Below are 57671 nucleotides of genomic sequence, written 5' to 3' on the forward strand. Positions count from 1 at the left end.
TCAATATATTGTTTGAGATTGGATTGTGAAAGGTGAACTATGAAAGAGTTGTTATCCGGCAATGAGGCAATAGCCAGAGGTGCTTATGAATGCGGGGTTACTGTTGCTACTGGTTATCCTGGAACTCCAAGCACTGAGATTCTGGAAAATATAGCAAAATATCAGGGTATTTATGCCGAGTGGTCACCCAACGAAAAGGTGGCTTTGGAGGTTGCGGCTGGAGCCAGTTTTGGGGGCGCAAGGGTGCTTGTAGCAATGAAGCACGTTGGCATAAATGTAGCTGCTGACCCCCTTTTTACCCTTTCCTACACCGGTGTTAAGGGTGGACTGGTGATTATTACTGCCGATGATCCAGAGCTGCATAGCTCGCAGAATGAACAGGATAACAGGAACTACGCTAAATTTGCGAAGATCCCGATGCTTGAGCCCAGTGACAGCCAGGAAGCCAAAGAATTCGTAAAGATAGCATTTGAGATAAGTGAGAAATATGATACCCCCGTATTTGTCAGGACAACTACCAGAATCTCCCACTCAAAATCAATTGTTGAGATTTATGAACCCCAAAGGTCACCTGTACCACTAGAGATAGTAAAAAATCCTACAAAGTTAGTAATGCTGCCTGCAAATGCACGAAAAAGACACCCTATTGTTGAAGAACGGCTGTGCCGACTGAAGACTTTCGCCGATAAATTTTCAGAGAACAAGGTTGAGATCAATAATGCTAATCTGGGGATTATTACCAGCGGAGTATCGTATCAGTATGCCAAAGAGGTATTTCCTGATTATTCTTATCTGAAACTGGGGCTCACATACCCATTGCCAGAGAAGGTAATCAAAGAATTTGCCGGTAAGGTGAAGAAACTTTACGTTGTTGAAGAACTGGATCCTTACATAGAGGAACAAATCAAGGCGATGGGAATAAATATTGTAGGTAAAGATATATTCCCCATATGTGGAGAGTTTAATCCCTCAATTGTAGAAAAGGTCCTTTCCCCTTCTTCCAAGCAAGGGGTGAAGGAGGATATTCCTCTGAAGCTTCCGCCAAGGCCTCCCAATATGTGTCCTGGATGTGGTTACAGGGGTATCTTTTATATATTTAACAAATTAAAACTCTTTGTTGCCGGGGATATCGGATGTTACACTCTTGGGTTCTTACCCCCGTTGTCTGCTATTGACACATGTGTATCTATGGGTGGGAGTATTGGACATGCCATGGGGTTAGATAAGGCATTGGGAGATGCAGCAGTAGGCAAGGTTATCGCTGTAATAGGAGATTCTACATTCTTGCATTCAGGGATAACGAGTCTGTTGGACATAGTCTACAATAGGGGGTCCTCTACAGTGGTTATCCTTGACAACCAGACTACTGCCATGACAGGGAGACAGGAGCATCCAGGTACCGGTCTGACCCTTAAAGGAGAGACGACTAAGAAGGTAGACCTGGTTGAACTCTGCAAAGGATTGGGGGTTGAGCATGTCCGAACCGTTGATCCTTTTGATCTTCAGACAGTAGAAGAGACTGTAAAAGAGGAGATTTTTCGAAAAGAACCATCGGTAATCATCTCCCGGGCACCCTGTGTCTTGTTGAAAAGCCAGCGCACAAAGCCCTCAAAACCTTTCACGGTCTTTGACGAGAAATGTAACGGATGTAAAGCCTGTATCAAACTGGGTTGTCCTGCAATAGAATGGAAAAACATTAAAAGTGTTTCTAAGAGAGATAAGCTAACTTCTGACAATAAAAAGAGAAAAGGGATTGCAGTTATCGACAATATGCTTTGTAATGGTTGTGGACTTTGTGAGCAACTATGTAAATTTGATGCGATTGGAGAGATAAATGCCTGATAGTAACACCAATATTCTGGCAGTAGGGGTAGGAGGACAGGGAATTATTCTTGCCAGTGAAATTTTAACCTACGCCCTTATGAATGCTGGATACGATGTAAAAAAGAGCGAAGTTCATGGAATGTCTCAACGGGGAGGGAGTGTTAATACTCATATAAGGTTTGGTAAAAAGGTTTATTCTCCTGTTATTAAAGAGGGGGAGGTAGATATCCTATTTGCATTTGAGCAGTTAGAAGCCCTTAGATATTTTGGATTCTTGAAACCAGATGCAATGGTTATCCTTAACGACCATACTGTCAATCCTCCATCAGTGTCTTTAGGCATTGATGAATATCCCAGAGATGTATCACAAACCATTAAAAAGAAATTCCCGAATTTTCATCTGGTTAATGGATTGGCTCTGGCGCTAAAGATAGGCAATGCCAGAACAGCAAATATCGTACTCCTGGGAGTATTATCAAGGCACATCAGAGTGGAGGAGAATTTCTGGATAGATGCCATGTCAAAGGTATTTCCTGAAAAACTGATTGATATTAATGTTGAGGCGTTTCGATTGGGTAGAAAAGAAGGTTAGAGGTGCGGGGGTCTTTTGCTTATTTTATACTTATACTTTTCTTCATAATCTCCACAATTTTTTTTAGTTGCTCTGTTTTAGCAGAAGAATTAAAACCAGAAACCAAGAATAGAAGCTTAGTTATAGGTGAAGCCTCTCAGTTTAAACTTGCCGGAGAGCTATTTGATGAAGGAGATTACTTCAGGGCAATTACAGAATACAAAAGGTTTATCTATTTCTTCCCTGAAAGCAGCCTTTTGGAAATGGCATATTTTAAGATAGGAGAGGCATATTTCAACGGAAAAAAATGGGAGCAAGCCGTTCATGCCTTTGAAAGGTTGAGAGATAAGTTTCCTGAGGGCAAGTTAACTGGCAGGTCCTATTATCTTACTGGAATGGCTTACTTTCACAAAAAGGACTACTCCTCTTCCAGGAAACAATTCAAAAAGATTATAGATTCTCTTGCTACCAGTGAACTTATAGACGACGCCATGTTGCAGATAGCGATGAGCTATGTAGAGGAAGAGAAATGGGTGGAGGCTCTTGGTAGTTTCAAGAGAATAGGGGAGGAGAGCGATCTCTACCATTTTGCTGAAAGCTTTGCCTCTGGTTTGGGAGAGATGGACAAACTTCCTCTAAAATCGCCGGCTTTAGCAGGAACTTTCGCTGCCATTCTCCCGGGAGCTGGTCATTTTTATACAGGACGGAAAAGAGACGGTGCAACTGCCCTTTTATTAAATGGGGCTTTTATCTGGGGTGCTGTGGAATCCTACAATAATGAAAATTACGCTGTGGCAGGGATTTTGACATTCTTCGAATTAGGCTGGTATTTTGGGAACATATATAGTGCTGTAGGCAGTGCTCATAAATACAATAAACGCCTTAAGAATGAGTATATCAAGGGACTAAAGGAAAAAAGGGGCTTTTCCCTTCGAATTAATCCGGCGAATAAATCATACTATCTGGCATTCAACTTTTATTTTTAAATAGATTCTTATGAACAGACTGATTGTATTTATCTCCCTCTTTTTTTCAATTACTGTATGTGGAAATTTACCTGCTTTTTCTGGAGAAGATTCCTTTCGTGGGCAATGTGTAGAGGAATCTTTTTTGGAAAAAGATTCAAAAAACAAGGTTATTAGAGAAAAGGCAGGGGACGAATCTATACTTAACATGGTATTTATAAAAGGGATTAAGTTTTTTCAGAATGTAATATCTCCTGTGGACGGTGACCGCTGTCCTATGTATCCTGCCTGCTCAGACTACAGCATTCAGGCCCTGAGAAAACATGGGCCTTTTCTGGGTTTTGTTATGATTGCGGATAGGTTGATGCATGAGAGAGATGAAATGACATCCGCTTCCACAGTGATAGTCAATGGTATCCGGAGATACTACGATCCAGTGGAAAACAATGATTTCTGGCTAAGTGAGAAATAGGCGGACAAACAAAGGAGGCAGTTATGATCTGGGATAAGGAATTTGAGACATTGCCCAGGGAGGCACTGGAAGCCCTGAAACTAAAGAGAATGCAAAATGTTGTAGAAAGAGTGTACACTAATGTCCCTTTTTATAAAAACGCTTTTGATGAAAAGGGCTTTAAACCCAAAGATGTCAAGTCTATGGATGATTTGAAGAGATTGCCTTTTACCAATAAGCAAGACCTTCGGGACAATTATCCTTATGGTTTGTTTGCAGTGCCCCTTGAGAGTGTAGTCAGAATCCATGCATCTTCTGGAACAACAGGGAAACCTACAGTAGTTGGATATACCAAAAAGGATATAGAAACATGGGCGGAACTTATGGCCAGGGCATTGAGTTCTGCAGGAGCAACAAGGGGTGATATCATTCATAATTCTTATGGTTATGGTTTGTTTACAGGAGGGCTTGGATTACATTATGGAGCTGAAAGATTAGGTGCATCGGTGATCCCTATGTCCGGCGGTAATTCAAAAAAGCAGATTATGATAATGGAAGACTTTGGTTCAACGATACTCACATGTACACCCTCGTATGCCCTTTCTCTGGCTGAAACAGCGGAGGAGATGGGAATAGATTTTAAAAATCTTAAACTTAAAGCAGGTCTTTTTGGTGCAGAACCGTGGTCAGAAGGGATACGAGAAGAGATAGAGAAGAAACTCAACTTACATGCTATTGATTTATACGGACTAAGTGAAATAATAGGCCCTGGAGTGGCTGTAGAGTGTATGGAAGCTAAGAGGGGATTGCATGTATTCGAAGATCACTTTATTGTGGAGGTTATAAACCCTGAAACATGCGAACCCCTGCCTTATGGTGAAAGGGGGGAGCTTGTCTTTACTACTTTAACAAAAGAGGCATTTCCTTTGATAAGATATCGGACACGGGACATCTCTGTGCTGAATCCAGAGCCTTGTGTGTGCGGAAGGACATTTGTCAGAATGGAAAGAGTGAGTGGCAGATCCGATGACATGTTGATCATCAGAGGGGTAAATATTTTTCCGTCTCAAATAGAGAGTATTTTGATGAACATAGAAGGTATTGAACCCCATTATCTGTTGATTGTAGATAGGAAAGGCACCATGGATACCCTTGAAGTACAGGTTGAAGTCAATGAAAAGGTCTTCTCTGATGAGATAAAAAACTTGCAGATATTGGGCAAAAGAATTGAGAAGGACATTAAAGACTTTTTAGGTGTTTCTACTATAGTTAAACTTGTTGAACCAAAAACCATTCATAGGAGTGAAGGCAAGGCACAACGGGTAATAGATAAAAGGAAGATATAGGTTAAAAAAGGAGTTACAGGATGAAAATAGATCAAATATCGGTGTTTTTAGAAAATAAGTCAGGGAGACTTGCAAAGGTTACCAGAGTCCTGGGTGAAGCAGGGATAAACATCAGAGCACTTTCCCTTGCTGACACCACCGATTTTGGGATATTGAGATTGATTGTAAATAACTCACAAAAAGCCAGGGATGTACTTAAAGAGAACGGGTTTACAGTAGGAAAAACCGAGGTGGTTGCAGTGGAAGTCGAAGATAAGCCGGGGGGACTGGCGAGTATCCTGGGTGTCCTGTCAGATCATAACATTAATGTTGAATATATGTATGCTTTCGTTGAACGAAGCGGAGAAAATGCTATAATTATTTGCAGGTTTGATGAAACTGATAAGGCCATTGATGTATTGCAAAAGAATAATATAGCTATTTTAAAAGGAGAGAAATTGTATCAATTTTGACTCCTGTGAAGCTAAAATTTGCACTTACGGGAATTGTGTAATGGCAGATGTGGAGAGGAGGTGAAAATTAGCTGCATAACTAAACTAATACAATTGACTACAAGCATATAACTATAAACTAAGTAATAGAAGGAGAGGGGACAGATATGGTTAAAAGAAAGTTGCTAATTTTAGGAGGAGTACTGTTATTGGGTCTTGCCTTATCCGTTAATGGTTTCGCAAAGAAGGCAGAGGTAAAGGAGCCGTATAAGATTGGCTGTCTCTTTGCATTTACAGGTCCTGCAAGCTGGCTGGGTGAACCTGAGAGAAGAACAGCTGTATGGATTGAAAATAAGGTTAATAAGGCTGGGGGAATCAATGGTCACCCCCTGAAACTCTTAATCGAAGACACCAAAGGAGATCCTACTGCAGCCGTTTTGGCTGCCAAGAAACTCTTAAAGGAAGGGGTACTGGCTATAGTGGGACCATCGACAAGCGGTGAAAGCATGGCTGTTGTTCCAATAATGGAAGAGGCAGAACAGATACTGGTGTCCTGTGCAGCAGCAGAGGCAATAGTTCATGATCCAAAGACCGATAAGGAAAGAAAGTGGATATTTAAAACACCTCAAAAGGACAGTCATGTAGTTCAAAGGATTTATGGACATATGAAGAAAAGTGGTATTATTAAGGTTGCCATAATTACAGATACAACGGGTTTTGGTGCCCAGGGCCGGGAACAACTTAAAAAGTATGCCCCTGAGTTTGGAATTACAATTGTTTCAGATGAGACATACGGCCCCAAAGACACAGATTTGACACCTCAATTGACCAAGATCAAAGGTACTGAAGCCCAGGCAATCGTGAACTGGTCCATCCTTCCCGCACAGACAACAGTTATGAAGAATAGGATACAACTTGGGATTACCATACCACTATATCAGAGTCACGGTTTTGGCAATACAAAATATGCTGCTGCAGCTGGAGAAGCTGCTGAAGGTGTTATATTCCCCTGTGGCAGAGTGCTGGTAGCAGAATCCTTGAATAAAAAACATCCTCAGAAGAAACTCCTTGTTGAATACAAAAAGGCATATGAATCTCAGCATAAAGAAGATGTCAGCACCTTTGGGGGGCATGCATTGGATGCCCTGAATCTCGTTGTGGCTGCTTTAAAGGCTTCTGGTCCCGACAAGGATAAGATGAGGTCATTTATAGAGAATAAGAAGGGTTTTGTTGGGACAGGTGGTATTTTTAACTTCTCTCCAACCGATCACACAGGGCTTGGATTGGATTCTCTGGAAATGCTTACTGTAAAAAAAGGAAAATTCGATCTATATAAAAAATAAGAAATAAATATATGTTCAACCAAACCCGAGACTGAGACCATTTTTCCTTTCCAAAGATGGTCTCAGTTTTTTCTTACAGGAGGTGGGATTGCCTCTATACAGCCAGATTATACAGTATATCCTCAGCGGGATTACTATAGGAAGTGTTTATGCAATAATAGCCATTGGGTTTAATATTATCTATAATTCAACCTCAATCATAAATTTTGCCCAGGGCGAGTTTGTAATGCTGGGAGGACTCATCATGATATTATTTACTGTGATGCTTAAATTTCCCCTGGTTTTGGGTTTTCTCCTCACAGTTCTTATTCTTACCTTAGTCGGTATTATCATGGAGAGATTTGCCATTTCTCCTATAAAAAAGCCTACAGTAGTCACTCTGATTATTGTGACCATAGCAGTTTCCATCCTGTTTAAGGGTATTGCCATGTTAATATGGGGGAAGGATACCCATTTTCTGCCTCCTTTCTCAGGAGAAAAGGGTATCGCTTTTATAGGGGCATCTCTCAACCCCCAGTATATCTGGATCGTTGGAATAACAGTTATCGTCGTGGTATTGTTATCCATTTTTTTCAAATACACCATCATTGGAAAGGCAATGACAGCCTGTGCTGTTAACCGAACAGCAGCAAGCCTGATGGGAATCAACGTCAAACGGATGGTTCTCTTATCCTTCGCCTTGTCAGCTGCCATAGGAGGCATTGCAGGCATCATTATAACACCTATTACTCTGATGGCTTACGACAATGGTGCTATCTTAGGTTTAAAGGGTTTTGGGGCGGCTGTCCTGGGTGGCTTGGGGAATTTCTATGGGGCAATATTTGCGGGGCTTCTCCTGGGAATTATGGAGTCATTGGGGGCAGGTCTTATTCACTCTGGGTACAAAGATGCCATTGCCCTTTTGGTACTTCTACTCGTTCTCTTTATTAAGCCAAGTGGAATCTTCGGGGTTACTGAGATAAGTGAATTTAAAAAATTTTAGGTTCTTGAGTTCTTATGGATAAGAAAGACTCTCTTATACTCTTATTTCTCACTGTCTGCCTGGTTGTTTTTCCTTTCATTGTTACCAATACCTACTACATAAGCACTATGGTATTTGTAGGCATCCACGGAATCATTGCCATCGGACTAAGCCTGCTTATGGGATATGCAGGACAAATCTCTATCGGTCACGCTGCCTTCTTCGGGCTTGGTGCTTATACTTCTGCAGTCCTCACTGCCAAATTAGGTTTTCACCCCTGGAGCGCTTTTTTTCTAGGTATCCTTTTATCTTCTTGTATAGCGTTGATTATAGGCATTCCGTCTTTGAAATTGAAGGGTCATTATCTCGCCATGGCCACTTTGGGTTTTGGAGAAATTACTTACATAGTATTTAATGAGCTAACAGATATTACCGGTGGACCGTCTGGGATTGGAGATATACCAAAAATTTCTCTTGCCGGATATGTCATGAACACAGATATAAAATACTACTTTTTTGTGTGGGCATTCTTATTGCTGATCCTTGCCCTTTCGCTGAATTTGATTCATTCCAGGATAGGTAGGGCACTCAGGTCGATTCATGATAGTGAAGTTGCAGCAAATGCCATGGGGGTTAACACCAGCAAACTCAAAATTCAGGTCTTTCTGATTAGTGCTGTTTTTGGCTCTGTTGCAGGTAGTCTATACACCCATTACGTAACTTTTGTTAGTCCAAGTTCTTTTAGCCTTTTTTTCTCAGTCCTTTTGGTGATGATGGTGGTGATAGGAGGGATGCATAGTGTCTGGGGCGCCTTAATCGGGGCTGCCCTTTTAACCATACTGCCAGAATTCTTAAGGGCTTTAAAAGACTTTGAAATATTTGTTTATGGTGCTGTTCTTCTTTTGATAATGATTTTTTTGCCTAGGGGATTAAGCGGTGGGTTAGAATATCTATTTAACAGATTAATCAAAAAGCTGTAACCTTTTATGAATATAAAACGGACAACGGACAATATGATACTCCATGCTTCTGAAATTAAAAAGACCTTCGGAGGATTGGTGGCTGTTTCTGATCTGGATTTTACGGTAAGGGAATGCCAGATAAAGGCCATTATTGGACCGAATGGAGCAGGTAAAACCACGGTTTTCAATTTGATCTCAGGGATTTTACCGCCAACCGGTGGCGAGATTCAATTTCAGGGGAAATCTATCACTCGACTTAAATCCTACAGAATTTCTTCCTTGGGTATATCCCGCACCTTCCAAAATGTTCAATTGTTTAGTAATATGTCTGTTATAGAGAATGTTATGATTGGAAGACACCCAAGGACCAGTTCTGGTATAATGAGTTCGATCCTGTCGTTGCCAAAGAAAAGAAAAGAAGAAAAAGAGGTCAGAAAAAGGGCTATGGAGTATCTCGAATTTGTTGGTTTGGGAGATAGGTTTGACGAGTCCCCGGAGAATCTTCCTTTTGGAAAACAAAGACTATTAGAAATCGCAAGGGCTATGGCTACCGAGCCCAAATTGCTATTGCTTGACGAGCCAGCATCAGGTCTAAATACGAAAGAGACCCAAAACCTATCCCGTTTGATTACAGAAATACGGGGTAGGGGTATTACAATTCTCCTGGTAGAGCATGATATGGAGTTAGTAATGGGTATATCAGATGAAATTATGGTACTCAACTCTGGTCAAAAGATTGCAGAAGGACTTCCCAGGGAGATCCAGGAGAATGATGAAGTGATAAAGGCATACCTGGGAGAAGATTAAGCAAAACTTTGCTTTACTAATGTGCATAATAATCTTTAAAATTAAGGCTAAATCAACACAAATGACAGCATAAGGCATAAAATGCTAAGGATAAAAAATATAAATACATATTACGGAAAGGTTCATGCGCTGAAAAACGTCTCAATACATGTCAATGTCGGAGAGATCGTAGCATTAATAGGGGCCAACGGTGCCGGTAAAACAACCGTTTTAAACTCCATCTCTGGGATTACTCCTCCTAGGGAAGGGGAGGCCATTTTCAGGGGAGTCAATATTTTAGGTCTTCCTACTAATCAAATAGTCAAGATGGGGATATCTCAGATCCCAGAGGGAAGGCAAATATTTGCCCCTTTAACCGTATCAACCAACCTGGAACTAGGGGCATACCATAGGTACAGCAGAAAAAACAAACCTTACTTGAAAAAAGACATAGAAGAAATTTTTTCTTTTTTCCCTATACTTAGAGAAAGGAAAAATCAAATAGCAGGTACCTTAAGTGGGGGGGAGCAACAGATGTTAGCAATTGGCAGGGCATTAATGTCAAAGCCCTCTCTGCTTCTCTTAGATGAGCCCTCTATGGGGCTGGCTCCGATGATCTGCAAAGATATCTTTAGAATGATATCCAAGCTCAGGGATGAACTCAAAACCACCATACTGATAGTAGAACAAAATGCCAAAGCCGCTCTCCAGCTTGCTGATCGAGGATATGTAATAGAGACAGGGAAGATTATAATGGAAGAAAATAGTAAGGGCCTCCTTAACAACAAGGAGGTTCAAAGGGCATATCTAGGGAAAGAAAAGAAGGAAATATGGGAGTAACCCCCCTTTTGGGAGATTTAAAATGAATATTTGGGATAAAGATTATGAATGTATGCCAAGGGAAGACCTGGAACAATTGCAATTGGAAAGACTACAGTCTACCCTAAACAGGGTGTATAAAAACGTGCAGTTTTACAGAAAGATATTTGATAAACTTAATGGTTTGCCTGAAGATATCCGGTCGATTCAGGATTTGTCCAACCTTCCTTTCACCACAAAGGAAGATCTCAGAAACAGTTATCCCTACGACATGTTTGCAGTCTCTCTGAGGGAGGTTGTAAGATTGCATTCTACATCGGGAATGACAGGTAAACCTATTGTTGTTGGTTACACAAAAAACGATTTAAAAAACTGGAGCAATTTAGCTGCCCGTATATTAACCGCTGGTGGGGTTACAAAAGATGATATGGTGCAGATAGCGTTCGCATATGGGTTACTTACAGGTGCTTTTGGACTCCATTACGGTGCAGAGAGGATAGGTGCTTCGGTAATTCCTACATCTTCCGGGCATACAGAAAAGCAAATAATAATAATGAAGGATTATAAGACTACCACGCTGGTGTGTACCCCATCCTATGCCCTAAGGATAGCGGATACCATGGTAAATATGGAAATTGATCCGAAAACATTGAATTTAAGACTCGGTCTATTCGGTGGAGAACCATGGTCAGAAAATATGAGAAAAGAGATAGAAGGAAGATTATATATCGATGCAGTAGATAACTATGGATTGAGTGAGGTGATAGGGCCTGGGGTTGCTACTGAATGCCAATATAAAGATGGACTCCATCTCTTCGAAGACCATTTTATTCCGGAGATTATCGATCCCTCAACAGGCACCGTTTTGCCACCTGGAGAAAAAGGGGAACTAATCATTACCACCCTTACCAAGGAGGCATTCCCCATGATTCGTTTCCGAACAGGAGACATAACAAAATTAAATTGGCAACAATGTGAGTGTGGTAGAACCTGCGTTAGAATAGAAAAGATCATGGAAAGAACAGATAACATGCTGATAATCAAAGGTGTTAGCGTGTTTCCATCCCAGATCGAGCAGGTTTTGTATGAGTTTGAAGGATGTGAACCTCATTTTCAATTGATTATTGACCGAAAGGACAGAATGGATGTGCTGAAAGTGTTAGTGGAAGTATCAGAGAGGATATTCTTTGATGAGATGAAAAAACAGGGGAAGCTTTTAGAGAATATTAAGCAGAGGCTTTCCAGTGTATTAGGGGTTAACGTTGACGTTAAACTTGTGGAACCTCAATCTATGGAAAGGGATTTAAAAAAGTACAAAAGAATAATTGACAATAGGGTTATTTAACAAGTTAAGGAATTGGGTATTGCGGTATCTATATTTATAGAAATTGGAATTTGGGGGAAGGGCAAGCAATTCGAAGGGGTTTCCGATTGTTGCCCATATCAAAGTTTACATAATATATCTTATCAGACATTATGTTGGGGGGGCTACTTAATATAAGAATCTCTTATTAACCTGTTAAGATAGCCCTCAGGGTCATCTACTGCCTCTTCGGTTATGAAGAATTCATTCAATCCTGTCTTTTCTTTGATCAATTTAATTCCATGTTCATAGTTCTTTAAGATTTCAGTGCAAACATCAAAGACATCTCTGTTGCTTTCCATAGAATTTTTAGCTATCTTGTCTAACGCTTCATCAGAAAAAGTTATTTTGAACGAATGTTTGTTTAGAAACTCTTCTTCAAATTCTTTTACTTTTCTAATAGTTAACAAAACTTTTTCAAGAATTGAATTAATATCCATCCTTTTATCTATTGCCCTATCGACTATTAAATCTATTCTGTTATTTGTAAGATTAACCCGGAATTTGCTGAGGAATTCTTTCTCGTGCTTCTTTAAAGATTTCTTTTTATCCGATTTTTCTCGTAACAGTAGTTTCTCATATCTTGCTTGCATCTTTTCATCATTGGGTTCTATGATTAATTTATCAAGTTCTCTCTCGGGGTTTTCTACAGTCTGTTTTGTAACTACAAACCTTCTTATATCAGTAGATGGCAGTTTCTTCTCAAATTTTAACAGAACCTTTTCCACTGAACTAACGAGACCACGGGCACCGGTTCCTTCTTTATAAGCTTTCTCTGCTAACATATATAAAGCATCGTCCTCAAATTGTACATCTATTCCGTAAGCTTTAAAGTCCTTTATTTTGCTGATGATTACTGAACTATTAGGGTTCTTCAGAATTTGGTACAAATCATCTATTCCTAATTTTTCGTATACAGCTATTACTGGTAATCTTCCAATAAATTCAGATTCAAAGCCATAATTTATAAAATCTTCGGCGCTAACATGTTTTAGGAATTCAGTTTTTTTGCCTTCCGTCTTTATGCCAGCATCAAAACCAATTCTTTGTTCATTTAGTTTTTTCTTAATAATATTTTCCATGCCATCGAACGCCCCGCTTACTATAAAGAGAATATTCTTTGTATTGATAGTTTTTTTCTTTCTTTTTCCGGTCTTCCTGTATTCTTCTATTGCTTCCAGTTGAGACATCGGATCATGTGGAACCTTTAAGTCTACCTCAGTTTCTTCCAATGGTTTAAGAAGGGCTCTTTGAACGCCAGTCCTGGATACATCGGGACCTATTATATTACCGCTAGATGCTATTTTATCTATTTCGTCTATGTAGATTATCCCGTATTGAGCCAATTCGATATTGCCATCCGCTTCATTTACCAGGTCCTTTACGAGATCCTCAACATCGCCTCCTACATAACCTGTTTCGCTGAATTTTGTTGCATCGCCTTTTACAAAGGGTACTCCAATCTTTTTGGCTATCAGCTTGATGAGATATGTCTTCCCCACACCTGTAGGACCAATCATTATTATATTGTTTTTTATATTACCAAAGATTCCATATGCCCCGGCTTTCTTATCGTCTTCCAATAACCTTATCCTATTAAAATGAGTACATATTTTAGTTGCAAGTATCTCTTTTGCCTCTTTCTGCTTAACAACATACTCATCCAGATACGCCTCAAGTTCTTCAGGCTTCATATCGAACTTGATTTTTACGGGCTCCCCTTTTTTGTCTCCTTTTTCAGAATCGACATAGTCAGAGTCAAACCTAGGAAAGAAAGTAGGTAAAGCCAATTTGACATGTCCCCCATATTTTCTTTGGAGATAGTCGTTGAGTTCTTTTTCAAGCTCTTTAGGATCTGGAAGTTTATCTTTTGTATATTGCATCAAAATAACCTGTCCTTACAATTATATTATCCTAGTATAAACAAAATAACAATGGAACGTAAAAAGTCAAATTTTTTAAGAAATAATCTTACCTGCTTTTTCCTTTCTTTCCTTTGTATTGCAATAAAACTGTTTAGTGTTTCTTTATTATCTTCGTTCATATCTATAAATGACACTCCGACTTTATAAAGGTATTCATCGCTTTCAAATGCAAGATCATACCAACAAACTTCCCCAGTAAGAGTTATAGTTTTATAATTTGATGGCAAATCAATCTCTAATTTTAATTTATTCTTATTTAAGCCTGATATAGATGAACAAATATGGAGCCCATCAATCTGTACAACATTGGTTATCAGGCAAGCACCGTTGGTAGAAATAGTCTCTGTCTTAGCCAATATGGTCCTTGAGGTAATGTATCCTTCACTCCCTTCACCAATTATTACCAATCGTACATCCAGTGATGCATCTATCCTTGTACATTTGCGTCTTTCAAATCGTAACCATCTCATTTTGCTTAGCTTCACCTTGTATTATGGTTTAAACATTTATAAATAAACGTAGGGACAGAAATCCTTCCGCATACTTTACCCGTCCTTGAATACCCCTAAAATTTGCAGAAGATTTTGCGATCTCGAGGATGGACAAATCTTCTATGTTTGTTTTCATTATTTGTGATTCATGGGCTTTCAGCAAATCAATTTTATCATTTAAGACCTCATTGATGTCAACAAATACATTTGGAGAAAAATTTTGGGTGGTTGGCCCCTCATAAAAGAGCACATTTTTGATATATCTTGTAGCTGAGATAGTGGCTTTTGCCAAATTACGGTGATCCTGATGGGTATCATCAAAGTAATTAACAAAGATGAAATCAGGTTTTACCTTATGTAACACATTTTCGATATTAAGGATTAGCTTTTGATCTAACAGCAGCTTGGTATCACTATACCCACCCCAGAAAAGCTCTTTTGCCTGTAGAATCTTCAAAGATGCCTCCTGCTCATGCCGTCTAATTTTTCCGCCTCCCCCCAATTCGCCATCTGTCAGAACCATAAGGGAGACATTGTCTCCCTTCTCTTTATACTTTATTAAGGATCCACCACAGCCGAATTCAATATCATCTGGATGGGCACCTATGGCCAATATGTTCATTGATCACCTCTTAAAATCTTGAGACTATCCTCTCCACAATTAAAAAGAAGATCTATAACTGACATCTGAGGCTCAAAATTCCCGAAAAGTTGGTTGTAAACAGGGTGCTGAAAATCTTGAAATAAAACCTTAATATTCTCTTTTTCAAATTTTTCAATATCCATGTACTTCCTTCCATCCTTCCCTGCAAGATAAGTATCTGCCTCCACTTCCTTACATATATCAATTAGTCTAGAGGTGGGGTCTTGTCTTACTTGAAGATTTGAAGCCCTTAACGTTTCTGTATTGATACCAAGAGCTTTTATGAGAAAATTGATTAAACAAACATTTATATCAACCAGGTATTCCCAATCCTGCGAATAAACATCCTCGAAAAAAGACAGGTATTTTTTAAAGTAAAAAGATCTCCCATAATTAACAATTATAGCATTTAAATGTTTTCTGTTCCAATCTATCCTATTGTTTATCTTTACTTGGTCAATTCTTTCTGGAAATTTGTACTGTACAGGTACCGTTAGCCATTGCCATCCATTAGCTGTCTTTATTCGATTCCGGTTTTGCCACTCGTTCTTTTTATATTGCACATTGTCCAGAATAACAAAAATGTCCGTTTGTGCTATTTTATCAAAGTATCCCAGCCATGGCAAGTATTGGGGTTGATGGATGGCTACAATCACAGGCTACCCCCCTTCCCTTCCCCAATAAACGTGACAAAAATCGGATTGGACACCAATATACCTGGCCCTTTTACATCTATTCTGTAATATATCTTCTCGTTGGGATTAAAATAGCTGTCTCTATAAGTATATTTCATAGGCGTTGTTCCTGAAAATGTATCAATCAATTTCCCAGAGCGAATGATCCTGCCTTGTATCTTGTAATTTTTTTTATCCGAAGATGAGAGTTTTATTTTTAATACTGGACTATCTTTTGCAGAGATTTGTTCCCCCATTGTGGCCTTGTAATGGGTTGAAGTATCGGATACGGTAAATTCATCAAGGGATAATCTGTAACCAATGCTCCCTTGATAGACATACATATTTCCGTTTTTTAAGGCGTAAAGGACCTCCTCTTTAGATTTCTCTTTTACGATAAAGGTCGTGGGGAATTCACCTAATTTACCCCCTGCCTCAGAGTGATAATCTGCTGCAGAAATCCCCCAAACAGGTCTAGCCCTTTTCCCTAAGCAGTATTCCTGTAAAACCGTATCCCACTCTCTGTCTGGTTCTGTTGCTGTTATGTTATCACCATATATTGCAGCAAAACCTGTATATCCCTTTGTTTTGACTAAATCATCAGGGTGGGGTGGGGTATTAACATATATCCGTCCCTTTTTATCTATGCCAGATTTGCTTTCAGGATGAGACCAAAAGGTCATGCCCCCCCTTTTATTAACATAATCTATAAACTCTTGATAAGGCAATACCCCTTGATCTCCATGGTACTGATCAAAAACAGAGCTTTTAAAAGGATGGTAGTTTATAATCAATAGAAGGCTTAAAATGAATCCTATAATGCCAATTTTCTTGTAGATTCCTCGCCAGCGTATCAAAAATATGCTGAAAAGTGCAGAAATTATAAATAACAGAGTAGTAGGAAGGAACTGACTTATGTAGTTAGTTGAAAATGCACCACTTAGAATGGGTAAATTTTTATAATCTTCAGGTTTTTCCAACCCTATAACCAGTATATGTTTCTCCCAATTATGGGCAGTTAGATTGCCCTTAATTATGCTCCCTGTCCAATAGTAAAAGGGGGCTGACTCTACACCGGGAATCAATATCATTTCTGGATATTTATGTCCCACCTCCTTAATCTTGTTAAGGTATTTTTTTGCCCCTATCTTCAATACAGAGGGTCTTTCAATCTTCCTCTTTATAATATGTCGAAATGGAAATAAACCGTACTCCATTTCTATACGGTCATGATCGGTAAATATTAAAACCTCAAGACCTCTATTTTTTGCTATATTAACCAGTTCCTCAATGGAATAGCTGCCATCACTGAATGTTGAACGTATATCTATTAATCCAGCGATTTGAATATATTCATTTGCATAAGCAACTACAGGAGATGAAATGCAGAAAATTAGATACAATATTATTAAATATAGCATTAATTTCATAGGGATATTTTTGAAACGGAATATCTTTTTAGGTCACTATCAACCATTTCTTTCACTATTTCCTCAAAGGAGATTGTTGGGGCCCAGTTCAATTTTTTTCGGGCTTTCGAACTGTCTCCTTGTAACACATGAACTTCTGCCGGACGATATAATTCTTTATCTATAATTAAATAATCATTATAGTCTAACCCTAAGTATTTAAAAGCTTCTTCCAAAAACTCTTTAACAGAGTGTGACATCCCTGTGGCAATTACATAATCATCAGGTTCGTGCTGTTGCAACATAAGCCACATTGCCTGAACATAATCTTTCGAGTGTCCCCAATCACGTTTTGCATCCAGATTTCCCAATCTAATTTCTTTTTCTAACCCCAATTTTATTTTTGCTGCACTCGAAGTAATTTTTCTTGTAACAAATTCAGTTCCCCGTCTTGGTGATTCATGGTTGAATAGAATTCCCGACACAGCAAATAGACCATATGACTCTCTATAATTCCTGGTTAACTCAAATCCAGCCAGCTTGGATATTCCATATGGAGAACGAGGGTGAAAAGGGGTATTTTCGTTCTGAGGTGTTTCCTGAACATTGCCAAACATCTCACTTGAAGCGGCAAAGTACAATTTACATTCAGGGGACTGTCTCTTTATGGCGGATAAAACGTGATGGGTACCATTTAAATTAATGTTTACTGTAGAAAATTCATCCTCAAAGGAATAGGATACAAAACTCTGAGCTGCCAGGTGATAGCACTCATCTGGTTTAATTTCAGATATAACATTGAAGATACTACCGTAACTTTCTAAGGAGGCACAGTGAATAATGATTTTACCCAACAAATGGCGTATTCGCCACATACGAGTTTGAGGATCTTCGAGTGCAACACGACGAACAATACCATGCACCTCATACCCCTTTTCAAGCAATAATTCAGCCAAATAACTCCCGTCCTGACCTGTAACTCCCGTGACTAAAGCTCTGTTTTTCACCTTATTTTCCCTTTCTGACTGCATTCGAGTATCTTAATTTTGAATTTTGAATTAAAAATAAGACCTCAGATTGCCCCTTTTCCCCTCAATAAATCTTCATACAATCCCTCAATCTTTTTTATCATAGTGCCGGTGCCATAGTTAAGAGAAACCCTTTCTCCTTCTTTTCCCATTTTTCTTGCCAACTCTCTATCCAAAAGCAGCTTTATGATCGCTTCTGCCATAGCATCCACATCTCTTGGAGGGAATAATATGCCATTAGCCCCATCTTTTACAAGGTCTGGAATACCACCAATATCTGAAGCCACAATGGGTTTCCCCATAGCCATAGCCTCTACAAGAACCCTACCCATCCCCTCATTTAGAGAAGGTAATGCAAATATATCGAATGTATTTATAAGTTGGGGTATATCGCTTCTCCATCCAGCAAAAATAACTTTATTCTCGATCCCCAGGGCATAGGTATAATCAATTAATTCTGTCATAAGGTAGCCATCTCCAATCAATAGAAAGGTCACGTTTGCTATCTTATTCAAGACCAAACGTGCGGCATCCAGAAGATACCTATGCCCTTTTATTTCGACTAGTCTCCCTATTGTACCAACTATTAAATCTGTTATATGTATACCTAGGTTTTTCTTTAATTCATCAGTATTGTCTAAATTTTTGGAGAAATTTTCCAGAGGTACTCCGCTGTGTATTACTACAAATTTGTGAGACTTTGAAATATTAAATTGAATATGTTCTTCCTTCTCCCTTTTTGTCAAAGCTATAATCCTATCTGTTATGATAGCTGTAACTCTCTCAATAAGAATGAATACCTTAGTTTTAACCCTTCCGTAGTAACCATAAAAGATGTGACCATGAGGGGTATGGACAGCTATAGGAACCCTTGTAAAGAAGGAAACCCATCGACCAAGTATCCCCGCCTTTGATGTGTGAGTATGTACAATAGCAGGCTTTTCGTGCAGGAAGATCCTGTAGAGGCGAAAAAGAGTTTGTATATCTAAAATAGGATTTATTCGTCGGATCAGAGAAGGAACTGTAATCAGCCTTACACCCGTAAGCTCAGCCTGCTTTAATCCTTCATCTAAAGATGTCCTTTCTTCAGCACTCATCTCCGATTCAAGTGAAATGCCTTTTATCAGAACAATGTCATACTTATTTTTATTCAATCCTATAGTAGTTAGTAAGGTATTTTCAGCAGATCCTCCTTTGTCCAACCTTGTGATGATATGTACGATTTTAACTTTCTCCAACCTTTCTCCTGGTTATAATTAATAGATCATATGGATTTTGAAAATCTAAGTTTTTTACTGAGTAATTTCTACTAAGATTTCTTCAAGCTTTTGAGCTACAACATCCCATGAGTAGTTATCTACAGCAAACTGTCTGCATTTACCTCTCAAATCCTCCATAGTAGATTTTCGATTCAAGAAATAAAGAATCCTTTCCGAAATATCTTTTGGCTCAGTTCCTTCAAACAAGAGCCTCTCATCTAATCCCTCCAGAATTTCCTTTGTCCCTCCAATGGGTGTCCCCAGTACCGGTGTGCCACAGGAAAGAGACTCAACAGTTACCAGACCGAAACCTTCCATTATTTTGGTAGGTAAGATAAAAAGGTCTGCGGTTTGATAATACAAAGGCAGTTTGTCTTCCGGAATAAAACCTTCAAATCGAATAAACAAATCCAGTTCTAATTGTTTAACCAATCCCTTTAGTCTTTCTTCTAAAGCCCCCTCCCCTCCTAAAATTAGGTAGACGTCCTTTTTTTGCCTAACAATATCAACCATAGCATAAATAAGGTTCTCAAGCCCCATCCTTGGAACAAGATTACGAACGGATAGGAGCAAGGTTTTTTCAACGGGTACTCTTAGCTCTTTTTTCAGTTTTAATCTATCGGATAAAGGTGTAAAACAATCAGTGTCCACACCACCAGGAATCACAACAACCTTTTCATCAGCAATACCATGACATTCTATAAGCTCTCTTTTCATATATTCGCTCAGTGTTCTGATCTTTTCACATTTCTTTAAATTGTATCTTTCTATTCCCTTCCTGAAATAGGAGTTCAGCTTATAATTCCACTTCCCCCATGGAGTAGATAAAGGTCTGTTACGCATTTCATACTCTTTAAAGGCTGGAGAATGGAATGTATAAACTTTTTTTATCTTTCTGCTCTTACTGGATAGATTAACTCCCAAAGCAGAGAAAGGTTGGTGAAAGTTTATTAGATCGAAACATTTGCCTTTCACTATTCTCTCAAATAACCTCCTGGAATTAAAAATCGAAGATGTAATATATGTAAAAGTGTTATTTTCAACAATTTTATATCGGAATTCTTTTATTCCTTCGACTATTTCTTCGGCCAAATCTGAGTTTGGAACCTGTCTGGTCAACACCCAAACATCATGTCCCTTTTGCTTCAGTTTCTTACTCTCTTCATGGAGAACCCTGGGAGCCCCTCCAATAACATTCTTTATGGAAACATCAGCAACCATTAGAATATTCACTTAATAAAACCTGCAAGTTAATTATGAGGGAAATACCTTTCATGCCAGTATTGGAAGACAATAAGATTCCAGAGTTTCCAGGAAGTGTCAGACCATTGGTTAAAAAGGCTCTGTTTTAATCTTTCAACTTCCATTTGGTTAAATATGCCTTGTTTATTGAGCCGCTCTGTGGAGAGGTACTCATCAATCAGGAATCTTAGTTCCCCTTTAAGCCATTTACCTATAGGCATCTCAAAACCCCACTTAGGACGATTGTGAAGGCTTTTGGGAAGAATATCCCTGAAGGTTTCCAGAAGGATGTATTTTCTTTTCCTTCCTCTTAGTTTTAAGCTACCTTCCATCTCAAACGAAGCCTCTACTACCCGGTAATCGAGAAAAGGAACTCTGACTTCCAACGAATTTCTCATGCTCATCCAATCCACTTTGGTGAGCATGTCTCCCGGAAGGGAATATTTAACATCCACATAAAGCATCCTATTTAAGTCATCGCCAGAAAAATTACAGAATCCTTCTTCAATTAATTTTTCCCCCCTGTTCAAAGTAAGTGCTTTTCCCCCTCCAATTACCCTCTCTAAAAGCCTGACTCGTTCCTTTTGAGGAAATATCTCTGCCCAGGAAAAAAATCTCTGGGATAGGTTTTTATCGGCGCCTTCCAGAAACTTTTTAGCCCGTCGAATGTATTCGAGAAGCTTACTATCACGGGAATCAGGGAGTACCTTCAAAAAAGGTTCAATCATTTTACGCCTAAAAAATGGGGGAAGAAGAAGATAGTATTTTTTAAAGTATTCTCCCAGGTACATCCTGTATCCAGCAAATAGTTCATCGGAACCGTCTCCTGCAAGAGCGACAGTAACAAGCTTTCTGGTTTCCCTGGAAACTAGAAAAGTAGGTACAGATGAGGAATCGGCAAAGGGTTCATCAAAGGAGGAAATAACTGTTGGGAAGACATCCAGAATGTCTTTATAGGTAAGTTTAAATTCGTAATGCTCCGTGTGGTTAAGTTGAGCCACCTCACGGGCATATTTAGTCTCATCAAACAGTTCAAGGTCTTCATATCCTATTGAAAAGGTTTTTACTGGTTTGCTGGAATTTCTGGCCATTAACCCTACGATTATGCTGGAATCAATACCTCCGCTCAAAAAAGCGCCAAGCGGAACATCAGAGATCATTCTCATTTTCACTGAATCTTCTATTAAATCAAAGAGTCTCTTTTTGTAATACTCAGTATCCTTTTCAATGGCATTTTTCTCGTTATTCTTTTCAGGGGAACTGTGATGAATATCCCAATACTGCTCAACCCTTAATTTATCATCTTCCATTACCAGATAATACCCTGGCTCCAACTTTTTGATCCCTTTAAATATAGTCCAGGGGGCAGGGATATAATTAAATGTCAGATATAGATTCAGGGCATCCCAGTCAATCTCTTTAGGGACAGAAGGGTCTTCCAGGATGCTTTTTATCTCTGAGGCAAATAATATTTTCCTTTTATCGTTATAATAAACAAGGGGCTTTATCCCTAGCCTATCCCGAACCAAAAACAGCCTTTCATTATTCCCATCCCAGAGAGCAAAGGCAAACATACCATTCAACTTGTGGATACCATCTATTCCCTTTTCTTCATAAAGGTGTATTATAACCTCTGTATCTGAATTAGACTTAAACCTATGCCCTTGAGCCTCTAGTTCAGACTTTAGAACTTTAAAGTTATATATCTCTCCATTGTAGGTAATCCATATTCTTCCATCTTCGTTAGACATTGGTTGATGGCCGGAAGGAGAAAGATCGATGATACTCAACCTTTGGTGCCCCAGACCTATATTGTAATCGTTATTCGTTGTTCGGGATTTTTTTTCACTATCCGTATAATTTACGATTAACGGTTCACGACTTGTACTTGATGACAGGAAAACCATTCCACTATCATCAGGCCCCCGATGCTTCAAAACCGATGTCATCTTTTTCAGAAGCCCTTCATCAAAAGCTTCTGTTCGTTTTTCCTGATTAACAAAACCACAAATCCCGCACATACTGTTTCGTCCTATATCTTAATCGCTGTTACCTCCAATGAAGTACCTAGTAAGATTTTTTTGCCACTTATAACTCTAACAGCGTTGTCCACTAAATAAAGGAATTTCTTGAAATAATTGGCAACAGATGGATTAAAGAAAAGGTTATGGGGATCACCTTTAGAGGGAGGGGAATTTAAAATCATAATCTCGGAAAACCCAAAATCTGACAAAAGTCTCTTGATGTACTTTGAACTGAAGGAATACTGATGGAAAACCAGAAATCTGAGAGCAAAATTGGTAAATCCGAGTTTTGAAGCCAACCTGTAAATTCGGGTGTGGACAGAACCATTTGGAAAACGGACATAAATAAGACCTTGCGATTTGAGTAGGTGTTTTGCCAGTTCAATCTCCTTCCACGGTTCAACTAAATGATCAAGGACGTTAATGAAAGTAATTACGTCAAATTTGTTATTCTCATTATACTCTAGAAGGGTACCATTAAAAACATCAAGGGCATTTTGATTTCTTGCAACTTCAACTGATTTCATTGATGGTTCTATCCCTTTTACCTTCCATCCCTTTTTTTGAGCAGCTACCAGAAAAAATCCACAGCCAGTACCCACATCCAATATCTTGCCAACCTTTTTCCTTGCTTCTATCAAATCTAATATATGATCATATAACTTATTCCTTCTGCCTTCAATCTGATCAGCAGAATATCGGGCAAAATAATCATCTTGATATGCCGAAAGGAAATCTTCGTAATTTCCCAGGATGTATTTATAGATAAGGTTACATTCTCTACATAGATTAAAGATTCTTGAAAAGACTTTAAAGTAAAAAAAAGTTTTATTACTACCACAATAAGGACAAAATTCCATTTTAATTGGTTTCCATAAGAGAGAAATAGACCTTTTCAATTTCTGAGACCATCTTTTCAATCGAAAATTCCTCTTCTACCTTTTTTCTAGCAGCTAATCCCATTTCTTTCGCTTTTTCTCTATTATTAATGAGTGTTATAATTGCTTGTGCTATAGCACTGGGATTTTTTGGCGGGATCAGGATTCCATTTATTCCATCCGTTATTTGTTCGGTTATACCGTTAATATTTGTCGCGATGATCGGCTTTGCCATAGCCATAGCCTCTAGCGTTATCATTGGGAATCCTTCTAAAAGCGAAGGGATTACTATGATATCAATTGCAGATAATACCTCTTTTATATCAGTTCGAAACCCAGTAAAAATTACTTTATCTTCAACTCTTAACTCTTTACTTTTAACTTTTAACTTGCCTTTTAATGGTCCTTCTCCCACAATCAAAAACCTTGCCTCTGGATACTCTTTTATAACATTAGATGCAGCCTCAATTAGATACTCAAATCCCTTTTGCCAGACCATCCGTCCAATGGTACCTATAACAAATATCTCATTTTTGATCTCCAATTTTTTTCTTATCTCGCTTGGAGACTGACAGAAAACATCAGGGGTGTAAGCATCAAGTTCAACTCCATTATATATCTTGATTACCTTATTTAAAGGAATCCTGCGGTCATCAATTAAAGTCTTTTTCAGAGACTCAGATACCACGATAAAACGGTCAACGAATCTTTCAGAAAATCGGTCAAATATGCGGTAGATTTTTTTTCTTAAAATACTAACATCATATCCCTCAACAGGCATTTGTATAGTAGAGACAAGATGTGATCTGCGAGTACCTCTCACAGCAACTCTTGAGAAAAAGTCGGCTCTAGCCCCCTGACTGTGAACGATATGAACACATTCCTTCTTTATAATCCGCATTAGTTTTAAAATAGTAAAGGGATTGAACCTATTCTCCATATTTACAGGTTCAAAGTGTATACGCATCTCCCCAAGCTTTTTTCCAAACTCTCCATAGGGTTTAGAAGCGGTATAAATGGTGTATTTCTCTTTATCTAATCCCTTAATGATCTGAAGAAAACCCTTTTCTCCACCTCCAAACTCAAGGTTATCAATAACATATAGAATTTTCATAGTTTTTTAAGTGTAAATTTTAAGCCACAACCAATCTGTTTACTATCATTGAAAGCACTTTTAAAAAAGAAGTAAGCTATCTTTACCAGGAGTTTTGTAGAAAAAGGCTTCCACTTCAAAAAAAGTTTCACCCATAACAAATTAAATAGAGAAAAGGGCAGGAACAGGTCAAAAATATTCATGATTTTTTCTGGAAAATAGTGTTCGAATTCAATCACCTTAAAACCATTTTTAGCTAGTATTTCTTTCCATTCTTCGAGAGAAAATAGATTTTTATGATTAAAAATCTGATTGATTGTTTTGGAATAAAAACCGGCTATTCCAGAAAGCCTCAATTTGGCTAATATCTTACTGTAAAAAAGGGTATCTCCAAAGGCTTCGGTATAAGTGGTAAAAATAAGTGTTCCATCTTTTTTTAAAATCCGATGTATTTCTTTGAGTGCTTTATTTAAATCGGTTAAATGTTCTAAAACTGAATTACTAAAAATAGTGGAAAAAGATCCATCCTTAAAAGAGATTTGTTCTATATTACTAGCTACTAAATATTTATATTTAGAAGTTTTTTTAGCTTCTCTTATTTCCTTGGATGAAATATCCAAACCTGTATCTATAGTATCCTCAAACAGGATAGATGTGAATAAACCGTTTCCACAACCGATATCTAATACGGGTCGTAAATAATCTTCTTTTGATAATTCATGGCATTCAGCAGCCCTAATTAAAGCCAATGAGATTGGAGCTTTTTCCAGATATTTTTTGAGAAATTCTTTTTTAAAGGTTTCTGCTTGTGGAGTTTTATTTAGGCTATTTTTCAATTTTTTATTGCCTTTAGAATTAATTCAGATTTGAATACATAACGATAATTATCTAAAACAAACCCTTTTGATTTTAACCTTTCAATCAGGCTATTTTTTGTATATTTAGTTACATATTGATGGGCATAAATACCTGGAAGTAGTTTCTCGTAAAACTTCTCTATTATATGCCATAGAATCTTTTTATAGTCAGGAGTACAAATTATTAAGCATCCTCCCTCTTTTAGAACTCTGTTGATTTCATTAAAATTGAAATCATCTTCAGGGATGTGTTCTAAGATGCTCGAACAGATGATAAAATCAAATTCTTTATCCTTGAAAGGGATCTGATCCGTATTCCCCGCAACCACAGGAAGATTCGTTTTCTTTAAGTACCGAAGTTTTTTGACAACAAAATCGTAACAAATTGTATTTGGAAAATTCAGAGAAAATTTAGATACGCTGTATCCAATATTGAGAATTCTTCCTGTATCTGTCCCCAAAAAATTAATTATATCAAGATATTTTTCCCTCTGCCAATATCTTTGTAAAGGAATACTGCTATTATATGCCTTGTCTTCATAATCAGCCGAAAATAATGAATTTCTTATTTGCCACATCTTAAATAAGGTTTTTAGATAGGAAATGGCAAACTTAAAAAACTTAACATGAGACTTTCCTGATTTCCGGGGATAGTAATGGAAAGGTATTTCCATTACAGACCAGGCATTAGCATGTGTCTTTATAATAATTTCCTCCAATATCTCATAGCCCTGTGATGTTAAATTTATTTCTCTAAGAATTTTTTTATTATACAATCTGAAACCACTGGATATGTCTTTGTATGGCAATTCTAAAATTATAGTAAAAACCTTATTAAGGACAACACTTAATATTTTTCTTAATAAGGGCATATTTGCGTGGCCTCCATCTATATACCTGGAAGCTATTATCAATTCAGCTTCATGATGATGCGATAACAATAACTCAATAAATTTTGGATCATGGGAAAAATCAGCATCCATAGTTAAAAGAATATCACCTTTTGCATGATTGAATCCCTCTTTTAAGGCTTCACCGTAACCTGGTTTTTTTTGTTGTATAACTATAGCTCCACATTTCAAAGCCTTCGTCTGGGTATTATCTTTTGACCCTCCATCAACTACAATAATTTCATAGTTATATTCAGTAGTTTGCTTTAATAAAATATCTTTTACACGTTGGAGTAATTCTTCAATATTTTCTTCTTCATTGAGAGTAGGAATAATGACCGATATTTCCATTTTAAATCAATATGCTCTTCTATTCGTAGCTGCTAAATACTCTGTTTTGTAGTGTTCAGGAAGAAACTCAACAGGCAAAAATTTCCTGGTGAAGTTGAAATATATGTTGAATTTTCCGATTTGTTGAACTTGATAGGTGATCCCTGTTCTTTGTAGATAGTCCCTGAGTGTTTTGTCGAGTAAATTTGTTATAGAATATATATAAAAAATATCCGGAGACCTCTCTACCTCTTTATTAAATCTCGGTATAAGGTTGTAAAAGGAGGGCCCCTCTAAGAAAGGACCTCCTAAGGTAGACATAATGATTTTCTTTTGAGACAAGAAAATAATAGGATAAGCAACATTATGTTCCGCGTACCCTCTGGTCAATTGGTTTTCTTGTAGAAAGCTAACTATGTAGTTGTTTTCTGGGATAAAATCCTCTAACTCTTTTGTAAACATTTTCTTTATTGAGAAGATATTCAATGTGATGAGAAAAATTATCAGAGGAAATAATATTTTTTTGCTTAAATTTTTCAATGTTAAAGAAATAAGGACTGGAATAATAAAATAGAACGGCAGGAGGTATCTATCCTGTTTAAGTCCAGAAATAAAGACTATAACTGAAACTGCTAATAGAATATAAATCTGTTTTTTAACATTAGATTCAACCTTTCCAGAAAAAAGCCGATAAAATGAAAGCAATAATAATATCCCCCAAATAACTATTATTAAAAAATTCATTAAGGAATATCCGCCAATTAAATCCCTTTGTACCCCAAAGATAAGAGAAGCCATAATAGAAAGTCTTGGAAACAAACCGGCACCATATCCGGATGTTTTAAGAATCAAGGATTTTTTTATTACGGATAAAAGCCCTAACCTTGTATATTCATCACGACCACTTATATCAAATAAAAAACCAAACATAATTTTAATGTTGTGGAATTCATGCTTGATATTGTGAATAATTGAAGGAAGGGATCCTAAAACAAAAGATACAAAGACAATAAACAAAGAATATGTGAATATTTTAAAAGGGTATTCCCTTTTTATTTTAATTAGTAAGACCAGATTGATAACTAGGATAAATGAGAGGGAAAGTTGATGTAACCAGAAAGCAAACCCCGAAATAAATCCACACAGAAATAGACAGAGATATAGAGTCTTTTTGTCATCAATTTTTTTTGCTTGAAGGGGGAGAGATGTCAAAAAAATGAGACTAGAACTGATAAGAAAAAAAAGATATCCGGCACAGATTGCGGTTGTAAAAACAAAATAATAGGAAGGGAAAATAGCCCACAAAGATGTTATAAAACTCAGTTTTTTATCGTTAGTTACAGTAAGTACAGTAAAATAAACAACTAAAACAAATGGAGCAAAAATTATTATCCTGGAAAGGTGATAAACATAAGTAGAAATCCCCCCCAAAGCAAAAAAAATAGCAGTAAAAAATGTTTCTAAACTCCCTGTCCTATGTGCACCATAGAAAAAGATGGGAAATGTTTTGCCTTGGAGAATATCCACTGACATTATTCCCCAAATTGCATTGTCTCCTGAAATCAAATTGAAAAACTTGTCATATAAAAGCATCCTCGATATTATGAGGACAAAAATCAGGCTGGTTATAATTATTAAGGTTTGGTTTCTTTTAGATAAATTCATTTGGTTAGTCAGCTTTCCTGGCAATGATCAACAAGGCATAGGAGCCTTCTTTGTTTTTCCATAGAGTATCTAGAAAACACAAAAATAAGAGGAGGGGCATAGAGAGGCGCTTTAAGTTTCGGTGTCTTTCCATCAGCATGTCCAGTTCCCAGGCTAGCTTGCCCCAAATGCCAAATGCGTATTTTGCGAGAATTATTTTGAATCCTATCTCCTTTAGTATAAAACATAGTTCACCAAGTTCATACTGGTCTCCTGTATGTTCCCTAATTGACCACTCTATATATTTTCGGAAAAACCTTTCGGGAAGGAGATAACGATGGTCTTTCTCGCTTGGCATGGCTAAATAAAATATCCCTTCACTCTGTAGGGCGTGGTAAATGTTTTCCATAACCTTTTGGTTCCATGAGATATGTTCTAGAACATCTATTGAATAAATAAGGTCATATTCTTCATTCTCCTTTAATTCGAAAAGATCGCAACATACAAAACTAACGTTATCAATTTTTCTGTTTATCTTTTCTCGATTACAAAACTCGATATCATCTCTAGAGATATCACAACCAATGACCTGAGCCTGTGGGAATCTCTTGGCTAAAAAGAAAGTGAATAAGCCGGGACCACATCCGGCATCAAGGATTTTTGAGAAGGATTTATTTTTAAGAAATCTTTTCAGATAAAGAAAGCGGATAAACGTACTTATGTGGGCAGAAGGAAAGAAATTATAAAATATGGATTTAAGTAACCTCAACATTATAGTGTATCTTCTTTCACTGTTTTACCAATAATTCCATGATAGACTGCCTTCAGTATTATCTTGACCTCTTTTGCGTTTATCCCTTTATTGACAACCAGAGAATCCAGAATGATCTTAGGCGGCCAGAGGAAGGAATATAGGGTTAGAGAAGTAAGCTTCTGTAAAAAAGTAGCGTTTTTCTTAATTAGAATCAGTTTGTTTCTATAGAGAAGATAAAGCCCGTCTCTTTTAGCCTTTGGAGGTATTTTATGTCTGATTATTGCCTCAGGTTGGTAAAATATTTTATAGCCATGTTTTTGAACTCCACTGCAAAAATCCATTTCCCAATGAAACAAAAAATAATCTTCATCAAAACCACCCACTTCATTCAATACTTCTCTGTTTATTAACCAGCCACACCCAATAACATAATCACATTCAACCAGTTTTTCATAAGATTGCAGAGGTTTGAATTTCCCAAACCACCAGTTAATAAAACCTGCGCTTTCAGCAATTTTCGAAGGATTATCATAATGAATTATTTTTGCACCTACAACTGCAGCAGAGGTTTCCAACTTAAAAACCTTAAGCAGATTTTTTAAACAATTTTCTGAAACGACAACATCATCATCCAGGCCAAAAATGTATTGGCTTTTATCATTTGTTTTTAACAGAAACCTATTGTACGGTACATATGATCCTAAGTTGATATTGCTTTCTATTAACTGTAAGTTTGCCCAACCTTCTCGATACATCTCTTTAAATTTTAGCTTAACTGCCTCAGCAGAGCCATCACTTGAACCATTATCCCATATTAATAATTCCATCCTGTTCTTTGGGTAATCAATTTTTTGCAAAGATGCGAGGCATTCGAGAAGATCGCTCTTACGATTCATTGTTGGAATGAAAATAGATGTAAAAGGGTAATCTTCATTCATTGAAAGCTCCCGAGTAAATATTCATTTAGTTTTATTCCATCTGTCCTTTATGTCGATTTATGTCCAGTAATTTTCTCTATAAGCCTTATAATATTCGAATGTTTTTTGGATACCAGTGGTCAAATCATATCTTGCTTTCCAACCTAATAATCTATAAATTTTGTCCACATTAGCAACAAAATTGCCGGTTTCTATATTTTGATAGTTATCCGGCCACGGTACTGCTTCCACAGTACCTTTACCTACAACTTTTATCACCTCTTCAACCATTTCTTTAAAGCGTATTCCTTTACCACTACCTACATTAAAAACCTCACCATCAGCACAGGAGGTTGCACCAGCCATTAATAAAGCATTTACTATATCCATGATATAAACATAATCCCGTATCTGCTGCCCGTCACCGAAGATTTTGATAACCTGGTCTGTCATTGCCATCCTTATAAACCAATTTACAATACCGTATTTACTATGCTTCATCTGCTGTCTCGGTCCATAAGGATTGGTAATCCTAAATACTGTTGTAGCAATCCCGTAATCATGAAAATACATTATATGATATTTTTCTGCAGTTAATTTATGTACTCCATATATCATTAATGGTTCAGTTGGATGACCTTCATCCACAGGATTATAAATAACTCGACCATATTCCATACGAGAGCCTGCAAATACAACCTTCACTTTCGGATTTAAATGTCTGCAACATTCCAATAACATCAGTGACCCCCTGCAATTTATATCTAAATCCAGTAGTGGGTCTGACATGCTATCAATATAACTTACTTGCGCAGCAAGATGGAAGATAATATCCATCTCAGTTATAAGCTTTTCTAATAAGTTTTGGTCTCGAATATCCCCTGCTACAAGCTTGATACTATCCTCTATACCAGAAATATTAAAAATATTACCGCCATATAAGGGCAACATGGCATCTAAAATAGTGACTTCAGCCCCCATTATTACTAAGATTCGGGAAAGGTTGCTTCCTATCATTCCCAGCCCACCTGTTATTAAAATCTTTTTATTTTTAAAAAACTTCTTCGTCTCGATTGGTATAAAACTTATCTCTTCATTATAGTCATCAGATAACATAATATTTCCTAATCTATAGTTTTGCTCAGGCATATAGGAGTTTATTTTTCCCTGTTAGAGTTTCCTTTTTTTATAGCTATTTCAAAGATTTTGATTGTATCTTCTATCATTTTGTCTAAGCTAAACTTTTCAATTACTTTTTGCCGAGCGTTCTTTGCAATTCCATCAGAAAGACTCTTATTCTCCAATAAATAGATTGTTTTCTCTGCTAACTCCCTAATATTGCCAGGTGTCATCAATATGCCGTCAACTCCGTCGTCGATAACTGAAAGTATCCCTCCTATACGAGAACTGATTACGGGTTTTTGGCAGGACATCACCTCAAGCAAGACAAACGGTAACCCTTCCTGACGTATGGTAGGTAAAACAAACAGATCAGAGGCATTAATGTATTTGGGGGTGTGTTGATGCGGAATATACCCGGCAAAGACCACATATTTATCAACTTCTAACTTCTCTACCAGTTCTTTAGCTTCTTTAAAATAATCGCCCTCCCCTACCACCATTAATTTCAATCTGTCTATCTTTTTGGATATCTCAGGCAAAGCTTTTATCAGGAGATGCAACCCCTTTTGTTTTGTTACAAAGCTATAGAATAATATCAGCTTCTCGTCACCACCAATATTGTAAGCATTTCTAATTTCCATCCTTTCTGTATCGGATGGTCGGAAGAGATTTATGTCCACCCCATTATAGACGGTATAAATCTTTTTATCATTGACAAAGAACCATCTCTTAATGGAACTGGCAACCTCATCGCTGGCTGCAATAATAGCATTGCATTTAATTAAGAAGGGTTCTTCCCTTACAAAGTGATAATATAGAAAGGATGAAAGATGTTTAAAAAGCTGGATGAACCCCTTTTTGTGGCTTAGAGTTTGTCTGAGTTCAGAAAGGAGCATAACACCCTCGTGTCCTTGCATGATTACTACTGACGGGATTTTTTTCTTCCTATCCTTGATTAATCTCACAGGGACAATCGGCTGCTGACAATAAACAAGGTCAAAACGGCCCTTTTTATCCAGTTCCAAAAACTTTTTAAGGCTTTCCTTTCCCCATCCCTTCCTTTGAGAGCCAATAGTCGTATTCTTTAGATAATACAGTTTGACCCCTTCCCTCTCTTCATATTCTTTACCTTCCGGATGTCTGGTGGATATTACAGTTACCTCATGACCTTTTTTGACGAGCCCTTCGCTGAGGAGTTTTCCATGGACTTCCATTCCACCGTGAGCCCCATGCCAGTATGTTACTACAGAAAAAATACAAATGTTCATCTGGTTTCAAACCATAACCGGGTTTTTATCTTTTTACTACTTCTAAAACAATAATCATTTGTTCAGCAGGAAACATCCGCAAAAAAGTTCCCTCATAGTATTTTGGCATCTTATTAAACAACCACTCAAACATATAATTCCAGGGAAGTAGTAATCCCTTGGAAAAAATAATCTTTTTGCTCAGCATCTTAAATTTCCTATAGGAATACGAATACCAATCCGGGAATTCCGATGTCATTTCGTTCGCCGATACAAAATAATCAAATGATTCATAAGTAAAGTAGTGCTTATGAGTTGGGTCTGCAAAAGCATATTGTGAAGTAAAATGGGGGGCCCTTATAACTACCCTACCCTTTGATTTACCAATACGATGCAGCTCTTCCATCACTTTTGCAACATCATTCAGATGTTCTAATATATTGTTACAATATATTTCATCGAATACATCATTTTTAAAAGGATAAGGAAAGCAGTTCAGGTTGCATATTACATCAACGCCTTTTACATATATGACGTCTAAGTTAATGTACTCACCTATTATATCTTTTCCACATCCCAGATTCAGTTTCATTTTTTTTGAGCCCATACCCATAGTCCATCTGTCCTGCCAATCAAATTTGTTACTACTCCCACAAGTTGTTCAATCGGGGATGCAATTACCCCAATAATCATTTTGTAAAAGGAACGACTTCGGGCATTGTTAATTTTTTGATTAAAAGGAGTTTGCTGAATTAATATCTCACCTTCGGATTTGCCAAGTACGTGTGCCAGGCGAGCTTCTTCTATGGAATGAATTTCATTGTAAATAGCCTTAGCTTTTAGGATATTAATGAGCGGAACTGCAGGATGAATATCCTCTCTTGTAGAGGAATATACCGTGAAATTGTGAAAACTACAGGATTCTAGTACCATTATTAATGCATCTGAATGGAAATACGTTAAATGTTGTAATGGTGTAAAAAATCGCCAGTATTTACCTGAGATTGTTCTGTAAAATGAATGCATATTTACAGTGGTAATGAGAACCCATCCCTCTGGCTTTAGTAGCCTGGATGCAACCAGAAGCAAATGTTTTGGATTTATTACATGTTCTAAGACATCAAAAAAAGTGATGAGGTCAAAACTGGCATGCGGGAAGGAACCCTCCAGCAGAAATCCATGTTTGACCTTTAAACCTAAGGTTGAAGTCGCAAACTTGACAGAAGCCTCTGAAGGCTCAATCCCAATAGAGTGCTCAAATAAATTCCCCATATTCTTTAGCATTGCACCAGAACCACAACCCACATCAAGCCATGTCCCCCAATGATTAAACGCAGGAGGGAGATTGGCTAAAAATGTATTACGCCTTTTTTCTGCTGAAATGGTATCCCGAGCAATAATAAGGGGATTACCCTGCAATGGTCCATCAATTTTATAATAGGCTTCGTAATACTTTGCCAGAAACTCCTCTGCTAAAGGCCGGGGAACATAATATGTCCCACATGACAGACATTTCGTAATCTCCAACCGGACAAGATTCAAATACTGATAAGTATATCTTAAGCGCCTATTTTCAGAATCGCATACAGGGCATAACCTGGCTTCACTGTATGTATACATAGACATAGTTTATATAAGTCCTCAAAGCGGATAAAATAACAATCTCAATCCGTTTGTGTATTTGAGAGGTATTTCTTAATAGCCATAACATGCCTTTCAGCGCTATCCTTATGCCTGTTTACTATCTCTCTCATCTTCTCCTGGATTTTATCTTTTAACACTTTATTTTCTTCCAGAAATAGGATATTTTCAGCCAGCTCCTCGGAAGACCGTATTTCCAATCCTTGCCAGCAGCTTTTGAGTTCATCTACAACTTCCTGAGCTTTTAACATGTGTGGGCCATGAAAAATTGGAGCTTCATGAATCATAGGCTCAATAATATTGTGACCGCCCAGAGGGTCGGCGGGAATAATGCTTGACCCGATCAAAACGTAGGAAGCCACAGCGTAAAGATATGCTAATTCACCAAACGTATCTAAAATAATGACTTTTTCTCCAATATCCATACCTTTTTTAATATCGGTTCTTTTGATAAAATGAAGCCCCAGTGCATTCAAGTAGATTTCTACCTGACTGATGAATTGGGTAAAACGGGGGGCAATGATTAACCTGAATTGGGGGTCTTGTTTTCTCAAAAGGGCATAGGCATCTATGAGAAATTTTTCCTCCCCAGGATGGATGCTGCCACCCAGTAATACCTTGTTCTCTGTCTCTAGACCCAGCTCTTTTAACCATTCTGCCCTGGATTTACCTGATGCTTTCAATTTAGTTGTATCGTATTTCAGGTTTCCCAGAATTCTGACAGAATCCGCAGTGCAGCCTAGTTTTTCAAAACCTCGTTTGTCAATTTTATCCTTTACAGCAATAAAATCGAAGTGTTTATAAAATTCCAAGGACATTGCCCTTTTGAGAATCCTGTTTTTCCCCAGATTCTTGCTCATAAAAGCACTACAGAGAAAAGTCTTTATTCCAAGGAGATGAGCTTCTCTGAACAAAACCGGTGCAGTGGCAATTTCGATAGCCATCAGGAGCCTGGGTTTTATTTTTCTCAATACTTTTCTCACTACCCAGGTAATATCCCAGGGGGAGAAAAAAACATAGTCTACCCCATCAATCTTCTGAGCCAATAGGTAAGCATCATATTTATGAGTGGAAATTAACAAATTGTATTCAGGGGACTGCTCCTTGAGTATCCTGCACAGTGAAAAAACCTGGGTTATTTCACCTCCTGCCTCCGTATTAATCCAGATTGATTCCCGGGATCGCAGCATTTCTTCGAAATCTTCAGGAAATCTTCCCCAGCTTTGAAAAAAAAATGCTTTCCAGACAGGATCATTTCCAAACACCACCCTTTTGAAGAAGGTATTTGGCAGAAAAAAAAGGATACTTATCAGATATTTGATTTGCTGATATATCGCATTGATTCTATTCCCCATAGCCTCTTATTGATGTGCCATCTTTTCACGGATTATTTTAAATATCCTTTTCAACACGTCTGTCTTTCGATCAATATACCAGAGTAAAGGGAGGCAGAGAATGCCAAAGAGCAGTAGGCTAAACATGGTACTGATAAATAAAGAAAGCCAGGAATTTGGATTTAAGGGTACGAACCGAGTGATACCCAGGAGAAAGCCGGTAATCAAAAGCAACGGAAATAAGTTCCCGGCCATAAACTTGAGGATAAGTTTTACATTGGCATAATGAAGCATTGCATATCCAAGAATGAGAAGATAATATAAAAAATTCGCTATTCCTGTACCAAGGGCAACCCCATTAATTCCGTAACCCCATTTGATAAATAAGTAGTCTAAAAGACCAGCGATAGCAACCGCAAAAAATACCAGCGGAATAATATAAACCTGTTTATTCAGGGTGATTAGGAATTGATTGGATGGATGGGTCAGAGATATAAAGAAGGTACCCAACAGAAGGATTTTTATTGACATAATCCCTTCAATATATTGAGGCAAGATTACCATAATTACAGGTGGTAAAGTTAAAAAGGCAAAACCAATTATTATGGCAATGAAATAAGATAGAATCTGGGTGGGAGTGTTTACAAAGTTTTGTATATCTGCAATATTGTCTTTCAATGCGTAGCTCTCCTGAAATCTGGGGAACATAACAATCGAGAAAGTAGCAGGGATACTAAAAATATAGTCACTTGCCATAATTGCTACGGAATAATAACCCAAGTACTTAGACCCTAGCATATTTGCAATAAAAATTTTATCAACGTTTTTTATAGAGATAATCCCAATGGATAAGAGGATCAGAGGGGCACCTATTAAAAAAAGCCTTTTCAGTTCGCTAAAATCCAGCTCAAAATTGAAGGAGTATCTGGTTTTATAGTAACAGAAAGAAATGTCAATAATCATCACCCCAATAGCGACCAGATAAATACCGTAAATATTGAAAGGGATAACCAGGGATAAAGTCAATACAAGCCATGTTAGAGCAAAGATCACTTTTGCCTGACTCAGGATGGAAAAGTTTTTATTTGCTCTTAACAATACAGTATAGAAAAGACCATATTGCGCTCCAAAGGCTAAAATAGCTACTGTCAGCAAACCATAGAAATAAGGTGTTGAAACCCTATGTCTGACTCCGAAGGCATAAGCTACAAGACCGAAAAAAATAAGGAGGGAGAGAATAAAAGTAAAGGCAAACGCATTGTTTTTGATCTTCTCTGATTTTGCAATGTCCTTTTTCCCGAAATAATAAGGGAGTTCTCTTTCAGCAGCGGAAAGAATTCCCAAATTGCTAAGATTAAAATAATATTGTATTACCTGGATGTAACTCCAGACCCCCATGAGGGCTGGCCCCAAGAATTTAAGCGTAACGATGCCAGTAATGATTCCTGTAATATTTCCTAAATAGACGCTGGTAATGAATTTAGAAGAATCCTTTATGATCTGGTCTTTGGTACTGTCGTGGAAATCTTCCTGGGGCATATACTTTTCCATGGCTGGTTAAAGTCAGTAGGATCAGATCAACATTCTCCATGTTATGATCTCATCTTCCGCAATGTATCTATCTGCCCTTCGTCCGACCACCTGGTCGAAAAACCTTGGGGAAATACCGGTTCCAGGACGTTTCATAGTCAACATCTCGGTTGTAATGATCTCTCCTTTTCTTATGGCGGTATTGGCAACAAGACTGCGCCTGGCATTTTTCCTTGAGACCCTTTCACAAACCAGAGGCTTCTTGTAGTATTCGCCGCCAATTGTCAAGATCAGATCCAGGTTGTTCTTAAAAATTTTAATATCATCTGGATCCATGGCATGATAGTGGTCGTTCCCTGGAAGGGATTTATCAAGAGTGAAATGTTTTTCGATAATCTGAGCCCCTGACAAAAAAGCCATAGTAAGAACCAACATATTATCATCGGGAACAGTATGATCGGAATACCCAACGGGCAGGTCCGGATAGATATTCTTCATATGCTTGATCATGTTGAGATTGGCATTTTCAAATTGAGTGGGATAGTCTAATATACAATGCAGCAAGGCAACCTTATTGCCTTTCTCCCTGATAGTACTGACTGCTTCGTCAATCTCCGCTATGGTCGCAGCGCCAGTAGACAGGATAATGGGTTTTCTTTTCCGAGCGATATACCGGATAAAAGGGATATTGGTAATATCTGATGATGAGATCTTGAAAAAAGGAACCAGCCTATCCAGAAAATCTACCGCTGCAAAATCAAAAGGTGTGGATAGAAAAATGATGCCTTTTTTCTTGCAATAATCGGCTAACAATATGAACTCTTTTTCACCGAACTTATCATACTTCTTAAATAATTGATATTGAGAGTCTGTTTTTTCTTTTGTCCGATCCCAATATGCCGGGCTATTCTTGACAGCCAGTTTTTCAGCCTTGTAAGTCTGAAACTTTACTGCATCCGCGCCTGCTTTCTTAGCTTCATCGATCATTTTTTTTGCTATTTTTATATCGTTTTCATGATTGACACCAATTTCAGCGATAAGAAAAGGGGTTTGTCGGGTAACGGCCTGTTTCCATAACATGGAATTAACCATAATAACTACTTCCTGAATTCATTATAATGGTGAAATATAGCTTCTAATACTCTATCAATCCCTGACTTAAAGTCATGGCGCTGCATCTTCTTTTGCATCTCCAGCCTGAGATGGGGTTTATTGATCAATTCTTCCGTCACTTCTATAATCTTTCTCTCCTCTACCATTTTACCCAGCCCTAAATTAATAACACCGTTGTTAATGTTAGCGTATAAGTGCCCCATCTCCCTTTCATTCTGGGCAAGTGCAATGCAAGGTGTTCCAACGGCTGCCACCTCGTAGACTGTGCGGCCGCAGGATGTATATACTAGATCTGCCTTTGCCATATATTTGCTGATATATTTAACGTTTCTCTTGATTTGGCAATTTACCTTACTTTTTTCAAGAAATTGGTTTAATGAGGAATCATGGATATAACCCAATCCCAAAATTACTGTTACCTTGAAATCAGCTTTACACTTGTGCAATGCTGATAAAACCTTGCACGTGAGGTTCCCCTCATCGACACCTCCAAAGGTTATAAGAATGCTTTTAACCTCTGGGCGTAATTTTTCTTTTTTTATTGAATAGAATTCATCTCGAAGGCATACATAATCGGGTCCCCAGAGATGATTGGTATAGGGCACAGGGCTTTCATAAAGGGCATTGATGACAAGGTTTGCATACTGTGCACCTTCTCCGAGGTCTTCAAAATTGATCACGAACTTCCCCATTCTTTTCAGGGCTTGCATGTATTGGACATCCGTATCCAATATATCATTGATCAGAATATCCGAATTCAAGGTCTCAATTACAGGAATGGAATCTCCTTTGAAAGTGACAATCTCCTGATGACTTTGCTTAACAATTGAAATACCGAGGGGATAACGGCTGTCCATTAAAAAAATGACCTGGTGATCCATAATCCTTTGAGCCAAGGTCAACGCCCGATAGATATGCCCCAAGCCTATTTTCCTGTATCCGTCAACCCGGAATACAATCCTTCTTCGGTTCAGAATCTTTTCAGTCAGCCACCAGTCCATAGGCGAATCAATATCTATGGCTTCCTCTGTAGACAGGAAGATAAAGGATATGTTTCTCCCGATCCTGTTATTTTCATTTATTACCTCCCATCTGCTGGCTAAGATGCTCCCAGTTTCTTTTAAGATTTTTGGCAAAAGTTGCCTGTTTTTCCTTTCTTTATAAAGGGGAGTAAATTTGCCCCCACTCTCTATCCAGTAAAGATGAGTGGCATCCTTCACAGAAATCACAGTGTCCAGTTTTTCCTCAATCAGCTTTTCGATCGCCTGATCCAAAGTTTCTGCCTTCAAAGTAGGAGATGTAGGCTGCAACGTCACTACAATAGTCGGGGAATAACCCTTCTTTTTCAGTTTCTGTAAGACATCATAGATGACCGGGTCTAAGGGGATATCATCTCCAGATAGTTTTTTTGGCCTTATCAGCACTTCAGCTCCGAATCTCTTCGCTATTTCCGCGATTTCACGATCTTCGGTGGAAACAATTATTCTCTGGAGATACTTTGAACGTCTTACAGTCTCCAATATATAGGTAATCAAGGGTTTGCCTGCTAGTAATCTGATATTTTTACGAAATATACCCTTGGAACCACCTCTGGCAGGTATTATGGCAATGATTTTTTCTTTTATGGGAACTATAGGTTTTTTGTTAATAGTACTCAAAAATTTCTCCAAACTGCCACTCTATACACTTTCCTGTCGCTCTCGCATCTCTATGACTGGCAGCATAACCACTATGCCGGCTAAAAACCAGAAAGGCTCCATAATGCGGACAATAATAAAGGTGTTAGCAGAAATTGCATGTGTTAACATGGCTACCAGACCAGCAAGAAATCCTAAAGCCAATCCCTTGTAAAACCTATCTTTTGACTTTCGATATGTCTCAAGGACATTGGTAAGCAGTGAATATATCAACCATAAAAATGCTGCCATACCCAAAATACCGGTTTCAACCAAAACACGGGGATACTGAGCATCAAAAAAAGAATGCCCACCAATTCCATAGCCTAATATAGGATGTTTTACCCATTGTTTGGTGATTACGTTTTTCCAGGCATAAACACGGGCAGAAGTAGATGTATCGAGTTTAATCCCACCAACTTTTATTTGGCCAGCCTCTGTTGGTTGAGTATACGTGTATATAACCCTTTTTTTAACGAAAGAGGGAATAAGAAATGGCCCCAGGATTATTAAAATAGCCATTAATATTGCGATGCCCGCCTTCTTTTCACTCAACATGAGAAATGCAAAACACATAGGGACTATTGCCACGTATGAACCTCTTGATTGGGTAGCCAGAAAAGGGATGATTATTAAAAGAGCCAATACACCAAGAAGAACCTTATTCCTCCTGGATTCCGTGGTGAGAATTAACCCGGCTACTATAGATAAGATGAGGAGCAGGTACCCGGCAAGGGTATTTGGTTCACCTACTTCTCCTTCAAAGGGTGCGGTTACCCTATCTCCTCCAGGTATCTGGTAGATTCCGATTATACCGACAACCGCACAGGTAAACATTATGGCTATTATCCAATATTTTATCTGTTTTCTATCTCTTATATTGTTTAGTACCATGAAATATACGACGAAATACTCGATATATTTAAGGACAAAGAAGAATCCTGTTTTGATTTGGACTCGTCCGAACATAATGCCGAATGCAGTTGAAAGAGCCATTGCTGCTATGTAATAAAATATCGGTTTATTTAAAGGCGTTTTTAAAAAAAGCCCCAGCTCTTTGTATATAGCACTCTTAGCAAACCAACTGAAACCGATTAACACCAGTAGAAAATCATCCAGACGCAGCGTTACCCCTCGTTCTACAGCGCTTTTTCCAGCAATTTCCCCAACAATAAACTCAGGTCCTAGCAGCATAGAAAAGATAAGTATATACAGAGCTGCCTCAGTACTTACGAAGCTGATGATAAAAATCGATATTCCACCCAGAACTGCCAGCGCTATAGTGGGCTTAACATAAGTTAAGCCAAAACTAAGAAATAAGGCGATTAAAAGAACCCCGGAAAATAACAGTATGGTTTTATTGTTAAACCTCTTTAACAGATTAGGCATGAATGGACTCCCTGTATAAACCGGGAAATTTAATGAATAATAACAGGTTCAGTTTGTAAAAAGGATTCGAGGATTCAAGGGGTCAAGGGTTTGACTGTTTGTTTTACAATGATTTTATAAGTTATAAATATCCAGACACAACTGATATGACTTTTGCCAGACCCTGGGTATAATAACACATGGCTCTATGAGTGTTGGGTTGTATAGTACTGGCGGTAGAGACATAAACCTTCAACCATTACTTTTACCCTTATTTCTTATATTCTTTTTTAAGCCTCTCCATATCGGAACCGGAAAGCCCCTTTTTGGTCTCTTCAACCTTTTTTGTAATCTCGCCTTCAATGCTTTTCTTTATGACCCTGTCCAGTAAAACAGGAACTCTCCCGGTTATGAAAGATACAACTACTGCCAGCAAAAAACATATAAGGGTGACTAGAATCAGGAATTTTATCTCTTTCTTCTTTCTGGTTTTGCTTTTTCTTCTCTTTTTAACCAATTCTATTTACTCCCTGCAAGAGTTGTATAGTGATTATTCCTCTCTGTTTCTTTCTTTTGTGATGGTTTTTATATCTTTGGTCTCTGTCTGAGTTCCAAGTACTTTGTGATAGGTATTCTTTAAGCTATACCACCTCTTTGGCTTTGAAGGAGTTTTTTTCTCCTCTCCATAGGCATAGTAACGGTCATATTTAAATTCTGTATAATCAGGGCTTATTTCTGCCTGAAGCTTATTCAATACAACTCCCATTACGTTTGCTTTAACGTTCTCTAATTGAACCTTGGCACGTTTTAAGCCTCCTCGGGCTATCTTCCCTACATGATATACCAGAATTGCTCCATCCAGTTTTGACGCCAGAATAGAAGCATCTGCAGCGGCGAGAGCAGGACTTGAGTCAAAAAGAACAACATCGTATTCTTCTCTCACCTGAGAGATAAAATCTTCCATGCGTTGTGAATTCAGTATCTCAGAGGGGTTTGGACTTATAGTTCCAGAAGTCATTATGTTAAGGTTATCAATACCTGGAGTCTTCATTATATCATCTATTTTCATATCTCCAGTAACAAAATCAGTTATTGTCCTGACTGCATCCCTCCATTCATAGTTGCCCAGGATAACATCTGACAGACCTGGTACTTTATCTATCCCGAAAAGCTTGGAGACCATTGGCTTTCTTAAATCAGATTCTATTAAAAGTACTCTCTCTCCTGTCTGAGCCATAACAATAGCCAGATTAATCACAGTAGTAGTCTTACCTTCTAAAGGGGAAGAACTGGTATATAGTATTGTTTTAATATCCTTTTCCATTCTCATAAAATGGACATTTGTCCTTAATTTCTTATAACTTTCGGCTAATGTCGATTTAGGAGCAAAATGAGTAATTAAACGTGCATTCCTGCGGATGATATCTTCATCAATTTGTTCAGGATATCCCTCCGATAGAATATTCTTTATATCTTCATATCCAACATGGGGGATTACACCCAGTACAGGCACTCCAAGGAATTTCTCTACATCCTCTATTGTACCTATGGATGTATCGAGGGTTTCAAATACAAATGCCATTATTAAACCAATTATTAGCCCGATAATAACACCTATAAAGGAGGTTGTATAAACATGTGGTGGATTGACAGGGCTTATCGGTTCTATAGCCGGCTTTACTATACTTACCTCTTCTACCTTTTCAGCCTCTTTTATCAAAGCCTCCTGATATTTTGATTCTAAAAGAGAAAAGGTCTGGGACCTGACTGTTAAATCGTGCTCCAGCCTGGCAAGTATTAATCCTTTTTCTGGAAGGGCCCTGAATTTACTGCGAAGCCGATCAAGATCCCTCGCCAGATTGGCACTACGTCCTTCAAGGGTTTTCTTTTGATCTGAAAGCTCAGCGATCATGTTTTGAATTGTCTCGCTAATTTTGGTTTTTACTTCCTTTAGCCTGGGATGGTTTTTAGTAAAGTTAAGCAGGAGGGTGTCTCTTTCCAAAGTAAGATCAACAAGTTGGCTGTTTAAACGGGCAAATATAGGCCCCACTTTGTCGGCATATATGCCTTTTATATCTTTTTCCGGTATTGCCTCTTCCTTCTTAAGGCGTTTCAAGATTGAGTCAATTTCCTCTATGGTCCGCTTTAGGCTTTCATGTTCTGTTTCTATTTTGGTTAGCTGATCTAAAGTAATTCCGGTTTCGCTGTCTATCGAGATAAATTTATTTTCTTCTCTATAGTCTTTTACTTTTTCCTCTGCTTCTTTCAGGTTTTCCTTTGCTAACCCTAATTGCTGCTCTATAAAAACCCTTCCTTCAATAATACGCTTGTTTCTTTCCTTGGTATTCTGATCTTTGTAAACTTCCGCAACAGTATTTGCCAGTTTTTGAGCTAGTTTAGGGTTTTCTGAAGTTGCTATAATATTAATTAAGTTTGTGAACCCTTCACGCTTGGTTTCTACCTGCTCTTTAAGTTTCAAAACAACGTTAAGGTGTTTAGTGTTTCTACGAATTTCATCCGAAGTCAGGCTACTGTCTAAAAAACCCAACTTTTTAGCCACTTCCTCTATTACAGGGTAACTTTTTATGATTATTGCCTGCGTCTCTAATGTATCTGCCGGACTCCATGACAGGCTCTCAACATACAAGCCGGTGAGGGTTGAACTTCGCTCTATTTTTACGCTTGAAGAAGCCTCATATAAAGGGACAGGAGTTTGGAGAATGGCAAAAAGGGTGCTGAAAACTCCCATGAGGATGGTAGCAAAGATGACAATTATCTTTCTTTTACGTAATATACGCCAGTAATCCCTTAACGTTAAATCATACTGTGCCAATTTTTAACTCCACAAATAAAAAATTGCATATTGTTTTTAAAATGCTTACCATTATTAAGGAGCACCTGTATTTATGCGCAATCCTCCTCCTGTGGTGTAAGCGTCTCTGTATGTAGCAGGATACAAAGCAAAATCCAGCATGGGGGTTAACCTGGAAACATAGTAGTGTATATCCCCGATTACACTTCGGGGGACATAGACGACATCGCCACTTTGGAGGGATATGTTTTGACTGAAATCACCTTGCTTAAGAAAGTCTTTCAGGTTTGCAACGAGCACATTGGTTTTAGCTGGATATCCTCTTATTACCAGTATATTTTTTTCTTTGGCATCATAGGTATATCCCCCTGCAAGCGATAAAGCAGTTACAAGGTCTATTTCATGCTTGAATGAATATGCCCCTGGTGACTTAACCTCTCCAAGCACAAAGACCTTGTCCTGAGTTGTCGGATATTCAGGGATTATTATCATATCCCCTGCATCTAATATAATATTTTGACTGGTATCTCCCTGAAACATAGTTCTGTATAAGTTTACAGTGTATGTCTTCCCTCCTCTAACTAACCTCGTCCTCTTTAAATCTGCAGTAGTTTTAGCTCCGCCTGCTGTTACAAGCAAATCAATAATTGTCGTCTTGCCTTTTAAAGGATAATTGCCCGGCCCTGATGGCATTGGTTGTGTTGTTGATGTTCCCTGAATAATATTTACCTCCCCGAGTATCTGTGTCTTCTTGCTCACAAATTCCTTTATTAAAACATCTACCCTCGGATTTTTAACAAAGTCTGCCAGCCTTTCGGTAATGGTTTTATCCACCTGTCTTGCAGTAAGTCCGGAAACGTTAACATCCTCTAAAAATGATATAGATATATTTCCGTCAGAACGTACCGTCATTGTGTGTTTCTTCTCTTCGGTTCCCTCCCATAGAGATATCTCCAAGACATCTCCAGGACCTATAATGTACTCTGATATCCCAAATTCTTCAGTAAAAACCTTGTTTTTGGTAATTTTGCTCATCTCAAGAATTTCTTTTTCTCTTTCCTTTTCTTCCTTTTCAGCATCAACTGATTTTGCTTCTATCTTGCTCACTGGTGTGAATTGTCTTGAGGATACAGGCTTTGGGGCAGCAGCGCATCCCAAAAACAGGAACAAACATGGCAGGACTATCACAAAAATGGTCTTTTTAAGAACACTTCTATTATTTTTTTGGCATTCAATCGACAACATTCTTTAATAAACCCCCGTTCAGAAGAACAACGAAAATCACTGGTTGGCTTTTTTCTTTTTACGCTTCGTCTGCTGCAAGTCATTTTTTATTAGCCATTCCTCAATCAGGTTGATAATCACACCTTTCATGGTCTGGTTTTTTTCCGTTGCCTTCAATTTAAGGTCATATTTAAGTTTGTCTGGTACATCTATAATGAGTTTAGCCATACAAAACCTCTCCAAATATAGGAAATTAAAAATATTGTTTTTCACGTAGTTATAAATGTTTATATTATTTAATACATTTTTACGTAAGTCAAGCTTTTTTTTCTACCGTATTTTCTTGATTTTCTATTTTCTATTTACTATCATCATATAACCATATTTTCAAAAAAGAATCATCTCCGAAAAAGTTGGTAAAATCATAAGGATTCAAGGGAGCAAGGATTCAAGGATTTAAGGGGAATGCTTAATGCCCTTATAAAATCGTTAGAAAACCCGCCAAAGGCGGGAACCCTTGAATCCTAAAACCCTTTTAAACATAAAAGAATGTATGCTGTTGAAACCATAAATCTGACCAAGATATTTAGACCAGCAAGGAATATATTCAGTCGTAGGTCCCCGCGGCTTAAAACCGTGACTGCAATATGTCAACTGAATTTAAAGGTAAGAAAAGGTGAGGTATTTGCCATTCTGGGTCCCAATGGTGCAGGCAAAACCACCCTTATAAAGATTATGTGCTCTCTAATTACTCCTACCAGTGGTACTGCCCTGATAAATGGTTACGATGTGGTAAAAGATGAAGACAAGATTAAATCTCTTGTGGGGCTGGTTATCGGTGAAGAGAGAAGTTTTTATTGGCGACTTACCGGAAGGGAAAACCTGGAGTTTTTCGGAGTACTGCACAACCTGAGTTTACGTGAGGTGCAAAGGAGATCAGAGGCTATCATAGGGTTATTGGAGATTGATGAGCCAGATAAGAGATTCTATGAATATTCCACCGGCAATAAACAAAAACTAGCACTTGGAAGGTGTCTTCTTTCAAATTCAGAGGTTATATTTATGGATGAACCTACGAAAAGCCTTGACCCTGGGGTAGCATCAAAGTTTAGAAAATTTATTAAAGAAGTGCTGGTGGAGAAAGAAAACAAGACGGTTATTTTCTCTACCCATTTAATTCAGGAAGCGGAAGAGTTGGGAAACAGGATTGCTATTATGGACAAAGGATTGGTTAAGGCATATGGGGATGTAAATGAGTTAAAGGTTGGTGGAGGGTCACTCTTTGATACCTACAGTCGATTTACATCTAAGAGAGAGGGTTAAAATTGGTATTTGAAAAGTTATGGGTCTTTTTGAAAAGAGACTTTCTGACCGCCTCCAGTTATAAGTTTAGCTTTTTCCTGGATGCAGTCGGTATAATAGGTGCCATGCTAACCTTTTTCTTTATAGGGGAGTTGTTTAAAAACAGTTATGTTCCCTTGCTTGAACAGTATGGCGGTGATTATTTCTCTTTTGTCATTATTGGGGTTGCCTTCTCAAGCTATCTTGGTTCAGCTCTGAGTAATTTTGGTGGAGTAATTAGTGTTGAACAGGGTATGGGTACCATGGAGGCATTGATTATGACACCCACCGGGATTTCTACCATACTGATAGGGGGCTCAATATGGAACCTCATCTTTACCTCTTTTAGGGTGGCGTTTTATCTTCTTGCGGGGGTATTCCTTTTTCATATGAAGCTAAAGGTTATCAACCTTACAGCCATTGCAGCTATTCTGGTACTGTCTCTGGTTCCTTTTATTTCACTGGGAATTATATCGGCAAGCCTCATACTTGTCTTCAAAAGAGGTGACCCTGTTGGTTTTCTCTTCGATGGGGCATCAAAATTTCTGGCAGGGACCTTTTTCCCTATCGCAATTTTACCCCTATGGATTAAAAAGCTTTCAGCCTTTGTTCCCCTCACTTATTCTCTAAGGGCATTACGAGAGGTCCTTCTAGCACAGGGAACTCTTAGAGATGTTTGGTATGATTTGTCAATACTCTTGCTTTTTTCAATAATTCTATTTCCAATTTCCCTTAAATGTTTCAAATTGGCATTGAGGGTTGCAAAGCGAGAGGGAAGCTTTTGTCAGTTTTAAAAACAAAGGATTCAAGGGGTCAAGGAGCCAAGCTCTTCCCTAAAATGATCACAATCCTGAAGCAATGCAAAAACACCTCATTTACCCGGCGAAGATAATCCATATAGCTTATCCTTGATTGTTGAATATATCTCCTCTGGGCTATTATGTGACGGGGAGGGAAAAATGTCCTCCCGACAAATCTCACCTTCCTGAATAATCCCCTGTTCATGGATAGATGAACCAGATAGCTCAAGCCCGGAGGTCGGTCATTATTTGATATGGCATTTATAAATATCCTTTCGCCAAGGGTGAAATGTTTTGGCATCAGTCCCAGCAATGCCCTTTCAGGTATTTTTGACGCGATAAATCCAGAGACAAAGTAAAGAGCTATATAAACCATTCTATCCAGTTTGAATTTAAGGCTGTATTTAATCAGCCTATCCCAGTCTAATCTATCCTGATAAGAATTTATGGCTTCATTAATATCACATAAAAGACTGAGTTTACTTAAAGAATGGGTAACCCTCAGGGCATGTTCTGATAGGTGGATAATAAGGTGGTGAGGTGCCATGACCAGCGTTTCTACACTGGCAACACTTGCCTTTTGTGCATCCTGCCAGATATCCTCCATTTTTATATTATTGATGTATGAATCATTTGGTATTGTAGAATTGACAAAATGCCAGTGAATGTGAAACGAAGGAGAGTTAGTGGAAGCGTTTCGATAATCAAGGGTGGTTAAATATGTTGATGTAAAATCAATACCATCAAGGGATCGGTCAGATGGAAAGTATCCGATACCTTCTAGATGTTCATTTATGCTAAAAAGGTCTTCTTTTTTTACCAGCAGGTCTACATCGGACATTGGTCTTAAAGCCAGATTCCCATATGCCATTTCAGCTAATGCCGCTCCTTTGAGGACTATTACCCGAAGCCCTGCTTTATTGAGTACCTTAAGGATATTCCTTAATTCATTGAAAATTAAGGTGTTTTTACTGGCACTTAGATAATAATCTTTTCTTAGTTCATCAGTAACATATTTGGGGGTATAATTCTTATTTATGAGAACCTTTGGAAGCCTAATAAAAACCAAAGGCGAGATGCCCTCCCCTCTCGCCTTTTCTAGAAAATAATCCCAATCTATCTTATCTCTTTGTATTTCAATTAACCAATCTATATCCTTACCGCTGATTTCTGTCTGACAGCAAAGGAGCAACAACTTATCTTCCGTTAGCCAGGTCATTCAGACTCCCAAATCATTCCAGTTACCTTCTCTCCTTTGCCTCGATGAATTTTTCTCATCCCAGTATCTTCAATTTCTTGAGATTGGATATGCTTCGTTGAAATGATTCGGAGACTTGAAATCCTTTTTGCTTCTTCTTCAAGTTGCTCATCCAGTGCAGGTATGGAGACTTGAATAAGGACAGCTTATGGTTTAACGACCCAAACACCACTATTTTCCCCCTCCATTGTCTTTAATCCTGCCATCCTGACTTCTTCTAAAATTTCCTTGAAGCTAAAAAAGAAATGGCAAAAATTTAGTTTCTTTGGATTGCTAACTGAAGAAACATACCTAACCATTAAATCACCCGGCTCTGAGTCAAACTTTTCCTTTAAAAAGAAGTTTCTAATTCTCCGGAAGAAACCCATAATATTTAATCTTGAAAATAATCTTCTGTCTTTATAATAAGCCGAAAAAACAAGGATACCATCGGGTTTAAGAATATCTCTGATTTTTTTTAACGTTTCTATCCTAAGTTTTTTAGTTGGAATGTAGGAATAGACCTCTCTACTAAATAGAACATAATCAAAATACTTTGCAGGGCAGTCAATATCGGTAACACTTTGTACTTTAAAGCTTATGTTAAGCCCTTCCTTTTTGGCATTTTCTGTAGCCTTAGCAACCATATTAGGAGAGATATCAATGCCCATAACTTCAAAACCCATCTTAACTAAGGCAATCGCCTCTCTTCCAGCACCACATCCCACATCAAGGAGTTTGGCTTTGGGTTTCATGTATCTTTCAATTATATTTCTCTCCCATTCCTCAAGCCCTTCTGAAATAAGCTGGGAGTGAAATTCAACTTCCTCTGCACTATTATATTTTTCAGCCACACTATGGAGAGAATCCGCCGATTTTTTTACAAATAAATTGGGATTAAAAAGACTAGGGATCTTGCTTAGAAATATCGGGATTTTTATTATGAACGAAAGTCTAAAATAGATGAAATTGATCAGCCTGGCTAACCCTCTTTCGGTCTTTATCCTATGCCCATTCCTTTCAATTGCCACTACCTTGCCTAACGCATTTTGCATATCAACCTTTTCAGGGGAGCTAAAGGAAGCATCCCCCTTAATCACCAAGTTCATGTTGCCATTTTCCCTGCATTTATTAATAACGCGGTGTACTGCTACATTGTTTTCAGAAGTTGAGTAAAATACCACATCCCCTATTTTGAGAGAGGGATTTTTAACTGGACTTACCGTAATAAAATCTCCATTCCGAATAAAGGGACGCATACTAAAGCCTCTTGCCTGAAAACGGATAGACACATCCCTTTCAAGTAATTCCCTGCTTAATTTCAATAAGTTGGAATGGTTTAAAAAGATTGGATTTTTCACCTGTCTAAATATCTCTTACGAAGTCTACAATTCTTTTATCTGGGAGGAAATTGAGTCTACAACAAGGAACTTCTCTGACCAACTCATCAATAAATCCTAAAGTAGATTCCATACCTTTTTTGTCCCATAAGGTTGGGAAAGAGCAAACCAGCAATTTTGAAGCAGCGTCAACCCATTTTATTCCTTCTACCTTGTTCTCACGGGCATGGTTAAGAAAGAAAATTCTTTCCAGAGGAGCCTTTTCCGGCGAACATAGTTCCGCATCTCCGTGCCAGGGGGTGCCGTGCATCCAGAAGCGACCATCAATCTTGCGGATAATTACCCGGTCATCGCTAAGTATAGTGGCATCCTTTTTGTCTTTCCAGAAGTCAGCTATAGTACTCTTTCCCGCTCCAGATACGCCGGCGAAGAGTAACCCATGACCGCAATCACTGACTCCGCAGGCATGAATCAATGTTCCTTGGCGCTGACTCAGTAATGCAATAGTCATAAACTGGTCAAAGGGGTAACCAAAACTGCTAAAACCTGATCCGACCACATCTTTATCGCTATAGATGTCAGCCTGCGTAAAATCCTCCGGGAATAGCGCCATTTCATCTCCGATATGGAAGAGATATGAGGCATCCAGTTTAGAGATGGTCCAATCAGGAAATGGATTATATATCTTTAACTGTTGCTGAGGCAAAGCGAACGGCTCAAAATGGCGCTGGACAAATACCTCCGGCTCAGCAAAAACCAGAAAAGGCTGATATCTCAGCCGATTATGGTCGTGTCTGAGGTCATAGCCCGGGGCACGAACCGAAAAAGTAATCCCGCCAATACAGATTCTTATCTCATCGAGCTTTTCCATTTCTTCCAAATTAAGAACCTAAGGTTGTCCTACATCCATTTGTTGAGCAAGCTCTGCCAGTCCTCCCAATAGTGTCTGTAGGACCAGCCTTACAAATTCCCAGGACTGCCTCGTCGATGTTTAATTTAACCTGTTTTAGCTGTGGTCTTTGCCATGGGCGTTTTTTCTTTTCCATCCCTTTTCACCTCCTTGCTACCAAAATTCTTCTGCCTTAGCTGGGTAACCTGGCAGAGAAAATCGACTACTCTTTGCGGGTTACCTTTTTCCAGTTCTGCCCAGCCTGGACATTGCTCACATAGATAAACCAGTTCGCAGTTCCGGCAAGGGAAGTCTGCGTCCATCCTCTGGTTAATCAGCTTAGGCATTATTTCTTGCCAGCCCTGAGAAAAACCAATGCTTCTCAGATTATAGCCCTGACTCTGTGTCATGGTGCAGGGGCTGACCTGTCCGTAGGGATTAACGTTAAAACCAGTTAAGCCAGCACTACAAAGATAAAGACTATCTGTTTGCAGACCTTGTAATTCTTTAAAGTTCTCCTCTAATTGCTGAGCACGCTTTTTATCTGCAAAGTCAAAGTCAATCACCTCCTGGGGTGATAACCGCCATTGAGAAGGTTCTGGAGAACCGTCCAGCCTGGGATTAATAAAGGGATCAAATCTGAACCTGACACCTAAGGTTTCCGCAAACCTTTTGATACCAAGAAACTCGTCTTTATTTAAGGTCATAACTACGGTTTTAAGGGTCAGCGATAGCTTTTTCGCCAGGATGTGCTTAATAGCCGAGTGGGTCTTTCTGAATGAACCTTTAGATCGGGTAATCCTTTCATGGGTCTTTTCGCTCAGACCATAAATGGTTATTTCAATATCACAAGGCGGGTATTCAGCAAATTGTTCTATCAATGTGGAGGTCATCAGGGTGCCGTTAGTAAAGAGTTCAATAATAAACCCTCTGCCTTTGGCATAGGAGTAAATTTCCCAGAAATCAGGCCGCAGAAGAGGTTCTCCCCCGGTGATTAATAACCGGAGACAACCGGCATCAGCCATCTCATCCAGGCACTGGCAGATCTCAGAATAGGTAAGTTCTTGGGTTTTAGCTGACCGGTCATGTGGCGGCAAATTACAATAGCAGTGAACACAATGCAGGTTACACCGATAGGTTAGCTCCAGTGCCCCGCCATAAGGTATCCGATACTGAAATATCTTAGGTCTAATTTGATGCCCAAATGCCTGGTAACTTAATTGTGGTATTGAGCAAATAGTCATAAGATAACTTCCTTAATATTAGTTATAGCCTCTATCTTAATCAATTTCTGTAAAAAGTCAAGGATATCTTTCTCCGCGGTCTTACGCTTAACCTCAAAAACACTGAGCATTTGGGTGATGATTTCGTTCACAGTTCTCTTACCGTCGATCAAGTTCCAGACCTCCGTGGCAACCTCGTTCAGATGCAGAATCTGAAGTTCATCCTGATCAACCAGCACTGCTTCCTCTTCAATCATCTTCCATTGAATATCCGGATTCTTAGTGAGCCGAACCTCGGGTGTTAGTCTCATATTGTTTTCCTAAGGTAAAGGGGGATTGATTGAGTAAATATTTTCAGGGCTCTTCGATAATGCCTGAATGCCTTCGTCCAAAATCCTTTCCTCATGTATAGTTTCCCCAATCTAATCTGGACTTTGACATCCAACAGTCCAAGTCGGATAGACTTTTTATAATACCCAATTGCCCCTGAGACTTTTCCATTCTTCTCAAAGACTATTCCCTGCAAATAATAGACCAATGGATCGGTTGAATCCAGGGCAATGGATTTCTCCAGGGCTAAACGGGCGGGATCAATTTGTCCGGTTTTAAGATAAGCATAGCCTAATCCAAGATAGGCTGCGGCGTAGTCTGGTCTCAATTCAATCGCCCTTTGATAACTATCAATCGCCTTGTGCCACGCTTTTTGTTGGAGATAGACATTACCTAATCCACTGAAGGCATCAGGATTCTCTGGGTCGAGTTGCAATGCCCGCTGATACTCTTGCTCAGCCGTCAACCATTTGCCAAGTGCTTCGTATACTGGCCCATTATTATTATACCGGGTGCGATAGCTCTGATCCAGGGCGATTGATTTCTGGTAGTAAAGGGTAGCCTGATCATATTGCCCGATATTGTAATGGAGTCGTGAAAGATTATAAAAAATAGAAGGATCTTCTGAGGTTAATCTTAATACGCTTTCGTATTGAGCTATCGCTGACTGGTTTTTGTCCTGAAATTCGTAGAGAAGAGCCTCCCTTTTAGCGGTAAGAATTTCTTGCTGAGTTCTGTCTAATAACGGTTGCTGGAGACGTAATTTTAACTCATCACCCAGATATTTATATTTAAGTGGTGTAAAGCCTCCCTCAACCGAATAGGCAATAGTTACTATCTCTGTCTTTAACCGCTTCGTGTTTAACCTTTCAACCAATTCTTGAGGCCAAAGCCAGGGTTTGCGATCAGGCGCAAGGCTATTCACGATGGATGGCGTTACCAGGAAGTCCAGATCAATATCTAAAAGCACTGGCTCATCAAATTCGGGCAGATGGGCTAAGGTGGATGCTTGAACCTTCTTATTGTAAAATTGAGTGGATATAGAATTATTGGACTGTTCAATTTTTTTATCTTGGTGAGATTTTATCTTAATAAGATTCTTAAATATGTTTGCTATGGCTTTGCGTGTTTTGTGATTAGAAAAACTTCCGTCTGGCAGGATCCAATAAAATTCGCGAACGATACCATGCTGCATGGCGGGACAGATATAATTGCCGATATGTACCATTTTCTCTTTCTTTTTAGAGGTCGGATTCCAGATGGTTTGACTCTCAAGGAGTGTTTTTAATTCATCTTTATTCTTTGCCTCAAGGATCTGGGTTAAGTCCTTTTCCGGTACCCAGCCAAAGTCAATATGGGCATCAATGTGAACCAAAATTTTATCTTTAACTCCGGCATTCTGCCAAACAGGAAGTACCTCATTGTGGTTTTCTAGTAATACAACATTTTCACAGTTAACAGATTTAACCGATGGAATCTTCATATTACTTTAGCTCAATAAACCCTTCTCTTAGTAATCGCTTCAGTAATACCTCAAGTTTCTCTTGAACCATAGCTGAAGTATCTAAAGGTTGCACATCTTTTAGCTTTGCCATTAGTTCGGTACCGCTGAACCGGCATTTTATTAATTTAATCAGCTCTTTTTCCTGATCATTCATCATCAGGTAGCTGCCGTCTGTTTTATTAAGGAGATACCAGCCTTTTGAAGAGGCATTGTTCAGACTAAAGGCGATGGGGATAAGATAAACTTCCTTTGCGAGAACCGGTTTTTTATCCAGGTTAATTTCGGGAACAGGTGGTTTATCATATCGATCCATAAGACCCCAGCAAAGTTTTTGCAGGTTATGTGCCTCTGCCTGGGTCATCATATCACCGGTTGGTGTAAATTCTGTAAAGAACTTAAAGGGAAGTGCTGGATCCCTTTTGTACTCCAGCCCGTAGCGCATCGGGTCATTATAAACATTATTGCCCGGGGTAAGGTAATAGACATTAAAGGTTATACAACTAATGAATTGCCGGTGTTCAATCAAAAACTGCACTGTATCCAGTCCTTTCTCAACCGTTTCAGTCGGTAGCCCCAGCATGCACTGGAGATAAACATCAATGCCGGCATTATGGCAGTCGCGTATGACCTTTAAAGAGGTCTTGCGGTGATTCCCCTTGTGCACAGAAGCACAAACCCGGTCATTGGCCGATTCAAACCCGAAGTTAATCTGTCTGCAACCCGCCCGCGCCGCCAGGGTAAATATCTCCTCAGAAAATTGGGAATCACATCGAGCCATTGTCCACCACCTAATTTTAATACCTTCAGCGATGATCTGTTCTGAAATAGACTTCATTTGTTGAGGCGCAAGAGCGGGATCGGAAAACATTAAATCGGTTACCGGATACTGATCAACCAGAATTTTAATGTCACGGACTGCCAAAGCGGGAGTTTTACGACGATAGCGCGGTTTCGGCAAAGGCAGGTCAACACAATAATCACATCTGCCCCAGTAACAACCGCGTGAAGCCTCAAAAGGAAGTGTCATTTTACCGTGGCCACTGGCATCATATTCGTTAAGTGGTAAGCCTTCGAAGTCAGGGGAGGGCAGTTGATCCAAATCTTCCTCAGTGGATAAAGGACTAACAACCCAGCGGTTATCCGCTCTGTATATCAAATTAGGCACACAGTTAAGCGATCCTTCTGCTTGAAGTGTGTGAATAAGACGGGCTAGTGGTGTTTCACCCTCAAAATATATAAAGCCATCAAAAAGTGAAACTAAATCGGGACGATTGGCGAGTTCATCCCGGTAAAGCGAAACCCATTGTCCACCAAGGATAATTTTGAGTTCCGGATTCGTTTTCTTGACTAAATTACAAAGGGTAAATGTCGGGATTACCTGAGAAGGTGAAGTAACCGAGATGCCCAGGAGGTTAACCCCCTGCTTAATGATGCCTTCAACAATGGCCTGTTCGGTAAAAAATTGATAAAAGGTATTCTCTTCAATATCGTTAAGATAACGTAAAAGATTGGATGAAGCAAGGAGCCGTTCGGTAAAGTAGAACGAGGAATTGGTATTGTTGTTGTATGCTAAAAAGGGCATCCCTAAGTCATCTCGAGATTCATCAGGAAGCAAGTGAGAATAATATCTATTTTGCAACTTTTCCGCGAAATGCTTTTTAAGAAGATGTTTAAGAATAGGCGTTGGGCGGAGCAATTTTTTATCGAGTTTAACTGTTACCTTGCCCCATAAAAAATCACGGTAAGCAATATTGTAATCGGCTTGGGTGACCGGAAAGCCGTGGGTTTTTAGATAACCAACTAAGGCAGGTGTACCCAAAGGCGGAACACCATATTCATAATCCGGTGGGATACAGAGTTGGGTCTTGATAATCATAGAGCAATTTTAACACTACCGATTTGTCCCATTTGAGCAAGGATAGTTTTCATGCCCTCTCCGACCTCTGCGGAAGTAACATCGAACTCTTGGAGCAGTATCTCTTTTATCTCATTGACTTGACGTTTGTTCCCAGATGCGTGCAGCAGTCTCATTCAGTTCTTTCCATATCTATTCAGTCAAACGTATTTTCCTGGGGTTAACTTCTTCCCAATCTGGTCTCTCCTACCCTTCAATTATTGCTTTTATCCCCTCTAACTGCTGCAAGTGTTCTATAATATCCTTTTCAGCCTCTTCGGGATTTAAAGCTAAAGTCACTGTACCTTATGGGGTTCAGCGATGAGCTACTGCCCGTTTACTGGAATAACTTGTTGGATTCGCTTTGATTCTTGACTTTAACGGATATTTTTCGGGATTTTCGAGATTATCAATTTCCAAATCAATATCCAATTCTGGCCAGTATAAATGATAGCCATGAAGCAATTGAACATTTTGTATGGAATTCAATGTTTGACCTTTAAAGTAAGGAAAATCATTATAACTCAGGAAGTATTCCCTTTCTTTTACAAAAAGCCATATACCGAAAGGGGTTATATTTTCAACGCTTACCAAAATGCGTTTGCCATGCTTCAATGATTTCATTCCTATGCTCCTCTACGATTTTTTGAATCTCGTTTAATTTCCTCCTATTTAGCCCATGATATACAGATAACGACATAATAGGTTTCAACCAAAATTTTGCTTCGCCATCCTCGCCCGTCACATGAATATGTATTCGTTTTTCTTCATTTGAAAGAAAATAAAATCTGTAGCCTTTCTCTCTAAATATTGTGGGGCTCATATTATTGCTTTTATCCCCTCTAACTGCTGCAAGTGTTCTATAATATCCTTTTCAGCTTCCTCTGGCGTTACCTCAAACTCTTCTACTACCTTTTCTTTTATTCTTCCAACCTTTGTTTCACCGTCTATCATTTCCCAGATGCGTGCAGCAGTCTCATTCAGGGTAAAGATACTCTCCAGATCCCCCACATTTTGCCTGATGGGGACCAGTATAAACTCATCAGCTATCTTTCTCGATACAATGGAATCGCTCTTCCTGTAAATCCTCTCATCAAATTCCATGAAGCGTTAACCCTCCCTATCAAAAAGGATTCGGAGATTCATGTGTCTGTTCTTTAAAGAGTAAAAGCCTTAGAGTTTTAACATTTCACTTGAATCCTTCACTTGTAATTGATTATCCAGCAACGGCATTTAAATCAGGCAGATCTCCTTCATCAACTGCCCCTGTTATATAGAGTATCGGTGTATCTGATAATTTAACACGTTGTGTTTTATCCAGCTTCTTTTTTTGAGAGTCGAATAAGACCTCTACAGTAGGGCGTAGTGGACGGGCTTCGTCAACTTCGATCACCCTCCCGATGTAACCTGAATTTAATTTAACATAACTGTATAGAGGAAATATGGAAAGTCGCTCAACCAACGCCTTTATGATGTTGGTAGGAAAGAATCCATGCAAAGTATTCAATATTTCCTTTATTGCGTGATGAGGAAGGAGATATTTCTTATATGACCTCGAATGGGAAATTGCTTCATAGACATCGGCGAGACCAATGATCTTGGCGTTCTCATTGATTTCCTCCCCCTTTAGTCCACGGGGATAACCCTTGCCGTTTTCCCTCTCATGTTCCTGAAGGGCTATTTCGGCTAACCATGCGTATTCTTCTCCTAAAGAACTCAGAATCTCAAATCCATATTCAGTATGTCTTTTTATCATATCAAACTCTTCATTATTCAGAGCCCCATGTTTTTTGACTATCTCGTCAGGTATCTTCCACATCCCCACATCATGGAGCAATCCAGCGACCCCGAGTTTAAACAGTTGTTCTCTTGAATATAAAAGCCCTATACCGATTTCTATAGCAAAGATAGCCACATTAACCATATGAAGTACGAGATAATCTAAAGGTTGCCCAATGGAAGATGCGTTCAGCAAAAGTTTATCCGTTTTTTGGTTATTCTGTAGCCTGGTTGTAAGCATTTCATGTGGTCGCAGATTATCTACAATCGCTTCTGAGATGTTAAACAGTGGACCAATCTGAAAATTTACCCCCTCTTTTATTTTAAAACCTATTTCCTCCACGTATTGAAGAGCTTCTCTGAAGACCTTATCAGGGTCTGATTTAT

Annotated in this window: 55 protein-coding genes and 1 pseudogene (1 of these 56 running past the window's edge); 14 read left to right on the top strand and 42 right to left on the bottom strand. The window is 38.6% G+C overall.

Translation table 11 applies throughout. The annotated features are described in order from the left end of the window. Window positions 1–39 precede the first annotated feature (39 nt). The 12 genes from iorA (at window position 40) to AB1401_01500 (ending at window position 11804) form a co-directional block, all read left to right on the top strand. Window positions 40–1842, top strand: a complete 1803-nt coding sequence (gene iorA, locus AB1401_01445; protein MEW6614120.1) for an indolepyruvate ferredoxin oxidoreductase subunit alpha — start codon at window positions 40–42, stop codon at window positions 1840–1842. After that, window positions 1835–2416 (top strand): indolepyruvate oxidoreductase subunit beta, encoded by a 582-nt coding sequence (locus AB1401_01450; protein ID MEW6614121.1) that lies wholly within the window; start codon window positions 1835–1837, stop codon window positions 2414–2416. The genes iorA and AB1401_01450 overlap by 8 nt, the downstream gene beginning before the upstream one ends. A gap of 2 nt (window positions 2417–2418) precedes the next feature. Continuing rightward, window positions 2419–3381: a tetratricopeptide repeat protein gene (locus tag AB1401_01455; protein MEW6614122.1), complete on the top strand. Its 963-nt coding sequence runs from the start codon at window positions 2419–2421 to the stop codon at window positions 3379–3381. A gap of 124 nt (window positions 3382–3505) precedes the next feature. Then, a complete protein-coding gene (yidD, locus tag AB1401_01460; GenBank protein ID MEW6614123.1) occupies window positions 3506–3832 on the top strand; it encodes a membrane protein insertion efficiency factor YidD in 327 nt (108 codons plus the stop codon). Between the two features lie 23 nt (window positions 3833–3855). Continuing rightward, window positions 3856–5157 carry a phenylacetate--CoA ligase gene (locus AB1401_01465; GenBank protein ID MEW6614124.1) on the top strand — a complete coding sequence of 434 codons (1302 nt, stop codon included), beginning with the start codon at window positions 3856–3858 and terminating at the stop codon, window positions 5155–5157. A gap of 20 nt (window positions 5158–5177) precedes the next feature. Beyond that, window positions 5178–5609, top strand: coding sequence for an ACT domain-containing protein (locus AB1401_01470; GenBank protein MEW6614125.1), 432 nt, complete (start codon window positions 5178–5180; stop codon window positions 5607–5609). Window positions 5610–5755: 146 nt separating this feature from the next. Further along, a complete protein-coding gene (locus AB1401_01475; GenBank protein ID MEW6614126.1) occupies window positions 5756–6931 on the top strand; it encodes an ABC transporter substrate-binding protein in 1176 nt (391 codons plus the stop codon). Window positions 6932–7013: 82 nt separating this feature from the next. Beyond that, complete coding sequence (locus AB1401_01480; GenBank protein MEW6614127.1) at window positions 7014–7913, top strand: branched-chain amino acid ABC transporter permease; 900 nt, start codon at window positions 7014–7016, stop codon at window positions 7911–7913. Between the two features lie 14 nt (window positions 7914–7927). After that, complete coding sequence (locus AB1401_01485; protein MEW6614128.1) at window positions 7928–8872, top strand: branched-chain amino acid ABC transporter permease; 945 nt, start codon at window positions 7928–7930, stop codon at window positions 8870–8872. Between the two features lie 6 nt (window positions 8873–8878). Continuing rightward, window positions 8879–9661 (top strand): ABC transporter ATP-binding protein, encoded by a 783-nt coding sequence (locus AB1401_01490; protein MEW6614129.1) that lies wholly within the window; start codon window positions 8879–8881, stop codon window positions 9659–9661. Between the two features lie 81 nt (window positions 9662–9742). Continuing rightward, window positions 9743–10480 (top strand): ABC transporter ATP-binding protein, encoded by a 738-nt coding sequence (locus tag AB1401_01495; GenBank protein MEW6614130.1) that lies wholly within the window; start codon window positions 9743–9745, stop codon window positions 10478–10480. A 22-nt stretch (window positions 10481–10502) separates the two neighbouring features. Beyond that, window positions 10503–11804, top strand: a complete 1302-nt coding sequence (locus AB1401_01500; protein MEW6614131.1) for a phenylacetate--CoA ligase — start codon at window positions 10503–10505, stop codon at window positions 11802–11804. Window positions 11805–11947: 143 nt separating this feature from the next. Here AB1401_01500 and AB1401_01505 read toward each other — a convergent pair whose 3' ends face one another. The 29 genes from AB1401_01505 to AB1401_01645 all read right to left on the bottom strand — a co-directional run bounded on the left by AB1401_01505 (window position 11948) and on the right by AB1401_01645 (window position 45175). Continuing rightward, a complete protein-coding gene (locus AB1401_01505; protein MEW6614132.1) occupies window positions 11948–13705 on the bottom strand; it encodes an AAA family ATPase in 1758 nt (585 codons plus the stop codon). Window positions 13706–13731: 26 nt separating this feature from the next. Then, window positions 13732–14217 (bottom strand): PilZ domain-containing protein, encoded by a 486-nt coding sequence (locus AB1401_01510; protein MEW6614133.1) that lies wholly within the window; start codon window positions 14215–14217, stop codon window positions 13732–13734. Window positions 14218–14245: 28 nt separating this feature from the next. Further along, the gene (locus AB1401_01515; GenBank protein MEW6614134.1) at window positions 14246–14860 is read right to left on the bottom strand and encodes a PIG-L family deacetylase; all 615 of its coding nucleotides are present in this window, start codon (window positions 14858–14860) and stop codon (window positions 14246–14248) included. Continuing rightward, window positions 14857–15537 carry a WbqC family protein gene (locus AB1401_01520; protein ID MEW6614135.1) on the bottom strand — a complete coding sequence of 227 codons (681 nt, stop codon included), beginning with the start codon at window positions 15535–15537 and terminating at the stop codon, window positions 14857–14859. Before AB1401_01520 ends, AB1401_01515 begins: the two co-directional genes overlap by 4 nt. Beyond that, the gene (locus AB1401_01525; protein ID MEW6614136.1) at window positions 15534–16985 is read right to left on the bottom strand and encodes a PHP domain-containing protein; all 1452 of its coding nucleotides are present in this window, start codon (window positions 16983–16985) and stop codon (window positions 15534–15536) included. Before AB1401_01525 ends, AB1401_01520 begins: the two co-directional genes overlap by 4 nt. Further along, window positions 16982–17971: a GDP-mannose 4,6-dehydratase gene (locus tag AB1401_01530; GenBank protein MEW6614137.1), complete on the bottom strand. Its 990-nt coding sequence runs from the start codon at window positions 17969–17971 to the stop codon at window positions 16982–16984. The genes AB1401_01525 and AB1401_01530 overlap by 4 nt, the downstream gene beginning before the upstream one ends. Before the next feature lie 65 nt (window positions 17972–18036). After that, a complete protein-coding gene (locus tag AB1401_01535) occupies window positions 18037–19230 on the bottom strand; it encodes a glycosyltransferase family 4 protein (protein ID MEW6614138.1) in 1194 nt (397 codons plus the stop codon). 54 nt (window positions 19231–19284) lie between these two features. Then, entirely contained in the window at window positions 19285–20484 is a 1200-nt protein-coding gene (locus AB1401_01540; GenBank protein MEW6614139.1) for a glycosyltransferase family 4 protein, read from the bottom strand. 17 nt (window positions 20485–20501) lie between these two features. Further along, window positions 20502–22514 (bottom strand): asparagine synthase (glutamine-hydrolyzing), encoded by a 2013-nt coding sequence (asnB, locus tag AB1401_01545; GenBank protein MEW6614140.1) that lies wholly within the window; start codon window positions 22512–22514, stop codon window positions 20502–20504. A gap of 11 nt (window positions 22515–22525) precedes the next feature. Further along, window positions 22526–23437: a class I SAM-dependent methyltransferase gene (locus tag AB1401_01550; GenBank protein MEW6614141.1), complete on the bottom strand. Its 912-nt coding sequence runs from the start codon at window positions 23435–23437 to the stop codon at window positions 22526–22528. Further along, window positions 23379–24509, bottom strand: a complete 1131-nt coding sequence (locus AB1401_01555; GenBank protein MEW6614142.1) for a glycosyltransferase family 4 protein — start codon at window positions 24507–24509, stop codon at window positions 23379–23381. Before AB1401_01555 ends, AB1401_01550 begins: the two co-directional genes overlap by 59 nt. After that, the gene (locus tag AB1401_01560) at window positions 24506–25324 is read right to left on the bottom strand and encodes a class I SAM-dependent methyltransferase (GenBank protein MEW6614143.1); all 819 of its coding nucleotides are present in this window, start codon (window positions 25322–25324) and stop codon (window positions 24506–24508) included. The genes AB1401_01555 and AB1401_01560 overlap by 4 nt, the downstream gene beginning before the upstream one ends. Continuing rightward, the gene (locus tag AB1401_01565) at window positions 25321–26586 is read right to left on the bottom strand and encodes a glycosyltransferase (GenBank protein ID MEW6614144.1); all 1266 of its coding nucleotides are present in this window, start codon (window positions 26584–26586) and stop codon (window positions 25321–25323) included. Before AB1401_01565 ends, AB1401_01560 begins: the two co-directional genes overlap by 4 nt. Window positions 26587–26592: 6 nt before the next feature. Beyond that, window positions 26593–28230, bottom strand: coding sequence for a hypothetical protein (locus AB1401_01570; GenBank protein ID MEW6614145.1), 1638 nt, complete (start codon window positions 28228–28230; stop codon window positions 26593–26595). Between the two features lie 4 nt (window positions 28231–28234). Further along, window positions 28235–28981 carry a class I SAM-dependent methyltransferase gene (locus AB1401_01575; GenBank protein MEW6614146.1) on the bottom strand — a complete coding sequence of 249 codons (747 nt, stop codon included), beginning with the start codon at window positions 28979–28981 and terminating at the stop codon, window positions 28235–28237. Then, window positions 28981–29901: a glycosyltransferase family 2 protein gene (locus AB1401_01580; GenBank protein MEW6614147.1), complete on the bottom strand. Its 921-nt coding sequence runs from the start codon at window positions 29899–29901 to the stop codon at window positions 28981–28983. The genes AB1401_01575 and AB1401_01580 overlap by 1 nt, the downstream gene beginning before the upstream one ends. A gap of 57 nt (window positions 29902–29958) precedes the next feature. Beyond that, on the bottom strand, window positions 29959–31029 hold the full coding sequence (locus tag AB1401_01585; GenBank protein ID MEW6614148.1) for a GDP-mannose 4,6-dehydratase: 1071 nt from the start codon (window positions 31027–31029) through the stop codon (window positions 29959–29961). Window positions 31030–31037: 8 nt separating this feature from the next. Continuing rightward, the gene (locus AB1401_01590; protein ID MEW6614149.1) at window positions 31038–32270 is read right to left on the bottom strand and encodes a glycosyltransferase family 4 protein; all 1233 of its coding nucleotides are present in this window, start codon (window positions 32268–32270) and stop codon (window positions 31038–31040) included. 25 nt (window positions 32271–32295) lie between these two features. Beyond that, window positions 32296–32856 carry a methyltransferase domain-containing protein gene (locus AB1401_01595; protein ID MEW6614150.1) on the bottom strand — a complete coding sequence of 187 codons (561 nt, stop codon included), beginning with the start codon at window positions 32854–32856 and terminating at the stop codon, window positions 32296–32298. Beyond that, window positions 32838–33875: a class I SAM-dependent methyltransferase gene (locus AB1401_01600; protein ID MEW6614151.1), complete on the bottom strand. Its 1038-nt coding sequence runs from the start codon at window positions 33873–33875 to the stop codon at window positions 32838–32840. The genes AB1401_01595 and AB1401_01600 overlap by 19 nt, the downstream gene beginning before the upstream one ends. Before the next feature lie 38 nt (window positions 33876–33913). Further along, a complete protein-coding gene (locus AB1401_01605) occupies window positions 33914–35245 on the bottom strand; it encodes a glycosyltransferase N-terminal domain-containing protein (protein MEW6614152.1) in 1332 nt (443 codons plus the stop codon). Between the two features lie 6 nt (window positions 35246–35251). Further along, window positions 35252–36763, bottom strand: coding sequence for an oligosaccharide flippase family protein (locus AB1401_01610; protein ID MEW6614153.1), 1512 nt, complete (start codon window positions 36761–36763; stop codon window positions 35252–35254). A gap of 33 nt (window positions 36764–36796) precedes the next feature. Continuing rightward, the gene (locus AB1401_01615; protein ID MEW6614154.1) at window positions 36797–37846 is read right to left on the bottom strand and encodes an N-acetylneuraminate synthase family protein; all 1050 of its coding nucleotides are present in this window, start codon (window positions 37844–37846) and stop codon (window positions 36797–36799) included. A gap of 5 nt (window positions 37847–37851) precedes the next feature. Further along, window positions 37852–39525, bottom strand: coding sequence for a glycosyltransferase (locus AB1401_01620; GenBank protein ID MEW6614155.1), 1674 nt, complete (start codon window positions 39523–39525; stop codon window positions 37852–37854). Window positions 39526–39546: 21 nt separating this feature from the next. Continuing rightward, the gene (locus tag AB1401_01625) at window positions 39547–40932 is read right to left on the bottom strand and encodes an O-antigen ligase family protein (protein MEW6614156.1); all 1386 of its coding nucleotides are present in this window, start codon (window positions 40930–40932) and stop codon (window positions 39547–39549) included. A 250-nt stretch (window positions 40933–41182) separates the two neighbouring features. After that, window positions 41183–41428, bottom strand: a complete 246-nt coding sequence (locus AB1401_01630) for a hypothetical protein (protein MEW6614157.1) — start codon at window positions 41426–41428, stop codon at window positions 41183–41185. Between the two features lie 33 nt (window positions 41429–41461). Next, on the bottom strand, window positions 41462–43744 hold the full coding sequence (locus AB1401_01635) for an AAA family ATPase (protein MEW6614158.1): 2283 nt from the start codon (window positions 43742–43744) through the stop codon (window positions 41462–41464). Window positions 43745–43798: 54 nt separating this feature from the next. Further along, on the bottom strand, window positions 43799–44968 hold the full coding sequence (locus tag AB1401_01640) for a polysaccharide biosynthesis/export family protein (GenBank protein ID MEW6614159.1): 1170 nt from the start codon (window positions 44966–44968) through the stop codon (window positions 43799–43801). A 36-nt stretch (window positions 44969–45004) separates the two neighbouring features. Continuing rightward, on the bottom strand, window positions 45005–45175 hold the full coding sequence (locus AB1401_01645; protein MEW6614160.1) for a hypothetical protein: 171 nt from the start codon (window positions 45173–45175) through the stop codon (window positions 45005–45007). Between the two features lie 321 nt (window positions 45176–45496). On the opposite strand from AB1401_01645, the gene AB1401_01650 reads away from it, so the two are divergent. Both AB1401_01650 and AB1401_01655 read left to right on the top strand, forming a co-directional pair. Beyond that, the gene (locus AB1401_01650; GenBank protein ID MEW6614161.1) at window positions 45497–46270 is read left to right on the top strand and encodes an ABC transporter ATP-binding protein; all 774 of its coding nucleotides are present in this window, start codon (window positions 45497–45499) and stop codon (window positions 46268–46270) included. A 2-nt stretch (window positions 46271–46272) separates the two neighbouring features. After that, the gene (locus AB1401_01655; protein ID MEW6614162.1) at window positions 46273–47082 is read left to right on the top strand and encodes an ABC transporter permease; all 810 of its coding nucleotides are present in this window, start codon (window positions 46273–46275) and stop codon (window positions 47080–47082) included. A gap of 19 nt (window positions 47083–47101) precedes the next feature. On the opposite strand, the gene AB1401_01660 is transcribed toward AB1401_01655, so the two are convergent. The 13 genes and pseudogenes from AB1401_01660 to AB1401_01720 form a co-directional block, all read right to left on the bottom strand. Next, the gene (locus AB1401_01660; protein MEW6614163.1) at window positions 47102–48307 is read right to left on the bottom strand and encodes a nucleotidyltransferase family protein; all 1206 of its coding nucleotides are present in this window, start codon (window positions 48305–48307) and stop codon (window positions 47102–47104) included. 185 nt (window positions 48308–48492) lie between these two features. Continuing rightward, window positions 48493–49356, bottom strand: coding sequence for a class I SAM-dependent methyltransferase (locus AB1401_01665; protein ID MEW6614164.1), 864 nt, complete (start codon window positions 49354–49356; stop codon window positions 48493–48495). 3 nt (window positions 49357–49359) lie between these two features. Next, window positions 49360–49584: pseudogene (locus AB1401_01670) on the bottom strand (hypothetical protein). Between the two features lie 106 nt (window positions 49585–49690). Beyond that, on the bottom strand, window positions 49691–50536 hold the full coding sequence (locus AB1401_01675) for a hypothetical protein (protein MEW6614165.1): 846 nt from the start codon (window positions 50534–50536) through the stop codon (window positions 49691–49693). A 125-nt stretch (window positions 50537–50661) separates the two neighbouring features. Further along, the gene (locus tag AB1401_01680) at window positions 50662–51798 is read right to left on the bottom strand and encodes a radical SAM protein (GenBank protein ID MEW6614166.1); all 1137 of its coding nucleotides are present in this window, start codon (window positions 51796–51798) and stop codon (window positions 50662–50664) included. Further along, window positions 51795–52088: a PqqD family protein gene (locus tag AB1401_01685; protein ID MEW6614167.1), complete on the bottom strand. Its 294-nt coding sequence runs from the start codon at window positions 52086–52088 to the stop codon at window positions 51795–51797. Before AB1401_01685 ends, AB1401_01680 begins: the two co-directional genes overlap by 4 nt. Further along, complete coding sequence (locus AB1401_01690; GenBank protein MEW6614168.1) at window positions 52085–53590, bottom strand: UPF0489 family protein; 1506 nt, start codon at window positions 53588–53590, stop codon at window positions 52085–52087. The genes AB1401_01685 and AB1401_01690 overlap by 4 nt, the downstream gene beginning before the upstream one ends. Window position 53591: 1 nt before the next feature. Continuing rightward, window positions 53592–55487 carry a radical SAM protein gene (locus AB1401_01695; GenBank protein ID MEW6614169.1) on the bottom strand — a complete coding sequence of 632 codons (1896 nt, stop codon included), beginning with the start codon at window positions 55485–55487 and terminating at the stop codon, window positions 53592–53594. Then, window positions 55484–55642 carry a hypothetical protein gene (locus AB1401_01700; GenBank protein MEW6614170.1) on the bottom strand — a complete coding sequence of 53 codons (159 nt, stop codon included), beginning with the start codon at window positions 55640–55642 and terminating at the stop codon, window positions 55484–55486. The genes AB1401_01695 and AB1401_01700 overlap by 4 nt, the downstream gene beginning before the upstream one ends. Window positions 55643–55820: 178 nt before the next feature. After that, the gene (locus AB1401_01705; protein MEW6614171.1) at window positions 55821–56129 is read right to left on the bottom strand and encodes a DUF2442 domain-containing protein; all 309 of its coding nucleotides are present in this window, start codon (window positions 56127–56129) and stop codon (window positions 55821–55823) included. After that, window positions 56086–56328, bottom strand: a complete 243-nt coding sequence (locus tag AB1401_01710) for a DUF4160 domain-containing protein (protein MEW6614172.1) — start codon at window positions 56326–56328, stop codon at window positions 56086–56088. The genes AB1401_01705 and AB1401_01710 overlap by 44 nt, the downstream gene beginning before the upstream one ends. Then, on the bottom strand, window positions 56325–56609 hold the full coding sequence (locus AB1401_01715; GenBank protein ID MEW6614173.1) for a PqqD family protein: 285 nt from the start codon (window positions 56607–56609) through the stop codon (window positions 56325–56327). The genes AB1401_01710 and AB1401_01715 overlap by 4 nt, the downstream gene beginning before the upstream one ends. Window positions 56610–56721: 112 nt before the next feature. Further along, a protein-coding gene (locus AB1401_01720) for an HD-GYP domain-containing protein (GenBank protein MEW6614174.1) crosses the window boundary here: on the bottom strand, window positions 56722–57671 show its 3' portion. Its footprint extends 133 nt past the window's final position; 950 of the gene's 1083 nt are visible here — the last part of the coding sequence; its start codon lies beyond the right edge, outside the window; its stop codon occupies window positions 56722–56724.

The sequence above is a fragment of the Thermodesulfobacteriota bacterium genome (genome assembly GCA_040757775.1).
In the GTDB taxonomy this organism is placed as follows: Bacteria; Desulfobacterota; UBA8473; order UBA8473; family UBA8473; genus UBA8473.

Bases quoted from the DNA above. Each gene is read 5' to 3' on its own strand.
- AB1401_01625 (MEW6614156.1), bottom strand. From the start codon at position 40,932: ATGCCTAATCTGTTAAAGAGGTTTAACAATAAAACCATACTGTTATTT.
- AB1401_01565 (MEW6614144.1), bottom strand. From the start codon at position 26,586: ATGGAAATATCGGTCATTATTCCTACTCTCAATGAAGAAGAAAATATT.
- AB1401_01595 (MEW6614150.1), bottom strand. From the start codon at position 32,856: ATGGGCTCAAAAAAAATGAAACTGAATCTGGGATGTGGAAAAGATATA.
- AB1401_01470 (MEW6614125.1), top strand. From the start codon at position 5,178: ATGAAAATAGATCAAATATCGGTGTTTTTAGAAAATAAGTCAGGGAGA.
- AB1401_01660 (MEW6614163.1), bottom strand. From the start codon at position 48,307: ATGACCTGGCTAACGGAAGATAAGTTGTTGCTCCTTTGCTGTCAGACA.
- AB1401_01450 (MEW6614121.1), top strand. From the start codon at position 1,835: ATGCCTGATAGTAACACCAATATTCTGGCAGTAGGGGTAGGAGGACAG.
- AB1401_01600 (MEW6614151.1), bottom strand. From the start codon at position 33,875: ATGTCTATGTATACATACAGTGAAGCCAGGTTATGCCCTGTATGCGAT.
- AB1401_01575 (MEW6614146.1), bottom strand. From the start codon at position 28,981: ATGTTGAGGTTACTTAAATCCATATTTTATAATTTCTTTCCTTCTGCC.
- asnB (MEW6614140.1), bottom strand. From the start codon at position 22,514: ATGTGCGGGATTTGTGGTTTTGTTAATCAGGAAAAACGAACAGAAGCT.
- iorA (MEW6614120.1), top strand. From the start codon at position 40: ATGAAAGAGTTGTTATCCGGCAATGAGGCAATAGCCAGAGGTGCTTAT.
- AB1401_01610 (MEW6614153.1), bottom strand. From the start codon at position 36,763: ATGCCCCAGGAAGATTTCCACGACAGTACCAAAGACCAGATCATAAAG.
- AB1401_01465 (MEW6614124.1), top strand. From the start codon at position 3,856: ATGATCTGGGATAAGGAATTTGAGACATTGCCCAGGGAGGCACTGGAA.
- AB1401_01685 (MEW6614167.1), bottom strand. From the start codon at position 52,088: ATGAGACTAACACCCGAGGTTCGGCTCACTAAGAATCCGGATATTCAA.
- AB1401_01490 (MEW6614129.1), top strand. From the start codon at position 8,879: ATGAATATAAAACGGACAACGGACAATATGATACTCCATGCTTCTGAA.
- AB1401_01495 (MEW6614130.1), top strand. From the start codon at position 9,743: ATGCTAAGGATAAAAAATATAAATACATATTACGGAAAGGTTCATGCG.
- AB1401_01570 (MEW6614145.1), bottom strand. From the start codon at position 28,230: ATGAATTTATCTAAAAGAAACCAAACCTTAATAATTATAACCAGCCTG.
- AB1401_01500 (MEW6614131.1), top strand. From the start codon at position 10,503: ATGAATATTTGGGATAAAGATTATGAATGTATGCCAAGGGAAGACCTG.
- AB1401_01640 (MEW6614159.1), bottom strand. From the start codon at position 44,968: ATGTTGTCGATTGAATGCCAAAAAAATAATAGAAGTGTTCTTAAAAAG.
- AB1401_01695 (MEW6614169.1), bottom strand. From the start codon at position 55,487: ATGATTATCAAGACCCAACTCTGTATCCCACCGGATTATGAATATGGT.
- AB1401_01555 (MEW6614142.1), bottom strand. From the start codon at position 24,509: ATGAAAATTCTATATGTTATTGATAACCTTGAGTTTGGAGGTGGAGAA.
- AB1401_01700 (MEW6614170.1), bottom strand. From the start codon at position 55,642: ATGAGACTGCTGCACGCATCTGGGAACAAACGTCAAGTCAATGAGATA.
- AB1401_01715 (MEW6614173.1), bottom strand. From the start codon at position 56,609: ATGGAATTTGATGAGAGGATTTACAGGAAGAGCGATTCCATTGTATCG.
- AB1401_01710 (MEW6614172.1), bottom strand. From the start codon at position 56,328: ATGAGCCCCACAATATTTAGAGAGAAAGGCTACAGATTTTATTTTCTT.
- AB1401_01605 (MEW6614152.1), bottom strand. From the start codon at position 35,245: ATGGGGAATAGAATCAATGCGATATATCAGCAAATCAAATATCTGATA.
- AB1401_01580 (MEW6614147.1), bottom strand. From the start codon at position 29,901: ATGAATGAAGATTACCCTTTTACATCTATTTTCATTCCAACAATGAAT.
- AB1401_01475 (MEW6614126.1), top strand. From the start codon at position 5,756: ATGGTTAAAAGAAAGTTGCTAATTTTAGGAGGAGTACTGTTATTGGGT.
- AB1401_01525 (MEW6614136.1), bottom strand. From the start codon at position 16,985: ATGAAATTAATGCTATATTTAATAATATTGTATCTAATTTTCTGCATT.
- AB1401_01650 (MEW6614161.1), top strand. From the start codon at position 45,497: ATGTATGCTGTTGAAACCATAAATCTGACCAAGATATTTAGACCAGCA.
- AB1401_01585 (MEW6614148.1), bottom strand. From the start codon at position 31,029: ATGCCTGAGCAAAACTATAGATTAGGAAATATTATGTTATCTGATGAC.
- AB1401_01515 (MEW6614134.1), bottom strand. From the start codon at position 14,860: ATGAACATATTGGCCATAGGTGCCCATCCAGATGATATTGAATTCGGC.
- AB1401_01690 (MEW6614168.1), bottom strand. From the start codon at position 53,590: ATGAAGATTCCATCGGTTAAATCTGTTAACTGTGAAAATGTTGTATTA.
- AB1401_01590 (MEW6614149.1), bottom strand. From the start codon at position 32,270: ATGAACATTTGTATTTTTTCTGTAGTAACATACTGGCATGGGGCTCAC.
- AB1401_01645 (MEW6614160.1), bottom strand. From the start codon at position 45,175: ATGGCTAAACTCATTATAGATGTACCAGACAAACTTAAATATGACCTT.
- AB1401_01615 (MEW6614154.1), bottom strand. From the start codon at position 37,846: ATGGTTAATTCCATGTTATGGAAACAGGCCGTTACCCGACAAACCCCT.
- AB1401_01485 (MEW6614128.1), top strand. From the start codon at position 7,928: ATGGATAAGAAAGACTCTCTTATACTCTTATTTCTCACTGTCTGCCTG.
- AB1401_01505 (MEW6614132.1), bottom strand. From the start codon at position 13,705: ATGCAATATACAAAAGATAAACTTCCAGATCCTAAAGAGCTTGAAAAA.
- AB1401_01510 (MEW6614133.1), bottom strand. From the start codon at position 14,217: ATGAGATGGTTACGATTTGAAAGACGCAAATGTACAAGGATAGATGCA.
- AB1401_01705 (MEW6614171.1), bottom strand. From the start codon at position 56,129: ATGAAATCATTGAAGCATGGCAAACGCATTTTGGTAAGCGTTGAAAAT.
- AB1401_01680 (MEW6614166.1), bottom strand. From the start codon at position 51,798: ATGACTATTTGCTCAATACCACAATTAAGTTACCAGGCATTTGGGCAT.
- AB1401_01675 (MEW6614165.1), bottom strand. From the start codon at position 50,536: ATGGAAAAGCTCGATGAGATAAGAATCTGTATTGGCGGGATTACTTTT.